The sequence below is a fragment of the Aeromicrobium sp. P5_D10 genome (assembly GCF_054049535.1).
The window spans coordinates 461374-515647 of the sequence record NZ_JBFUME010000002.1; the positions used below are offsets into that span (position 1 = coordinate 461374).

General features: G+C 64.9%; 61 protein-coding genes and 1 tRNA gene (1 of these 62 cut by a window edge). 42 read left to right on the forward strand and 20 right to left on the reverse strand.

Annotated elements, in window-relative coordinates; translation table 11 throughout:
* The 3 genes in view from ACXJKC_RS03845 to ACXJKC_RS03855 are tightly spaced (each overlapping or abutting the next) and all read left to right on the forward strand, a layout consistent with a single transcriptional unit that may run on beyond the window.
* Nucleotides 1–918 carry the 3' portion of an ABC transporter ATP-binding protein gene (locus ACXJKC_RS03845; protein ID WP_456695350.1) on the forward strand. The gene continues 207 nt to the left of window position 1, outside the view, so the window shows 918 of its 1125 coding nt (coding positions 208–1125); its start codon lies off the left edge, out of view; the stop codon is at nt 916–918.
* On the forward strand, nt 915–1913 hold the full coding sequence (locus ACXJKC_RS03850; RefSeq protein ID WP_456695351.1) for a hypothetical protein: 999 nt from the start codon (nt 915–917) through the stop codon (nt 1911–1913). Before ACXJKC_RS03845 ends, ACXJKC_RS03850 begins: the two co-directional genes overlap by 4 nt.
* A complete protein-coding gene (locus ACXJKC_RS03855; protein WP_456695352.1) occupies nt 1910–2299 on the forward strand; it encodes an acyl-CoA thioesterase in 390 nt (129 codons plus the stop codon). The genes ACXJKC_RS03850 and ACXJKC_RS03855 overlap by 4 nt, the downstream gene beginning before the upstream one ends.
* On the opposite strand, the gene ACXJKC_RS03860 is transcribed toward ACXJKC_RS03855, so the two are convergent.
* Nucleotides 2274–2918: a TetR/AcrR family transcriptional regulator gene (locus tag ACXJKC_RS03860; protein ID WP_456695353.1), complete on the reverse strand. Its 645-nt coding sequence runs from the start codon at nt 2916–2918 to the stop codon at nt 2274–2276. The genes ACXJKC_RS03855 and ACXJKC_RS03860 overlap by 26 nt on opposite strands.
* Before the next feature lie 117 nt (nt 2919–3035).
* Here ACXJKC_RS03860 and ACXJKC_RS03865 point away from each other — a divergent pair, with 117 nt between their 5' ends.
* Genes ACXJKC_RS03865 through ACXJKC_RS03890 form a run of 6 tightly spaced genes read left to right on the forward strand, consistent with a single transcriptional unit; the run spans nt 3036 to nt 8536 of the window.
* Nucleotides 3036–4253: an acetyl-CoA C-acetyltransferase gene (locus ACXJKC_RS03865; RefSeq protein WP_456695354.1), complete on the forward strand. Its 1218-nt coding sequence runs from the start codon at nt 3036–3038 to the stop codon at nt 4251–4253.
* Nucleotides 4250–4999: an SDR family oxidoreductase gene (locus ACXJKC_RS03870; RefSeq protein WP_456695355.1), complete on the forward strand. Its 750-nt coding sequence runs from the start codon at nt 4250–4252 to the stop codon at nt 4997–4999. The genes ACXJKC_RS03865 and ACXJKC_RS03870 overlap by 4 nt, the downstream gene beginning before the upstream one ends.
* Nucleotides 5000–5039: 40 nt before the next feature.
* Nucleotides 5040–5801 carry a 3-oxoacyl-ACP reductase FabG gene (gene fabG, locus ACXJKC_RS03875; protein ID WP_456695356.1) on the forward strand — a complete coding sequence of 254 codons (762 nt, stop codon included), beginning with the start codon at nt 5040–5042 and terminating at the stop codon, nt 5799–5801.
* Nucleotides 5794–6273: a MaoC family dehydratase gene (locus tag ACXJKC_RS03880; protein WP_456695357.1), complete on the forward strand. Its 480-nt coding sequence runs from the start codon at nt 5794–5796 to the stop codon at nt 6271–6273. The genes fabG and ACXJKC_RS03880 overlap by 8 nt, the downstream gene beginning before the upstream one ends.
* Nucleotides 6270–7439 carry an acyl-CoA dehydrogenase family protein gene (locus ACXJKC_RS03885; RefSeq protein ID WP_456695358.1) on the forward strand — a complete coding sequence of 390 codons (1170 nt, stop codon included), beginning with the start codon at nt 6270–6272 and terminating at the stop codon, nt 7437–7439. The genes ACXJKC_RS03880 and ACXJKC_RS03885 overlap by 4 nt, the downstream gene beginning before the upstream one ends.
* Nucleotides 7436–8536: an acyl-CoA dehydrogenase family protein gene (locus ACXJKC_RS03890; protein ID WP_456695359.1), complete on the forward strand. Its 1101-nt coding sequence runs from the start codon at nt 7436–7438 to the stop codon at nt 8534–8536. The genes ACXJKC_RS03885 and ACXJKC_RS03890 overlap by 4 nt, the downstream gene beginning before the upstream one ends.
* Before the next feature lie 287 nt (nt 8537–8823).
* Here the strand turns inward: ACXJKC_RS03890 and ACXJKC_RS03895 are convergent, their stop codons facing one another.
* Nucleotides 8824–9903 carry a DUF222 domain-containing protein gene (locus ACXJKC_RS03895; RefSeq protein WP_456695360.1) on the reverse strand — a complete coding sequence of 360 codons (1080 nt, stop codon included), beginning with the start codon at nt 9901–9903 and terminating at the stop codon, nt 8824–8826.
* 154 nt (nt 9904–10057) lie between these two features.
* Between ACXJKC_RS03895 and ACXJKC_RS03900 the strand changes: the two genes are divergently transcribed.
* Together ACXJKC_RS03900 and ACXJKC_RS03905 are read left to right on the forward strand one after the other, a co-directional pair.
* Nucleotides 10058–10705 carry a hypothetical protein gene (locus ACXJKC_RS03900; protein ID WP_456695361.1) on the forward strand — a complete coding sequence of 216 codons (648 nt, stop codon included), beginning with the start codon at nt 10058–10060 and terminating at the stop codon, nt 10703–10705.
* The gene (locus tag ACXJKC_RS03905) at nt 10705–11565 is read left to right on the forward strand and encodes a MazG family protein (protein WP_456695362.1); all 861 of its coding nucleotides are present in this window, start codon (nt 10705–10707) and stop codon (nt 11563–11565) included. Before ACXJKC_RS03900 ends, ACXJKC_RS03905 begins: the two co-directional genes overlap by 1 nt.
* Here ACXJKC_RS03905 and ACXJKC_RS03910 read toward each other — a convergent pair.
* Together ACXJKC_RS03910 and ACXJKC_RS03915 are read right to left on the reverse strand one after the other, a co-directional pair.
* Nucleotides 11562–11795, reverse strand: coding sequence for a hypothetical protein (locus ACXJKC_RS03910; protein WP_456695363.1), 234 nt, complete (start codon nt 11793–11795; stop codon nt 11562–11564). The two genes, ACXJKC_RS03905 and ACXJKC_RS03910, sit on opposite strands and share 4 nt — an antisense overlap.
* Complete coding sequence (locus tag ACXJKC_RS03915) at nt 11732–12055, reverse strand: hypothetical protein (RefSeq protein WP_456695364.1); 324 nt, start codon at nt 12053–12055, stop codon at nt 11732–11734. The genes ACXJKC_RS03910 and ACXJKC_RS03915 overlap by 64 nt, the downstream gene beginning before the upstream one ends.
* A 110-nt stretch (nt 12056–12165) precedes the next feature.
* Between ACXJKC_RS03915 and ACXJKC_RS03920 the strand changes: the two genes are divergently transcribed.
* From ACXJKC_RS03920 to ACXJKC_RS03965, 10 genes are all read left to right on the forward strand, one after another.
* Nucleotides 12166–12570, forward strand: coding sequence for a hypothetical protein (locus ACXJKC_RS03920; protein WP_456695365.1), 405 nt, complete (start codon nt 12166–12168; stop codon nt 12568–12570).
* 7 nt (nt 12571–12577) lie between these two features.
* The gene (locus ACXJKC_RS03925; RefSeq protein WP_456695366.1) at nt 12578–12823 is read left to right on the forward strand and encodes a helix-turn-helix domain-containing protein; all 246 of its coding nucleotides are present in this window, start codon (nt 12578–12580) and stop codon (nt 12821–12823) included.
* A gap of 7 nt (nt 12824–12830) precedes the next feature.
* Entirely contained in the window at nt 12831–13739 is a 909-nt protein-coding gene (locus tag ACXJKC_RS03930) for a zinc ribbon domain-containing protein (protein WP_456695367.1), read from the forward strand.
* Between the two features lie 208 nt (nt 13740–13947).
* Nucleotides 13948–15225, forward strand: a complete 1278-nt coding sequence (gene eno, locus ACXJKC_RS03935) for a phosphopyruvate hydratase (RefSeq protein WP_456695368.1) — start codon at nt 13948–13950, stop codon at nt 15223–15225.
* Nucleotides 15226–15351: 126 nt separating this feature from the next.
* Nucleotides 15352–15816, forward strand: a complete 465-nt coding sequence (locus ACXJKC_RS03940) for an FtsB family cell division protein (RefSeq protein ID WP_456695369.1) — start codon at nt 15352–15354, stop codon at nt 15814–15816.
* Complete coding sequence (locus ACXJKC_RS03945) at nt 15813–16328, forward strand: DUF501 domain-containing protein (protein WP_456695370.1); 516 nt, start codon at nt 15813–15815, stop codon at nt 16326–16328. Before ACXJKC_RS03940 ends, ACXJKC_RS03945 begins: the two co-directional genes overlap by 4 nt.
* Nucleotides 16321–17238, forward strand: coding sequence for a Ppx/GppA phosphatase family protein (locus ACXJKC_RS03950; RefSeq protein ID WP_456695371.1), 918 nt, complete (start codon nt 16321–16323; stop codon nt 17236–17238). Before ACXJKC_RS03945 ends, ACXJKC_RS03950 begins: the two co-directional genes overlap by 8 nt.
* Nucleotides 17235–18149 carry an NAD(P)-dependent oxidoreductase gene (locus ACXJKC_RS03955; RefSeq protein WP_456695372.1) on the forward strand — a complete coding sequence of 305 codons (915 nt, stop codon included), beginning with the start codon at nt 17235–17237 and terminating at the stop codon, nt 18147–18149. Before ACXJKC_RS03950 ends, ACXJKC_RS03955 begins: the two co-directional genes overlap by 4 nt.
* A gap of 11 nt (nt 18150–18160) precedes the next feature.
* Nucleotides 18161–18233, forward strand: a tRNA-Leu gene (locus tag ACXJKC_RS03960).
* A gap of 77 nt (nt 18234–18310) precedes the next feature.
* Nucleotides 18311–18763, forward strand: a complete 453-nt coding sequence (locus ACXJKC_RS03965; protein ID WP_456695373.1) for a GNAT family N-acetyltransferase — start codon at nt 18311–18313, stop codon at nt 18761–18763.
* On the opposite strand, the gene ACXJKC_RS03970 is transcribed toward ACXJKC_RS03965, so the two are convergent.
* A complete protein-coding gene (locus ACXJKC_RS03970; RefSeq protein ID WP_456695374.1) occupies nt 18760–19146 on the reverse strand; it encodes a DUF3052 family protein in 387 nt (128 codons plus the stop codon). The genes ACXJKC_RS03965 and ACXJKC_RS03970 overlap by 4 nt on opposite strands.
* A gap of 9 nt (nt 19147–19155) precedes the next feature.
* Nucleotides 19156–19866, reverse strand: coding sequence for a tRNA (guanosine(46)-N7)-methyltransferase TrmB (gene trmB / locus ACXJKC_RS03975; RefSeq protein ID WP_456695375.1), 711 nt, complete (start codon nt 19864–19866; stop codon nt 19156–19158).
* Between the two features lie 18 nt (nt 19867–19884).
* Here trmB and ACXJKC_RS03980 point away from each other — a divergent pair, with 18 nt between their 5' ends.
* From ACXJKC_RS03980 to ACXJKC_RS03995, 4 genes are all read left to right on the forward strand, one after another.
* A complete protein-coding gene (locus ACXJKC_RS03980; protein ID WP_456695376.1) occupies nt 19885–20403 on the forward strand; it encodes a DinB family protein in 519 nt (172 codons plus the stop codon).
* Nucleotides 20404–20475: 72 nt separating this feature from the next.
* On the forward strand, nt 20476–20817 hold the full coding sequence (locus tag ACXJKC_RS03985) for a PadR family transcriptional regulator (protein WP_456695377.1): 342 nt from the start codon (nt 20476–20478) through the stop codon (nt 20815–20817).
* Nucleotides 20814–21803, forward strand: coding sequence for a hypothetical protein (locus ACXJKC_RS03990; RefSeq protein WP_456695378.1), 990 nt, complete (start codon nt 20814–20816; stop codon nt 21801–21803). The genes ACXJKC_RS03985 and ACXJKC_RS03990 overlap by 4 nt, the downstream gene beginning before the upstream one ends.
* A gap of 89 nt (nt 21804–21892) precedes the next feature.
* Entirely contained in the window at nt 21893–22738 is an 846-nt protein-coding gene (locus ACXJKC_RS03995) for a Bax inhibitor-1/YccA family protein (protein ID WP_456695379.1), read from the forward strand.
* Nucleotides 22739–22816: 78 nt separating this feature from the next.
* Here the strand turns inward: ACXJKC_RS03995 and ACXJKC_RS04000 are convergent, their stop codons facing one another.
* On the reverse strand, nt 22817–23761 hold the full coding sequence (locus tag ACXJKC_RS04000; RefSeq protein WP_456695380.1) for an SGNH/GDSL hydrolase family protein: 945 nt from the start codon (nt 23759–23761) through the stop codon (nt 22817–22819).
* A gap of 105 nt (nt 23762–23866) precedes the next feature.
* On the opposite strand from ACXJKC_RS04000, the gene ACXJKC_RS04005 reads away from it, so the two are divergent.
* Complete coding sequence (locus ACXJKC_RS04005; RefSeq protein ID WP_456695381.1) at nt 23867–24766, forward strand: pirin family protein; 900 nt, start codon at nt 23867–23869, stop codon at nt 24764–24766.
* A gap of 76 nt (nt 24767–24842) precedes the next feature.
* Entirely contained in the window at nt 24843–25661 is an 819-nt protein-coding gene (locus ACXJKC_RS04010) for an SDR family NAD(P)-dependent oxidoreductase (RefSeq protein ID WP_456695382.1), read from the forward strand.
* A gap of 13 nt (nt 25662–25674) precedes the next feature.
* Here ACXJKC_RS04010 and ACXJKC_RS04015 read toward each other — a convergent pair whose 3' ends face one another.
* Complete coding sequence (locus tag ACXJKC_RS04015; protein WP_456695383.1) at nt 25675–26262, reverse strand: TetR/AcrR family transcriptional regulator; 588 nt, start codon at nt 26260–26262, stop codon at nt 25675–25677.
* Between the two features lie 31 nt (nt 26263–26293).
* Between ACXJKC_RS04015 and ACXJKC_RS04020 the strand changes: the two genes are divergently transcribed.
* A complete protein-coding gene (locus tag ACXJKC_RS04020) occupies nt 26294–27784 on the forward strand; it encodes a cytochrome P450 (RefSeq protein WP_456695384.1) in 1491 nt (496 codons plus the stop codon).
* Here ACXJKC_RS04020 and ACXJKC_RS04025 read toward each other — a convergent pair.
* Nucleotides 27694–28149: a VOC family protein gene (locus tag ACXJKC_RS04025; protein WP_456695385.1), complete on the reverse strand. Its 456-nt coding sequence runs from the start codon at nt 28147–28149 to the stop codon at nt 27694–27696. The genes ACXJKC_RS04020 and ACXJKC_RS04025 overlap by 91 nt on opposite strands.
* Before the next feature lie 25 nt (nt 28150–28174).
* Complete coding sequence (locus ACXJKC_RS04030) at nt 28175–29023, reverse strand: SDR family oxidoreductase (RefSeq protein WP_456695386.1); 849 nt, start codon at nt 29021–29023, stop codon at nt 28175–28177.
* A 134-nt stretch (nt 29024–29157) separates the two neighbouring features.
* On the opposite strand from ACXJKC_RS04030, the gene ACXJKC_RS04035 reads away from it, so the two are divergent.
* Nucleotides 29158–29508 carry a winged helix-turn-helix transcriptional regulator gene (locus tag ACXJKC_RS04035; protein WP_456695387.1) on the forward strand — a complete coding sequence of 117 codons (351 nt, stop codon included), beginning with the start codon at nt 29158–29160 and terminating at the stop codon, nt 29506–29508.
* Here the strand turns inward: ACXJKC_RS04035 and ACXJKC_RS04040 are convergent.
* Nucleotides 29483–30052, reverse strand: a complete 570-nt coding sequence (locus tag ACXJKC_RS04040; RefSeq protein WP_456695388.1) for a mismatch-specific DNA-glycosylase — start codon at nt 30050–30052, stop codon at nt 29483–29485. The two genes, ACXJKC_RS04035 and ACXJKC_RS04040, sit on opposite strands and share 26 nt — an antisense overlap.
* Before the next feature lie 95 nt (nt 30053–30147).
* On the reverse strand, nt 30148–31029 hold the full coding sequence (locus tag ACXJKC_RS04045) for a LysR family transcriptional regulator (protein ID WP_456695389.1): 882 nt from the start codon (nt 31027–31029) through the stop codon (nt 30148–30150).
* 186 nt (nt 31030–31215) lie between these two features.
* Between ACXJKC_RS04045 and ACXJKC_RS04050 the strand changes: the two genes are divergently transcribed.
* From ACXJKC_RS04050 to ACXJKC_RS04060, 3 genes are read left to right on the forward strand one after another with little or no spacing between them, the layout of a single operon-like run.
* Nucleotides 31216–32598 carry a M20 family metallopeptidase gene (locus ACXJKC_RS04050; protein WP_456695390.1) on the forward strand — a complete coding sequence of 461 codons (1383 nt, stop codon included), beginning with the start codon at nt 31216–31218 and terminating at the stop codon, nt 32596–32598.
* A 47-nt stretch (nt 32599–32645) separates the two neighbouring features.
* A complete protein-coding gene (locus tag ACXJKC_RS04055; protein ID WP_456695391.1) occupies nt 32646–33866 on the forward strand; it encodes a CaiB/BaiF CoA transferase family protein in 1221 nt (406 codons plus the stop codon).
* Nucleotides 33863–35206 (forward strand): carboxyl transferase domain-containing protein, encoded by a 1344-nt coding sequence (locus ACXJKC_RS04060; RefSeq protein ID WP_456695392.1) that lies wholly within the window; start codon nt 33863–33865, stop codon nt 35204–35206. The genes ACXJKC_RS04055 and ACXJKC_RS04060 overlap by 4 nt, the downstream gene beginning before the upstream one ends.
* A gap of 3 nt (nt 35207–35209) precedes the next feature.
* Here ACXJKC_RS04060 and ACXJKC_RS04065 read toward each other — a convergent pair whose 3' ends face one another.
* Nucleotides 35210–36424: a trans-sulfuration enzyme family protein gene (locus ACXJKC_RS04065; protein WP_456695393.1), complete on the reverse strand. Its 1215-nt coding sequence runs from the start codon at nt 36422–36424 to the stop codon at nt 35210–35212.
* Between the two features lie 98 nt (nt 36425–36522).
* Here ACXJKC_RS04065 and ACXJKC_RS04070 point away from each other — a divergent pair, with 98 nt between their 5' ends.
* The 8 genes from ACXJKC_RS04070 to ACXJKC_RS04105 all read left to right on the forward strand — a co-directional run bounded on the left by ACXJKC_RS04070 (nt 36523) and on the right by ACXJKC_RS04105 (nt 46823).
* Nucleotides 36523–37032 (forward strand): Lrp/AsnC family transcriptional regulator, encoded by a 510-nt coding sequence (locus tag ACXJKC_RS04070; RefSeq protein WP_456695394.1) that lies wholly within the window; start codon nt 36523–36525, stop codon nt 37030–37032.
* A 136-nt stretch (nt 37033–37168) separates the two neighbouring features.
* A complete protein-coding gene (locus tag ACXJKC_RS04075) occupies nt 37169–39106 on the forward strand; it encodes a S9 family peptidase (RefSeq protein WP_456695395.1) in 1938 nt (645 codons plus the stop codon).
* The gene (locus ACXJKC_RS04080) at nt 39103–40347 is read left to right on the forward strand and encodes an acyl-CoA thioester hydrolase/BAAT C-terminal domain-containing protein (protein WP_456695396.1); all 1245 of its coding nucleotides are present in this window, start codon (nt 39103–39105) and stop codon (nt 40345–40347) included. Before ACXJKC_RS04075 ends, ACXJKC_RS04080 begins: the two co-directional genes overlap by 4 nt.
* Nucleotides 40348–40450: 103 nt before the next feature.
* The gene (locus ACXJKC_RS04085; protein WP_456695397.1) at nt 40451–41221 is read left to right on the forward strand and encodes a GntR family transcriptional regulator; all 771 of its coding nucleotides are present in this window, start codon (nt 40451–40453) and stop codon (nt 41219–41221) included.
* Between the two features lie 314 nt (nt 41222–41535).
* The gene (locus tag ACXJKC_RS04090) at nt 41536–42501 is read left to right on the forward strand and encodes an ABC transporter permease (RefSeq protein WP_456695398.1); all 966 of its coding nucleotides are present in this window, start codon (nt 41536–41538) and stop codon (nt 42499–42501) included.
* On the forward strand, nt 42498–43379 hold the full coding sequence (locus ACXJKC_RS04095; protein WP_456695399.1) for an ABC transporter permease: 882 nt from the start codon (nt 42498–42500) through the stop codon (nt 43377–43379). Before ACXJKC_RS04090 ends, ACXJKC_RS04095 begins: the two co-directional genes overlap by 4 nt.
* The gene (locus ACXJKC_RS04100) at nt 43372–45237 is read left to right on the forward strand and encodes a dipeptide ABC transporter ATP-binding protein (protein ID WP_456695400.1); all 1866 of its coding nucleotides are present in this window, start codon (nt 43372–43374) and stop codon (nt 45235–45237) included. Before ACXJKC_RS04095 ends, ACXJKC_RS04100 begins: the two co-directional genes overlap by 8 nt.
* Nucleotides 45234–46823, forward strand: coding sequence for an ABC transporter substrate-binding protein (locus ACXJKC_RS04105; RefSeq protein ID WP_456695401.1), 1590 nt, complete (start codon nt 45234–45236; stop codon nt 46821–46823). The genes ACXJKC_RS04100 and ACXJKC_RS04105 overlap by 4 nt, the downstream gene beginning before the upstream one ends.
* A gap of 68 nt (nt 46824–46891) precedes the next feature.
* Here ACXJKC_RS04105 and ACXJKC_RS04110 read toward each other — a convergent pair whose 3' ends face one another.
* Genes ACXJKC_RS04110 through ACXJKC_RS04130 form a run of 5 tightly spaced genes read right to left on the reverse strand, consistent with a single transcriptional unit; the run spans nt 46892 to nt 51765 of the window.
* Nucleotides 46892–47974: a PLP-dependent cysteine synthase family protein gene (locus ACXJKC_RS04110; RefSeq protein WP_456695402.1), complete on the reverse strand. Its 1083-nt coding sequence runs from the start codon at nt 47972–47974 to the stop codon at nt 46892–46894.
* A gap of 27 nt (nt 47975–48001) precedes the next feature.
* Entirely contained in the window at nt 48002–48703 is a 702-nt protein-coding gene (locus ACXJKC_RS04115; RefSeq protein ID WP_456695403.1) for a VOC family protein, read from the reverse strand.
* On the reverse strand, nt 48700–49713 hold the full coding sequence (locus tag ACXJKC_RS04120) for a quinone oxidoreductase family protein (RefSeq protein ID WP_456695404.1): 1014 nt from the start codon (nt 49711–49713) through the stop codon (nt 48700–48702). The genes ACXJKC_RS04115 and ACXJKC_RS04120 overlap by 4 nt, the downstream gene beginning before the upstream one ends.
* A gap of 49 nt (nt 49714–49762) precedes the next feature.
* Nucleotides 49763–50194, reverse strand: a complete 432-nt coding sequence (locus ACXJKC_RS04125; protein ID WP_456695405.1) for a PaaI family thioesterase — start codon at nt 50192–50194, stop codon at nt 49763–49765.
* A complete protein-coding gene (locus tag ACXJKC_RS04130; RefSeq protein WP_456695406.1) occupies nt 50191–51765 on the reverse strand; it encodes a class I adenylate-forming enzyme family protein in 1575 nt (524 codons plus the stop codon). Before ACXJKC_RS04130 ends, ACXJKC_RS04125 begins: the two co-directional genes overlap by 4 nt.
* Nucleotides 51766–51922: 157 nt before the next feature.
* Here ACXJKC_RS04130 and ACXJKC_RS04135 point away from each other — a divergent pair, with 157 nt between their 5' ends.
* On the forward strand, nt 51923–52627 hold the full coding sequence (locus ACXJKC_RS04135) for a GntR family transcriptional regulator (protein ID WP_456695407.1): 705 nt from the start codon (nt 51923–51925) through the stop codon (nt 52625–52627).
* 104 nt (nt 52628–52731) lie between these two features.
* On the opposite strand, the gene ACXJKC_RS04140 is transcribed toward ACXJKC_RS04135, so the two are convergent.
* Together ACXJKC_RS04140 and ACXJKC_RS04145 are read right to left on the reverse strand one after the other, a co-directional pair.
* The gene (locus ACXJKC_RS04140; protein ID WP_456695408.1) at nt 52732–53154 is read right to left on the reverse strand and encodes a DUF3885 domain-containing protein; all 423 of its coding nucleotides are present in this window, start codon (nt 53152–53154) and stop codon (nt 52732–52734) included.
* A complete protein-coding gene (locus tag ACXJKC_RS04145) occupies nt 53102–53461 on the reverse strand; it encodes a DUF3885 domain-containing protein (protein WP_456695409.1) in 360 nt (119 codons plus the stop codon). Before ACXJKC_RS04145 ends, ACXJKC_RS04140 begins: the two co-directional genes overlap by 53 nt.
* A 246-nt stretch (nt 53462–53707) precedes the next feature.
* On the opposite strand from ACXJKC_RS04145, the gene ACXJKC_RS04150 reads away from it, so the two are divergent.
* On the forward strand, nt 53708–54121 hold the full coding sequence (locus tag ACXJKC_RS04150; RefSeq protein ID WP_456695410.1) for a DUF2510 domain-containing protein: 414 nt from the start codon (nt 53708–53710) through the stop codon (nt 54119–54121).
* The last annotated feature ends 153 nt before the right edge of the window (nt 54122–54274 follow it).

A 54274-nucleotide genomic window follows, 5' to 3' on the forward strand; every position in this document is an offset into this window, starting at 1 on the left:
GAGGTGGGAGGCGAGGACCTGACACGGGTGCCGCCGTACCGCCGGGGACTGGGCATGGTGTTCCAGAACTATGCGCTATTCCCCCATATGAGCGTTTTCGACAATGTCGCGTTTCCACTTCGCCGGCGCAAGGTCGCCAAGAGTCAGGTGGCTGAGCGGGTCCAGAAGGCTCTGGACACCGTGGAACTCGGTCACTTGGCCAGCCGCATGCCGCAACAGCTTTCTGGCGGGCAGCAGCAGAGGGTGGCACTGGCTCGCGCGATCGTCTTCGAACCACGGGTCCTGCTGCTCGACGAACCGCTCGGCGCGCTCGACAAGCGTTTGCGTGACCAGTTGCAGTTCGAGCTCAAGCGATTGCACAAGGAGCTCGGCATCACGTTCGTGTTCGTGACCCACGATCAGGAAGAGGCGCTCGCGATGTCGGATCGGATCGCGCTCATGCGCGATGGCCGGATCATCCAGATCGATGCGCCTCGTGATCTGTACGAGAAGCCGGTCGAGCGCTACGCCGCGGAGTTCCTCGGTGAGTCGAACATCCTCGAAGGTGTCATCCACGAGGGGTCCTTCGATCGGCTCGGCGTCTCGCTGCGTCTGGCCCGGTCGGCCGCCGCATCCGTGAACGGTTCTGCGCTGCTGATCCGGCCAGAGCATCTCGGGCTCTACGCTGCGGGAACCGAGGTTCCCGCAGAGCACAACGCTCTTCCTGGGACGGTGCGCGAGCTGGTGTATCTGGGCAGCACCCGCCGGGTCGAAGTCGTGCTCGATGACGGCCAGCATGTTGTGGCCCGAACGCCGATCGACCCCAGGGGAGGCGGCCCGATTCCTGGTGATCCGGTGATGGTGGCCTGGGATCGAGATTGCGGCGTTCTCCTGGCAGATCCCGCGGGACCGCGGGCGACCGAAGAAGCTGTCGCATGACTCATGGGCCGGTGCGTGCGGCCATCGTGGGCACGGGCAAGCTCGCCAGAGACCTGTTCAGGTACGCCCCTGCCTCGGGGGTGTCGATCGTCGCCGCCACAACCTCTGACCCCGTCAAACGCGGCCAGGATGTCGGCTCGGTGCTCGGTGACGGTCCGGCCGGGTTGGTGTTCGAGGACGATATCGACTCTCTCCTGAAGCGCGAGGACGTCGATGTCGTGCTTTACGCGGGTTTCGGTGGCGCGGTCATGCTCGACGTCTTGGAGGGCGCGGCCGGCGCCGGCATCAGCTTCATCACTTCGTCGGGGATGTTCGAACCGACACATCACCTCGGACTGGAGAAGTCGTCCGTACTGGACGCCGTGGCCCGCGGTTCGGGAGCCAGGCTCTTGGGCACCGGAATGTTCCCCGGTTTCCTTCCAGAGCTCTTCCCAGCGATGTTGGCCACAACGATGCCCGATCCGGTGACGATCCATATGGTCAACATCAGCAATGTCGCGGCCTGGTCGACGTATGTGCACACCGATGAGATCGGTATCGGCCGAGATCCGTCCGAGCGTGGCGAAACCCTGATGGCCTATGTGCTGGAGGCCCTCCATGTGCTGAAAGCGGCGACGCGGGTGCCGATCGACGACATCGAGTGCGTCAGCGATCCGGTGGTCGCCGATCGGCCGGAGGTTTTCGCCGGCATCGAGGTGGCGGCGGGTATGACGAATGGTTTCCGTTATCGGGCGATCGGTCGGGTCGAGGGCGAGATCCGCCTCGTCGTCGAGTGGCGCAGCCTGGTCGAGGGGCTCGAGCTCGGCACCCGGGTGGAGCTTTCAGGCCCTGACGGCCTGGTCGCATCCGGCCAGGTCACGCTACCTCTCGAAGGGGCCTATCCGGCCACAGCGGCTCGCATGATCAAGTCGATCCGGCCTTTGTTGTCGCTGCCTGCGGGGCTTCGACGGGCAGATGAGGTCGCGGTTTCCGCGGTCCAGGAGGTGGGGGAATGACGTACCGGCATCCGATCCAGGCCCGGTATCTCGAGGTCGATGCACAAGGTGTCGTTTTCAACATGTGGTTCCTCGGCTACGTCGACGATGCCTTCAACGGCTACCTGAAGTCACTGGGTCTGAGGTCGGCGGAGTTGATCGAGCACGACGTGGACCTCCAGGTCGTCCGGTCGGAGTTGGACTTCCATGGGGCCTTCCACTTCGACGAGGAAGCAGCCATGCTCGTCAGATGCGATGAGGTGGGCCGCAAGAGCGTCAAGATGTCGTTCGAGCTGGTGCGGGGCGAAGAGACACTGACAACGGTGCGAGTTGTCTACGTCGCGATCCATCGGGGCGGTGGGTCCCGACTGGTGCCGGACGCTATTCGCGATCTGCTGGTTGGCTGACCCGGCCTTCCGGCGTCGCCCCGACCAGTCGTAGCGCGAGCACACTGTAGTGGTCGGCCACCTCAGCGGGGCTCCAGTCTCCGTCCGGGCGGTACCACCGGGAGATGTCGACACACAGCGACAACAGGGCAAGACCCGTGATACCAGGGTTTTGCCCGGGGAACTCCGAGCTGTCGATTCCGGCGGCGACGATGGACCTGAGTTCCTGCTCGATCTGTCGTCGGATCTCGGAGATCTCAGCGAGATGAGGCGGAGTCAGTGCCGCGAGTTCGTAGTTGACGATCCGGGCACGGGTACTGCGTTCGGCATGCCACATCGCGAGGCCTTGGATGACGGCCGTGAGTTGCTCGGTCGGACTCGAGGATGAGTTGACCCTGGTGCGCACGAGTTCCAGCGCGCCAGTGTGCCCGGCCAGGGAGATCGCGTAGAGCAGATCTTCCTTGGATGTGTAGTGCACGTACATCGCCGATGCCGAAACCCCTGCCCGATCCGTGATCGACCGCGTTGTCGTGGCATGGAAGCCCTTGGTGGCAAAGGACTCGATGGCGGCCTGAGCGAGGCGGTCGCGCAGACCAGCGATGGCCGGGTCCTCCGGATGGTCCAGATCTGTGTGACTCACATCTACCTTTCGGAGTTCGACTCGACATTGACAAGTATGGCGGCGTGGTGCCACGCTAGCAAATAGGTTAATGAGCGCCCGCTCACCCTGTCAGATCAGTGAAATCGAGGAGTCAACATGCCTGAAGCCGTGATCGTCGCATCTGCGCGATCTCCGATCGGACGAGCGGGGAAGGGATCGCTGCGTGAGCTGCGTCCCGACGATCTCGCCGTGCAGATGGTCCAGGCTGCGCTGGCGGCCGTGCCGGAACTCAATCCAGCTGAGATCGATGATGTGATGTTGGGTTGCGGCCAGCCGGCGGGCAAGGCTGGATACAACCTGGCCCGGGTCGTTGCTGTGCTCTCAGGGCTGGCAGACGTGCCCGGCACGACGGTCAATCGCTATTGCTCGTCGAGTCTGCAGACGTCTCGTATGGCATTCCATGCGATCCGAGCCGGCGAGGGCGATGCCTTCTTGTCCGTCGGTGTCGAGTCGGTGAGTGGCTACGCAAGCGGCCGCTCGGACGGCATGCCAGAGACCTGGAATCCGCTGTTCGCGCAAGCACAGGCCCGTACGAAACGAATCGCCGAAGGCCTCGAGCCGTGGAGCGATGGCCGAGAAGGCGGAAACCTGCCCGATCAGTACATCGCGATGGGCCAGACCGCCGAGAACGTGGCTTCGGTCCATGGCGTGTCCCGGGCTGATCAGGACGAGTTCGCCCTCGCGAGTCAGCAGCGCGCTCAGACGGCGATCCAGTCCGGCTTCTGGTCCAGGGAGATCACGCCTGTGACCCTGCCGGACGGGCAGATCGTGTCGGTCGACGACGGCCCCCGTGCAGGGACGACTCTCGAAGGCTTGAGCTCGCTCGCCCCGGTGTTCCGCGAGGCGGGCACCGTCACGGCAGGCAATTGCTGTCCGCTCAATGACGGCGCCGCCGCGCTGGTGATCATGAGCGACGTCAGGGCCAAGGAGCTCGGGCTCGCGCCGCTGGCACGCATCGTCTCGACCGGTGTGAGCGCTTTGAACCCCGAGCTGATGGGGCTCGGCCCCGTGGGTGCCAGCGAGCAGGCACTGAAGCGCGCGGGTATGACGATCGACGACATCGATCTCGTCGAGATCAACGAGGCGTTCGCGGCGCAGGTCGTCCCGTCTGCAAGGCAGCTGGGGATCGATCACGAGAAGCTCAACGTCAACGGCGGCGCGATCGCGATCGGCCATCCATTCGGCATGACCGGCGCGCGAATCACCAACACCTTGATCCACACGATGCAGGAACGTGATGCCTCACTGTCGCTGGAGACGATGTGTGTCGCCGGCGGCCAGGGAATGGCCATGATCCTGGAGCGGCTGGCATGAGCGCCGAAAGACTTGCTGGACGGGTCGCCGTCGTGACGGGCGCGAGCCGGGGGATCGGCTTGGGGATCGCGCAGCGGATCGTCGACGAAGGGGGTCGGGTCTGCATCACCGGGCGCACCGAGGAGACGCTCGCGGAGGCGGTCGACCAACTCGGAGGACGCGAACGCGCGATCGGCGTGGCCGGGCGTACGGATGATCCCGACCACCAGTCCGAGGCAGTGGGACGGACGCTCGAAGCGTTCGGCCCCGTCACGATGCTGGTCAACAACACGGGTATCAATCCGGCGAGCGGATCCTTGCTCGCCCTCGATCCCGCGATGGCGCACAAGATGTTGGACGTCAACTGTCTGGCCGCCCTCGGCTGGATCTCCCGTGTGCATCAGGCAGGGCTCGCCGAGCACGGCGGAGCGATCGTCAACATCGGGTCGACCGCTGGTCTGCGCCCCACCCCGGGATTGGGGTTCTACGGCGCCACCAAGGCGATGTTGGAGTACCTCACCCGGACACTCGCGCTCGAGCTCGGACCGCAGATCCGGGTCAACGGCGTCGCGCCGGGTGTCGTCAAGACCAAGTTCGCGAGCTCATTGTTCGAAGGACGCGAAGACGAGGTGGCCGAGCAGTACCCGTTGAAGCGGCTCGGCGTCGCCGACGACATCGCATCGGCCGTCGCCTTCCTGCTCTCATCAGATTCGTCCTGGATCACCGGGCGAACCCTCACAGTCGACGGCGGCGTCACCCTCCGCTGAGCAACCGGCCATTTCACCCTCACATTCCCAGGAGAACCCCATGAATGACACGACACCCCGTACCGCGATCGTCACGGGCGCGGCCCGCGGAATCGGTGCCGCCATCGCCCGCCGTCTGAGCCGCGACGGTTTCGCGGTCGCCGTCATAGATCTGGACCGCGACGCTTGCGCTTCGATCGTCGACGAGATCAATTCGGCGGGTGGCAGTGCGATCGCCGTCGGCGCCAACGTCGCCGACCGAGACGCCGTCGATGCGGCATTCGCGGCGATCGTCGAGCAGTTGGGGCCGCCGACGGTGCTGGTCAACAATGCCGGCATCCTGCGCGACAACTTGCTGTTCAAGATGAGCGATGACGACTGGGACGCGGTGATGAACGTCCATCTGCGGGGCTCGTTCCTTATGGCGCGCGGCGTGCAGCGTTACATGACCGAGCAAGGGTGGGGACGCATCGTGAACCTGTCCAGCACGTCGGCGCTGGGTAACCGCGGCCAAGCCAATTACGCCGCAGCCAAGGCCGGTTTGCAGGGCTTCACCAAGACGCTCGCGATCGAGCTCGGCAAGTTCGGCGTGACGGCCAACGCTGTCGCGCCGGGGTTCATCGAGACCGACATGACGGCAGCCACTGCGGCGCGGGTCGGCATGGACTTCGAGGAGTTCAAAGCCGCGGCGATCGCCAAGATCCCGGTCGGCAGGGGCGGCAAACCCGATGACATCGCGGCGACTGTCTCGTTCCTGGTGCGTGACGAGGCCGCTTTCGTCTCCGGACAGGTCATCTACGTCGCAGGTGGTCCCCGTGCCTGAAACGCAGGCGACGCGGATCCTGACCCTCGAACAGTACGAAGCGCTGAGCGGGGCGGAACTCGGCGTCTCGCCGTGGACGACCATCACCCAGCGACAGATCGACTTGTTCGCCGAAGCAACCGGCGATGACCAGTGGATCCACGTCGATCCGGTACGCGCTGCCGGCGGCAGATTCGGTGGGACGATCGCACACGGCTACCTGACGGTGGCGCTGCTGCCACGCCTCATCGGGCAGATCTACCGCATCACAGGTCTCGGCTTCGCGGTGAACTACGGCTCGGACCGGGTGCGGTATCCGTCGCCGGTCCCGGTTGGCTCGTCGGTACGGGCGCGGGCACGGTTGTTGTCGACCGAGCGAGACGGCGATCGGTTGTCGACTCTGACTGAGGCGACGGTCGAGATCGACGGTGCCGACAAACCTGCCTGTGTCGCGCAGTTGCGGTCGATGCTGTTCGTGGGGCAGGACGCATGAACGCGGTCGACGAACGGATCTCGACCTTCCTCGCAGAGAACGATCCCGCCCGATGCGATCGCATGGCCTTCCTCGGTGCACGCTACGACGCAGGTCTGGCGTGGGTGCACTACCCGGTCGGTCTCGGAGGGCTCGGACTGCCGCAGGATGTGCAGCAGCACGTGGACGCCCGCTTTGCGGCGGCAGGCGCACCGGACAACGCTCCTAAGAGCAACACGATCGGTCTTGGCATGGCCGCTCCGACCCTGCTCAGGTACGGATCGCCGGACCTTCAGCGGCTCCTGCGTCCGTTGTGGACAGGTGAGGAGAAATGGTGCCAGCTGTTCAGCGAACCGGGGGCAGGATCCGACCTCGCCGCAGTTGCCACCCGGGCCGTGCGTGACGGTGACACGTGGGTCGTCGACGGTCAGAAGGTCTGGACGTCGAGTGCGCACCTGGCTCGTTGGGCGATCCTGTTGGCTCGGACGGACTCGGACGTGCCCAAGCATGCGGGTCTGACCTACTTCGTGTGTGACATGACGGATCCAGGCGTCGAGGTCAGTCCGCTTCGGCAGATCACCGGCGAGGCGGAGTTCAATGAGGTGTTCCTCAGGGCAGTTCGCATACCCGACTCCCATCGGTTGGGGGCGGTAGGCGAGGGGTGGGCCGTTGCCAATCACACTCTCCAGAACGAGCGAGTCGCGATCGGCGGTCGCGTCCAACCTCGGGCCGGGGGTATGATCGGGGCCGTCGTCGAGACCTGGCGGGATCGCCCAGAGCTGCGTCGTCATCACCTCCACGATCGTCTGCTCGAACTGTGGTGCGAATCGGAGATCGCCCGTCAGACAGGGCGCCGGGTCCGTCAGCAGCAGACTGCGGGTCGTCCTGGCCCTGAAGGCTCGGCACTGAAGTTGAGCTTTGCGCGGACCGCCCAACAACTCAGTGGTCTCGAACTCGAACTGCTTCGCGCAGACGGGCTGACCTACTCCGATTGGACGATGGTGCGCCCGGAACAAGTCGACACGACTGGGCGCGATGCGGGATTTCGCTATCTACGTGCCAAAGGCAACTCGATCGAGGGCGGCACGTCGGAGATCTTGCGGAACATCATCGCCGAACGCGTGCTCGGCCTGCCACGCGAAGCCAACCCTGATGCGAAGAAGCCCTGGAAGGACAGTGCGCGATGATTGCCGAGAACGATCTCTTGTACAGCGACACCGAGGTGGCGTTGCGCAGCAGCCTGCGTGGCTTCCTCGATTCGCAGAACGCGGTCGAACGTGCCATCGGGCAGTTCGATGAACCGCAGCCGTACGACGAGGCGATGTGGAAGCAGCTGGTCTCGATGGGATTGGTCGGCCTTCTGATCCCAGCTGACATGGGCGGCGAGTCGGCGACGGCACGTGAGGCGGCAGTCGTGCTGGAAGAACTCGGCCGCTCCATGGCCTCGGTTCCTTATCTGACCAGTTCGGTCATCGCCACGTCCATCGCGGTGCGGCTCGGCGACAGTCGCAGCGTCGCCGCGCTCCTCCTGGGACGGATCGGCGCGGTGGTCCTGCCCTGGACGACTTCTCCGTACGCGGTCGGCGAAGGCGTTGCGGTCGGTGCTGATGCCTGCTTGACCGGCGTGGTCGATCATGTGGCCGGTGCGACTGCGGCCGATTTCTTGCTGGTCGTCGCGGGTTCGGGGATCACGCGGCAGATCTATGTCGTGGATGCCCGGGCTGATGGTGTCGTGATCGAACCACGGACCTCGCTCGACATGACGCGACCGTTGGCTCGTGTGGCTTTGTCGTCGGTACGCGGACGACTTATCGCTGAAGGGACGGACGCTGACGAGGCACTACGGTTGGGGCTTCGGAGAGGTGCTTCGTTGCTCACCTCGGAACAATTCGGTCTCGCCAAGTCGGTGTTCGAGGAGACTGTCTCGTATCTGACGATGCGAGTTCAGTTCGGTCGGCCCATCGCCTCGTTCCAGGCCATCAAACATCGCCTCGCCGACCTGTGGTGCGACGTCGAGGGCTTGCACACTGCGGCCCGCTTCGCGGCAGCCGGCGACCTGACCGAGGATGCCGACATCGCTTCGTCCACGGCTCAGGCCTTCGCCGCCGGGACGACTGTTCACGTCGCCGAGGAGGCGCTGCAACTGCACGGCGGCATCGGGATGACCTGGGAACATTCGCTGCACGTTTTCCTCAAACGAGCCAAAGCAGACCAGCTGGCCCTCGGAGACGGCGGCGATCATCGGTTGGCTCTGGGGGAGTTGGTGGGCGTGCCCGTTCCGTGACGGGATCGGATGCGTTTAGGCGGCGCGGGGTTGTTGTTGGGTGTATCTGGCGTGGCGGCGGGGTTTTTGTTGGGGGTCGATGTGTGGGGGTGGGATGACTTCGACGATGCCGTCGGCTGCTCTACGCGCGGTCCATTGGCCTTCGTGGAGTTTGAAGTGGTGGCCCTTCGACAGGCTCAGGGACCGGACCAACGGGGCGGCGTTGTCGAGGTCGGTGGGTCCGTTTTCGGACCAGAAGTTCAGGTGGTGGGCTTCGCACCACGCTGGGGGCCGATCCTCCCCCGCCGCTACGCGCTCTTGTGCGGGGGGACCCCCATTCCCGCCCAGACGCAGCCGCCGTCGTGGACGGCGAGCGCGAGCCTCTGGTGGCGGTCGAAGAGTCGGCGGGTCATGCCGTGGTCGATGACCCGGGAGTCTGAATCCAGATACAAGGCCACGAGGTGTGCATTGCAGGCCATCCGTTGGGCTTTGGCCGCTGACACATCGGTACCGCTGGTGGTGGTCGCGGTGCCTTGGCCGGTGCGCAGGTCATCGATATCGATCGTGACGGCAACCGTGGCGGCGAGGCCACCGGCCATGGGCAACGCCCCTGTGGGCAAATGGTTGATCAACTCGATGAACGCGTGGCCCATTTTCTGGTCGCGGGGCAGGTTGGTGAAGTCATCAATATCCATGCCGTACTTCTGGGCGTTGAGTGTGTTGCGGCGTGGGGCGATGATTCCTTCGATCGCCGCTCGTAGGGTGTCGGCGTCGGCGGTCGGGATCGTGAACGTCCCCCGGGTGGTTCCRTCRCCGCGGCGGCTCATTTTCAGCCGGGTCGCGTTCCAGGCTTTTTCTTCTTCGGCACGCAGCTTCTTGCCGAGTTCTTCGTCCGCCCCRTCAGGGTCGATGACTTCGAGCACCCGATTGGCCAAACGCTTGAGGTCGTCGATGTTGTGTTCGCCAGCCAACCGGATCAAATGCGCTTCAGCATCGCGGCGGGGTTCATCATCAACCCAATCCGGTAGACGGTCGATGGCTTTCATGATGACCCGGGCTTTGTCGGTGGACAGGCCACCGGTGGCCCATGCCGTACGGGTGGCCTCAGTGTGCTCGGTCGTAACCCGTGCCATCGACACCAGTTTCGCGGCTTCACCCTTGTGCATCCCGGTCTGATTGGCCAACCACACCGTGGTGGAGGTGGCACCATCATCGCCAGGTAGTCCCATGCCTTCGGCGCTTCCGGCGATCCGTGACATCAAAGCGTCCAAGCTGGTGCGGGTCTTTTGTAGTGCGACTGCGACCTCGCGTAGCTCCCGGCCGGTCAACCTCCAGGGCTCACAAACGGCAGCATCATCGATCAACGACGACAACTGCTCGATGATCATGCGGTAGCTCCTGGAATTGGACGGGTTTTCGACTCATTCCAAAGCCTAAACACCACCACCGACACCCCAAATCCAGCACACCGAAGATGTCCACAGGGTGACAAGCTCCGCCTGGCTCGGTTGAGTGCGCCGGTGGCATGGGTAATCTGTGACCATGCTCACTCGTAAGCGCGCTGTCATGCTTGCTGCCGCCGGGTCGTTGCTGGCCGCCTGCGGCAGCGTTCACCCCGGGGATGCCGCTGTCGTCGGCGGCGAGTCGATCCCGATGAGGACACTGGAGAAGACGGCCGAGGCGTACTGCACGTTGACGTTGAACTCCGCGCAGCAGCAGGGCGTCAACGCCGTGAGCAACACCGATATCCGTCGCCAGGCCGTCACCTCCCTGGTGTCGATCGTGGTGGCGCGCGACCTGGCAAAGTCCGAGAACCTGCAGATCAAGCCCAAGTCCTATTCGCTCACCGAGGTCCAGGTCGACCAGCTCGCGAAGACGTTCCCCAAAGCCGATCTGGACGAGCTGAAGAAGGCCCTCGAGGAGAGCCAGGAGGTCTCGACGATCGCCATCGCCTTGGCTGCGAAGTCGACCGGTCAAGTTCCTGACGAGACGAATCAGGCAGCGCTCGACGATCTGGGTCGGTCCGAGATCATGAAGGCGTTCAAGGCCAAGGATGTGCAGTTCGCACCGCGGTTCGGACTGAGTCCGTCTGGGGCGGAAAGGGCCGCGACGGGATCGCTTTCCGTTGCTCCAGTCGATCTCGAAGCGCCTACGCCCGAGGAGCTGCCGAAGACCCAGCGCTGCTCCTGATGCGGATACTGGTTCTCAGTCCTCGGGTTGCTCCGGGCATTCTGACGCTTCCAGCCTGGGACGCCTTGCGTACGGCGACCAGCGTCCATGCGACCGAGATCGATCCTCATGTGCAGGCGATCATGAGCTCCGGCATCGACGTCGAACTGGGGGAGCGGCCCGCTGCCGATGACGCTTCGGACGTCTGGATCGCTCCGACGGGAGATCTGGCCTGGGCGAACAAATTGGCCGATGAACTGATGTCTGATGACGGTGAGTCATGCGACGTCGAGGTCATCTTCGGCTCTTACGATCTTCCGGGTTCATCGCTTCTCGACGTCGTCGACGTCATGGACCGCCTGCGCAGGGAGTGTCCGTGGACCGCCGAGCAGTCGCATGCCTCGTTGAGTCCTTATCTCTTGGAGGAGGCGCACGAGACACTCGAAGCGCTCGACAATGGTGACAGTGATCATCTGCGCGAAGAGCTCGGCGATCTGCTGATGCAGATTGTGTTCCACGCGCGGATCGCCGCAGAGGACGAGGGCTGGGACATCGACGACGTCGCAGCGGGTATCGCCGACAAGCTCATCCGGCGCAGTCCCCATGTCTTCGCCGATGCTTCCGCTGAGACCGCTGCAGACGTCGACGCGGCCTGGCAGAGGATCAAGGCCTCCGAGAAGCAGCGCACCTCGGTGCACGAGGGGATCGCGGAGACGCTGCCCGCGCTGGCGTACGCCGACAAGGTGCTGGGTCGGTTGGCTGACGTCGATGTCACCGGCGGAGACTTCGGTTCACGGCTGCTTGCGCTCGTCGCGGAGGCCCGCGCCGCGGGAGTCGACGCCGAGGAGGCTCTGCGCAAGGCGGTACGGGCGCTGGGTTAGCCGCACTCGTCCGGGGCGGGGCCCTTTCCGTGGATGACGAGTTTCACATCGCCCTGGAGCGTGCGGTGGCGGCCTTTGCTCGAAATGTCGACGAGCGGCAGTTCGCCGGTGCCTTCGGTGAAGTCCTCGCGGCGGCAGTCGACGTCGACCTCGTCCGCGCCGTACTTCAGATCGAACTGAGCTGCACTGGCCGCGATCCCGGGTTGGAGACCACGACCCGGAGCAGGCATTCGGTATCGGGGCCCGCCGCGAGCTCGAATGCGGTGTAGGGGACCCCGTTCACGAAGACATCATCATCGGTCATGATCCGATAGTCGACGCGCTTACCATCGCAGAACATTGCGTCGGGAACGATGTCGATCTGGTCGAGGGCAGCGTTGCTGGGACGTATCCAGGTGACTTGCGCGATCACCACGGCTGCCGCGGCAATGGAGAGGGCGACAAGCGCGATCCACACATAGGTCCTGGGTCGTCTCCATGCTTCGAGCATGATGCGAATGCTCGCACAGCCTGATCACGCTCCTGGTGCGTTTCGCCGAAACCGACCAAGTCATCGCACGCGTGCTATGGACAGACATAGCATTCCTGCTATACCTTCTGTTGGACACCACCATCGAGGGAGACATCATGCAGGTCGCACATCCCACAGCCGCCACACCGTTCGCGATGCCGTCGCGCCTTGCTTGGATTCTCGTCGGAATCCATCTCGTCGCCGCGACGCTTCTCCTGCTGAGCGGACGGAGCACGCCATTCCTGATGGACGGCGAGTCGCCGCTCATCAACTTTCTGACGCCCATCGCCCTGGGTGCCGTCATCGCGGTGGTCGAGCTGACCCGACTGGATCCCCTCGTTGTGGCAAAGGCATGGGGGCTGACCCTCCTGATCAATCTCGCGGCCGTCGTCCTGATCCTTCCGGTCGTCATCCTCTACACCACGGCCGTCGCGACCGTGGCGGCGTTGATCTTGTGCGGGCCTGCTGCGATCCTGCGCCGAGTCATGGCGTGACGATTCGATGAGGGATATCCGCGATGACGAGTTCACCGCCCGGGTCGCCGCCCAGGTGATCGCTCGACGTGTGGAGTTGTCCCTCTCGCAGCGTGAACTCGCCGAGCTGTGTGGCACGACCCAGTCGGCGATCGCACGATTCGAGTCGGGCACCCGCCCGCCGAAACTCGACACGCTCATCCGCATCGCCGAGGCGCTCGACTGCGAACTCGACGTCACCTTCCGCCCACGTACCCGCCCCGCCCAGAAATGAGGACGCCATGTCCACGACGCGTGTAGACACCGAGGAGATCGCCTCGACCAAGAGCGAGAAGTTCCTCGCCGTCATCTTGACGGTTTTCATCCTCATCGGGGCGGGGTGGTCTTACGCCAAGACCGATCAGGTCGCTGGGGTGGGCCGGACGGCAGAGTTCACGGTCGCCGAGCAGGGGGCCCTGGACAAGCAGTCAGATGCAGCCGACCGGTTCGTGGCTGCGGATGAGGCCAATGAGTCCGCCAAGGCCGACTTCGATCTTGCCCGGAGCGAGCTCGGCCTTGCAGTCGATCGCGGCGAACCGACCGCCGCCTTGGAGAAGACCTACAGAGCGGCCAAGGCGTCCTACCTCGCCGCCCGTGCCGAGGTGGAGGCGGCGAAGGCGGCCTCCGACAAGGCCGACGAATCAGCGCGCGCGGCGCAGGAACGTTACGACCGACGCGCGGACGACAAGGGGGCCTGGAGCGGTTGGCTGTCGGCCGGATTGCGCCTCATCCTGATCGGCGCGCTGACGCTCGGAGGTCTGCGTCTCATCCGTCGGGTGCGCGAGCGCGAGTCACGCTATCTGCCGTTGGGCTTCGCGGTCGTTGGTTCTGGCGCGATCATGGCATTCGTCTTCGCGGTCGACTATGTGACGGACTACGTCGACATCCTCGATTTCGGACCCATTGCGTTGTCGCTCCTGGGCATCGCGGCGACGCTCGGCGCATTCGTGGCCCTGCAAAAGTATCTGGCCAGGCGCATTCCACGATCGCGGGTACGCAAGGGCGAATGCCCGTTCTGCGGATTCCCCGTCCACGCCGAATCCGGGCCACACTGCGAGGGTTGCGGGCGTGAGGTCCTGGCGACCTGTGCTTCGTGCGAGGCTCCGCGCCGGGTGGGGTCGCCGTTCTGCCCGGCCTGCGGGGAGAGCTGAGCACCGGCCACCCGCCCGAAAGAGTGGAGCGGTGCGCCAGCGTCCACTCAGCGTCCGGGAGTGGACGCCAGCGCACCGCCCCACGTCGGGAGTGGACGCCAGCGCACCGCCCCACGTCGGGAAGGGTGGAGCGGCGAGGCGGGTCGGTCGGCAAACAGCGCGGCACTAGGCTGTCCCCACAGGTCTTTCACTTATGAGGAGCAGTCTCTTGGCACGCATCGACGCCGTCGGCGCACGGGAAATTCTGGACTCGCGGGGCAACCCCACCGTCGAGGTCGAGGTCGCACTCGACGATGGCACCATCGGACGCGCGGCAGTTCCGTCGGGCGCCTCGACCGGCGCCTTCGAAGCCGTCGAGCTTCGTGACGGAGGCAAGCGCTACCTGGGCAAGGGCGTCCTCAAGGCCGTCGCAGGCGTCAATGACACGATCGGCCCGGCCCTGGTCGGATTCGACGCGGACGACCAGCGTTCGATCGATCTGGCGATGCTCGACATCGACGGAACACCCAACAAGGCCAAACTCGGCGCCAACGCGATCCTCGGCGTCTCGCTGGCTGCTTCGCACGCTGCCGCTGAGTCGGCGGGCCTGCCGCTGTTCCGCTACGTCGGTGGCCCCAACGCGCACGTACTGCCCGTCCCGATGATGAACATCCTCAACGGTGGATCGCACGCTGACTCCAACGTCGACATCCAGGAGTTCATGATCGCGCCGATCGGTGCGGCCACGTTCTCCGAGGCGCTGCAGCAGGGCGCCGAGGTCTACCACTCGCTCAAGTCGGTGCTCAACGAGCGCGGGCTGTCCACGGGGCTCGGCGACGAGGGCGGCTTCGCGCCCAACCTCGACTCCAACCGTGCTGCGCTGGAACTCATCTCGGTCGCGATCGAGAAGGCCGGCCTCAAGGTCGGCACCGACATCGCCATGGCGCTCGACGTCGCGGCGTCGGAGTTCTTCAAAGACGGCTCGTACTCGTTCGAGGGCCAGCAGAAGTCGGCCGAGGAGATGTCGGCCTACTACGCGCAGCTCGCGGCGGACTTCCCGATCGTCTCGATCGAGGATCCGCTCGACGAGGACGACTGGGCCGGCTGGACGACGCTGACCGAGACGATCGGCAACGACGTCCAGATCGTCGGCGACGACCTGTTCGTCACCAATGTCGAGCGTCTGACCCGCGGTATCGAAGAGGGCGCCGCGAACGCGCTGCTCGTCAAGGTCAACCAGATCGGTTCGCTGACCGAGACCCTCGACTCGGTCGAGCTGGCTCACCGTCACGGCTTCGCCTGCATGATGAGCCACCGCTCCGGCGAGACCGAGGACACCACGATCGCCGACCTGGCCGTGGCGACCAACTGTGGCCAGATCAAGACCGGCGCGCCGGCTCGTTCCGACCGTGTCGCCAAGTACAACCAGCTGCTGCGCATCGAGGAGCTCCTCGGCGCAGCGGCGACGTACGCCGGCGCTTCCGCGTTCCCGCGGCTGGCGCTCTGACCCATGGCAGCGCGTTCACCTCGCGGCCCAGGACGGAAACCTGATCGCAGACCAGGTGGGGGATCCCCTACCTCGAAGCGAGGACCGTCCGGGCAGCGGGGGGGACGTCCCGCGTCGTTGGGTGGCATGGCAAGCCCGGCGACGCCGGAACGATCCGGTCCCCGGCTGACGACTCGCGCGATCGTGCTGCTGGCGGTCGTCTTGTTGCTGCTCGCGTCCTACACATCGACGCTGCACGCCTGGTGGGAGCAGCGTTCGGAGATCCAGGCGACCAAGGCCGAGATCGCGATGCGAAAACTTGCCATCGCCGACCTCGAGGACCAGAAAGAGCGCTGGGACGATCCGGCGTACGTCAAGCAGCAGGCCAAGGAGCGCTTCGGCTGGGTCCTGCCCGGCGAAGTGGGTTATCGGGTCAAGGGCAGTGACGGCAAGGTGCAGGGCGCCGCAGTGCCGACACTCGACGTTCCGACCCAAGCAAAGTCGCCTCAGTGGTACGACAAGCTGTGGGGCAGTGTGGAGGCGGCCGGCAAGGAGCCGGTCGCCCCGAAGAAGAATCAACCCGATCCGGACAAGGTGCTGAAGGACCAGTGAACGTAGCGCAGGCCGACCTCGATGCAGTAGCCGAACAATTGGGCCGCCCGCCTCGCGGGATCCTCGAAATCATGTCCCGTTGCCCGTCGGGTCACCCCAATGTCGTCAAGACCGAGCCACGGCTCGATGACGGGACGCCGTTCCCGACGATGTTCTACCTGACCTGCCCGCGTCTCGCCGGTGAGATCGGGACGCTGGAAGCTTCCGGGCTCATGAAGGAAATGAGTGCTCGGCTCGAACAGGACGAAGCCCTGGCAACGCATTACGCCGAGGCGCACCGCACCTATCTTGCTGAGCGCGAAGCGCTGGGGCATGTGCCCGAGATCGACGGCATCACGGCAGGCGGCATGCCGACCCGCGTCAAATGCCTCCACGTGCTCGTCGGGCACTCTCTCGCGAAGGGACCTGGCGTGAACCCCTTGGGCGATGAGGCGATCGAGCTGCTCGGCGCCTGGTGGGAAGGCAACTCCTGCGGCGCCGATTGGGTCGAACCGGAGCCGGACGATGTCTGAGTGTCGCGTCGGGGCCATCGACTGCGGGACCAATTCGATCCGTCTGCTCATCAGCGACATCGACGGTGACGCCAAGACCGACTTGCTGCGCGAAATGCGGATCGTGCGCCTGGGCGAGGGGGTCGATCAAAGCGGTCGTCTCAGCGCGGCCGCGATCGAACGCACCCTCGTGGCCACCCGCGAGTACGCCGAGATGCTCGCGATGTTCGACGTCACGGATATCCGTTTCTGTGCGACATCGGCGATGCGCGATGCCGCCAACGGCGAGGAGCTGGAAGACGCGGTCGAGGAGATCCTCGGCGTGCGGCCCGTCGTGCTTGCCGGTGTCGACGAGGCCCGGGCCTCATTCCTGGGTGCGACATGGGATCTCGACCCGGTCCGTACGCTCGTCGTCGACATCGGCGGGGGATCGACCGAACTCGTCGTCGGCACAGGCGATGTGATCGAGTGGTCGGTATCTCTCGACATCGGCTCGGTCCGACTCACGGAGCGCTTCCTGGCCGGAGATCCGGCGCCCGTCAACGAAGTCGCGGCATGCATGGATCACATCGACGGCGTGCTGAAACCCTTCATGGATCAGATTGCGCCGATCGACCTGTTCGTAGGCGTCGCGGGAACCATCACCACCGTCGCCGCACACGCTCTGGCGTTGCCGACGTATGACTCGACCCGGATCCACGACGCCCGGCTCCGGCTCGACGACGTCCGCGCGGCGTGCGTCTCCTTGGTACAGATGTCGGTGGCCGACCGTCGGGCGCTGCCGTTCATGCACCCGGGACGCGCCGACGTCATCGGGGCCGGCGCGTTGATCCTCGACCGGCTGATCGCGCTGCTGCCTTTGCGGACCGAGACGCTTGTAGTCAGCGAACACGACATCCTCGACGGCATCGCATGGGAGATGGCTCAATGAACGAACGCAGGCTACACGTCACAGTCCCCGACGCCGATTGGCTCTCCGATCTGGACGATCTGGACGGCGTCGACCTGACGGTGTGGGACTTCGTCTCACCGCAGCCGCAGCGATACGTCGATCTCGCGGTGCGGCCCTACAGTGTCGCGGCGTCAGGTTTGGAGGCGCTCGACAGTTCTCGTCTCAACATCATCCAGTCACAGGCTTTGGGATTCGACGGGATCGGCGACGTCCTGCCTGACGGGATCACCTACTGCAATGCGGTCGGCGTACACGAGGAGTCGACTGCGGAGCTGGGAGTCGCGCTGTTGTTGGCGTCGCAGCGCGAGGTGGATCGATACGCCCGCGAGATCGGTCAGTGGAACCGCCGATTCACCGCGAGTTTGATCGATCGCCGGATCATGCTGCTGGGCTACGGCGGTATCGGTGTCGAGCTGGAGAAGCGGCTCGACGGTTTCGGCGCCACCCTGGTCAGGGTCGCGTCGCGGCGCCGTGAGGACGAGCGGGGGACTGTCCACGGGATCGACGAACTGGCCGACTTGCTGCCGACCGTCGACGTCGTCGTGCTGGCCATCCCGCTGACCGCCGACACGACCGGGCTCGTGGACGACAACTTCCTGGCAGCGTTGCCGGACGGCGCCGTCGTGGTCAATGTCTCGCGCGGCTCCGTCGTCGACTCCGCTGCGGTGGTTCGCCAGGCCGGCCGTATCCGACTGGCAACCGATGTGACCGATCCGGAGCCGCTGCCGCCGGAGCATCCACTGTGGTCGACGCCAGGTGTGCTCATCTCACCGCACGTGGGCGGAATGTCGAGTGCGATGCAGCCACGGATCGAAGCGGTCGTCCGTCGTCAGGTCGAGCGATTGCTCGCGGGCGATGACCCGGCCGACATCGTGTTCCCATCCCGCTAGGCTGATTGCCGGCTCCCGTAGCCCAACGGCAGAGGCAGATGGCTTAAACCCGTCACAGTGTGGGTTCGAATCCCACCGGGAGCACAGATCAGATGGCGCTACCTCGCCTGAACCTGACCCGACTGGACTAGTCTGGCGTCAACGACGGGAGGAGATGACAGGTGATCTTCTCCTCACCCGATCCTGCAGCGGATCCGTACTTCGCGCAGACGCTGCTGGTATTGCAGCGGTCTTCGTATGCGTTGGAAGCAGAGATCATCGGGGATGATCGCATTCCTCCGCTGCACCAGGACGCGGTCGGGCTCACAGGATGGCGTGGGCGTTGGATCACGGCGTGGGACGGCGTCGATCTTGTCGGTGCGGTCGCCTGGGCCGAGCACGACGAGCACATCGACATCGACAAGCTGATGGTGAGCCCCGGCGCGACGAGACGGGGGATCGGCGCGGCTCTGCTCGAGCGGGTCATCGATCGATCAGCCGGACGTCAGGTGTTCGTGGCGACCGGGCGCGACAACGTCCCGGCGGTCTCGCTCTACGCCAAGTACGGCTTCGAGCGGGAGGCCGATGAGCAGGTTCCGCCGGGAATCTGGGTGTCCAGGTTCCGCCGGAACTAAGACGGCTCGAACCGCAGAGCAGCCCACGTCTCGTCGAGGGCGACGGACTCGACGGCGTACCAGCCGTAGTCGGCGACGAGCTCTTGAATCGAGTCCTCGTCGATATCGGCGTGACTGCCGATGGGGTACGACACCCAGACCACGGGGATCGAGCCGAGCTGGGGGAGGAACTCGTCGAAGCTGTCGGCCAGCTCGGTCCGGTCACCGGCGAACAGGATGGCGGCATCGACCGACTCGGGTTCTTCCTCGTCGCGGATCTCGATCATCTCGGCGCCCTCGGGCATCGGATCGAGAATCGAGGTCTCTTCGACCGACGTGCCGATGATCCAGACGACGAACCCTTCGGAGATGCGAAGTTTTTCGGCGGTGGTGGTCTCGGTCATGGGGTCATCCTAGGGCTTGCGGGTGGCGACCAGGTCGCGGATATCGCGATCGACGCGTAGCCCCTTGCCTTCGAAACGGGTCAGCGGACGTCCTTCGAACCGAGGTGCCCAGTCGTCGGAGAACTCGAAGTCGGGCGAACCGGCAAGCACCTCGAACATCTGGTCGGCGTAGTCCTGCCAATCCGTGGCGAGCCGCCAGAGAGCACCAGGCTCAAGGGCCCGGGCGGCGACGGCGGCGAATTCGGGGGTCACGAGACGGCGCTTGTTGTGGCGCTTCTTGTGCCAAGGATCCGGGAACCAGATCCGTAGTTCGTGCACCGAACCCGGCGGCAACATCGTGGTGAGTGCTTCAGCCGCGTTGACGATCATGAGGCGCACATTGGAGACATCCTCGTGCCGCATGGTCACGAGGGTCTGTGCGACGCCGGGGATGTAGACCTCCAGACCGAGGAAGTCCAGCTCGGGATTCTCCTTCGCGGCGTGGACGATCGCTTCGCCGCGTCCGCTGCCGATCTCGACGACAAGGGGCGCTTGCCGTCCGAAGGCGGCCTGTCGGTCGAGCACGTACGTCGGGTCGATCGAGGTGTTCGGACCGTGGCGAGGCGTATCGAGCACATATGTCTCGGCGGTTGCGTCCCAGGCGCTTTGCTGGCGTTCGGTCAGGCGTCCGCCGCGTCGGGTGAACGAGACGGGTTCGGTGCGATAAGGCGTCGGTTCCACTCGCGCTAGCGTAGACGGGTGGCCATACAACCTGATGACAAGGACTGGACCTGGGTGTTGCGCGAGCGATGCCCCGAGTGTGGGCTGACCGCCTCCGACGTCGCGGTCGCCTCGATCGGCGATCGTCTGCGCGCAGACCTGCCCCGCTGGGTCTCGGTGCTCGAGCGTCCTGACGCGCGGGCACGGCCTTCTGTCGAGGTGTGGTCGCCGACGGAGTACGCGTGCCACGTGCGGGACGTCTTCGAGTTGTTCGGTCGGCGCATCCAGTTGATGCTCGACGAGGATGACCCCGAATTCGCCGACTGGAACCAGGACGTCACCGCGATCGAGGATGACTACGCCGCGCAGGATCCGCTGGTCGTTTCGCGCGAGCTGGTCGAGGCCGGTCTGGTCGCGGCCGACATATTTGATGCGATCCCGCCCGAGGCCCACGGGCGGACGGGGCGTCGCAGCAACGGTTCGAGCTTCACAGTCGAGACTCTCGCGCAGTACTTCTGGCACGACGTGGCCCACCACCTCCACGACATCGGCGGCTGAGTTCCAGTTTCGACCCGGCCCATGGTGGCGTACTCCACGCAGTAGTGCGCATTGCGTGGTACTGTCCCATCCATGGATGCTACCCAGCTACTCAAGGGCGTGCTCGACGTCGCGGTGCTCGCCGTGGTCGAGGACGAGGACGGCTACGGCTATGACGTTGTGCGACGCCTGCGGGCCGCAGGGCTCGAAGAAGTCGGAGACGCCTCCGTCTACGGCACACTGCGTCGTCTCTACACGGCCGGTGCGCTGACGTCGTACGTCGTGCCGTCCGAGGAAGGGCCGCATCGCAAGTACTACGGCATCAATTCCCAAGGACGCGAGATGCTCTCCGTCCAGCGCAAGGTCTGGGCCGACTTCTCGGCCACGATGAATCGACTACTCACCAATGGATCCCAGCCTGGGGAGGCAGCATGACCACGTCCACCGTCGCACCAGAGATCCTTGCATTTGCTCGAGGCGTCCGAGATGCGCTCGCGGACCTGCCCGCCGACGAGGTCGACGATCTGACCGACGGGCTCGAGGCCGATCTGGCCGAGTCACTGGCCGAAGACCTGCGCCGCACCTTGCCGGACCCTGTCGCCTACGCCGCAGAGCTTCGACTGGCCGCCGGCCTTCCTGTGCGGGAGACCACTACGCGCAGCGGTGTGTTGGCAAGTCTCGTCGACGTCTTGCGGGACGCCCGTATCGGCGCTGTGCAAGCGCTGCACAGCACACCCGCCGCCATGGCAGTCGTGGACTTCCTGGCTGCCTTGCGGCCGGGCTGGTGGATCTTCCGTGCCTGGCTGGCCACGTGGTTGTCGGCGGCTTTCTTCGGAATGGAGCGGGGCTATTGGTTCGAGGGCGCGTTCTGGCTCGTGCTGCTGCTGTTCGTGATCGTCAGTGTCCAATGGGGCCGAGGTCGGTTAGCGTTTCCCGGAATGCGAGCTGTGACGGTGATCGGCAACCTCGCCGCTGTCGTGGTTCTGCTTCCCGTGTTCAACGCAGCACAGGCGTGGGGCGGAGGAACGGTCTACGTCGAGACCGAATCGGCACCTGACCTCACCGGCGTCTATCTCAACGGGGTTCCCGTGACCAATATCTTCGGCTACGACGCCAAGGGGCGGGCGCTGACCGATATCCAGTTGTTCGACCAGGACGGAAAGCCGCTGGCGACATCCGTGCCCGGCGGGAACGGATGCCTGGATCGCGGGTGTACCAGGAATGGCCTGTGGGTGCCTTCGGCATTGCAGAACGGGACAGTGGTCTGGAACGTGTTCCCCATGCGGATGGTGGAGGCCGACTATGCGGATGACGGCGGAAAACTCGACGCTGTGCAGGGTGCGGGGCCCCAAGATCGTCCGCTCCCGTTCGAGCGGGTCCCCGCGCTCGTCGCACCCAAGAAGGTTGCAGAATCCGACTAGTATTTCGGGATCAAACACCCTGTCGCGGGCGTTAGATAGGGTAGAAGCAATGACTCCACATTCATGGAGCCGATCCCACGGAGGGAATCATGCAGAGCAACAACCCGATCTTCACTCGTAACAACGAGTTCAACGGTCGCGCTGGGGCAGTCACCACCGACCCGTCGCAGTGGCAGATCGACCTGAACGGCGGCTCGCCCACCCACACCGAGCGGGGCACCGGCACCGGTCGTATGACGATCGACTCGGTCGTCGAGAAGACCGCCATCACACTTGGCCTGGTCATCGCGGCAGCCGCCGTGACCTGGGTTGTCATCGGCGAGATCATCTCCGACACCGGCTTCGCCAATCAGGATGCCGTGAACAAGGCATACGCGCTCAGCCTCGTCGGAGGTCTCGGCGGCTTCGTTCTCGTCCTGGTCAACGGCTTCAAGAAGGTCACCAGCCCGGCTTTGGTCTTGGGCTACGCGGTGCTCGAAGGTGTGTTCGTCGGTGCCTTCTCCAAGCTGCTCACCAACCTGGTCAGCGCTGACGAGTCGATCATCTTCGGCGCCGTGCTCGGCACGTTCGCTGCGGTGGCCGGAACACTGGCCGCGTACAAGTTCTTCAACATCCAGGTCGGTGCGAAGTTCCGCAAGATCGTCATCGCCTCGGTTCTCGGATTCGTCGCAGTCTCGTTCCTGTCGATGATCATGTCGTTCTTCGGCTCGGGTCTCGGCGTCAACGGATTCGGACCGATCGGCTTCGTGTTCGCGTGCCTGGGCCTCGTGCTCGGTGTCTTCATGCTGATCCTCGACTTTGACTTCGTCGAGAAGGGCATCGCCGCCGGACTTCCCGAGGTCGAGTCGTGGCAGGCCGCACTCGGTCTGACCGTCACGATCGTGTGGATCTACACCAACATCCTGCGCATCATGGCGATCATCAACAGCGACTGATCTCAAGCTGGTACCACGTGAAGAGCGACCGTCCCTCCGGGGCGGTCGCTCTTTACTGTGTCGACGTCGGGTGAGCCGTCAATTTCCGCGACGACGGCGCAGGACCGTCGCCCAACGGCCACCGCCTTGGGCCTTGTCCTGGACGACCTCGGTGCCTGGGTGCTGGGACGCCTCGGCAGCGGCTTCGCGCACAGGCATGAGATCGCGCGGGGTGTTGGACGGTGCGAAACCGGCATATTCGAAGGTGCGGGACTTCTCGCGCAGCGAGGCGGCAACTGCGGGGATGATGACCGAGACCATATTGGCGTAGCCGGTCTCGGACGGGTGGAAGTGATCGACGCCGAACATGATCTCGCGCTTCTCGGCGAACAGGGTCCCGAGCAGGCCGCCCAGCGACACGGCGCGACCACCGGCCTCGACGACGGCGATGGTCTGCTTGCGGGCAAGGCTCCGACTCAGCAGCCGCGCGACTGCCCGGAGAGGCTGTTTGATCGGGCGAACACTGCCAAGATCCGGTGTCGTGCCCACGACAACCTCGCAGCCGGACGACACGAGCCGGCGTACGACGTCCCCGAGGAGACGCGCTGAAGTGCTGGGACGTACTTGATGGGTCACGTCATTGGTACCGACGACGATGACCGCAACATCAGGGTCCCAGCCGTCAACCTGATCGAGCTGGCTCATGAGAGCCGATGTCTGGGCACCCACCACGGCGCGGGTCTTGACCTCGACCGGTGCATCCATGAGGTGGGCGATGCCGATACCGATCATGGCGGCCGGCGTCGCATCTGCGCGTTTCATGCCATAGCCGACGGCGGCAGAGTCGCCCAGAACGAGTACCTTGATCGGGGTTCCGGGCAGATCGTCGCCGTAGATTCCCTCGGGCGAAGGCGGTCGCTCGGCGCTGGTGCCGATCGCGCGCCGGGCCAGCAGGGCCTCGCCGATCAGGAATCCGTAGAAGCTGGAGACTGTTGCTCCGCCGCCGATGAGGGCCGTGGTGGCGATCTTGCGTGGGCGGGGCATAACTCGATTTTACGGGCTGCTGGTGGCCAGACCAGCAGATATGGACTCAGGGGGGTGTGAACTTGGCTACCCACGATTGCTCGACCGCACCGTACGCTCTTAACTATGAGCTCTGATCTGACTCTCGGTGCGAGAGAGGTGCCCCTGGGTGGTCTGCGTGGACTGACGGTGCACCGCACGCTTCCGCAGCGTGGATTTCCCACGGTGGGCGCATGGTGCTTCGTCGATCACTTCGGGCCGACCACGGAGTCGATGGCGGTGCTGCCGCACCCGCACACCGGACTGCAGACTGTGACCTGGCCGCTGGCCGGAGAGATCCGTCATCGCGACAGTCTGGGAAATGACGTTGTCCTCAAGCCGGGCGAGCTCAACCTCATGACGTCCGGCGATGGCGTCTCGCATTCGGAGTTCTCGGTGGGGGACCCGGAATCGCCGATGCAAGGTATCCAACTCTGGGTCGCCTTGCCGCAGAACGCTCGTCAGGGCGCGGCCGGTTTCGAACATCACCCAGACCTCCCCGTCACGGAGGGGGAGGGATGGACGGCCAAGGTGCTGCTGGGGCAGATGGCGGATGCGGTATCGCCGGCTACGACCTATACGCCGATCATGGGTGCCGAGGTGCGGGTGCAGCCAGGATTCACCAAGATCCCGCTACGTGCCGACTTCGAACACGCGATCTTGGCTGTTGATGGTCCCGTCGTGGTCGAGGGGGTGGAGGTCGCACACCGCAAGCTGCGCTTTCTCGCGCCAGGGCGTTCTGAGATCGGTCTGCAGGTCGCGGGGGAAACGACACTGCTGTTGATCGGGGGTAAGCCCTTCGACGAGGAGCTCGTCATGTGGTGGAACTTCATCGGGCGCTCGCATGAGGACATCGTCGAAGCGCGCGATCAGTGGCAGGCCGCCGCTGCGCGGTTCGGTCACGTCGACGGCCACGGCGGTCAAGTCATCCCGGCGCCGCCGCTGCCGGAAGTACGACTGACACCTCGACGCCGGCAGCCGGACTGAAACCCTTTCACGTAATTGGATTATCTGGTAGCGTCGGTTTCGGATACTGTAAGTATCTGAAACCGAGAGGACTTCCATGACTCACTTCACCGGCAAGGTGGCTGTCGTCACCGGCGCGGCATCTGGCATCGGGCGAGCACTGTCGGTCGAGTTGGCGCGTCGCGGGGCCCGTCTCGCGATCAGCGATGTCGACGTTCGGGGCCTGGCTGAGACGGAGTCCCTCGTCAAGGCCGCAGGTGCTGAGGTGCGTTCCGACCCTCTCGACGTGTCGCAGCGCGAACTCGTGCTGGCTTACGCCGACTCCGTCGCCGAGCAGTTCGGCGCTGTCCACTTGGTCTTCAACAATGCCGGCATCGCCTTCACCGGTGGTGTCGAGCAGATGTCGTTCAAAGACATCGATCGGGTCATGGACGTTGACTTCTGGGGAGTCGTCAACGGCACCAAAGCATTCCTGCCTCACCTCGTGGCTTCCGGTGACGGGCACGTCATCAATATCTCGAGTGTTTTCGGCCTGTTCGCCGTGCCGACGCAAAGCGCCTACAACGCCGCGAAGTTCGCAGTGCGGGGATTCACCGAGTCGCTGCGCCAGGAGATGGTCAACGGCAAACGTCCGGTCAGGGTCACGTGTGTCCACCCCGGCGGGATCAAGACCAATATCGCTCGCAACGCCGGGCAGGTCGACGGCCTCGATCACGACAAGCTGGCAGGATCGTTCGACAAGCTAGCCCGCACATCTCCGGACAAGGCCGCCCAGGTCATCCTCAAGGGCGTCGAGAAGAACAAGGCGCGAGTCCTGATCGGCGCCGACGCTTGGGCGCTCGACAAGTTCGTCCGGGTGACCGGGCCGGGCTATCAGCGGATCGTCAGCATGTTCAGCAAACGCAACGGGCTGTGAGCCCGGCGAGTAGCTAGGGCTTATCGTGCGTCAGCGCTTGAACCGTCGAAGTGAGAATCGTGGCGGCCAGATCGCGGACCTCGTCGCGGGACACGTTGTTGGCGTCGAGCCACTCATGCGCGAGGTTGCGCAACATCAGCACCCAACTGCGAACCGCAAGCTCCAGCAGCTCGCTGGGCTTCGTGGGGCTGAGCAGCGCCAGAATGTGTGCGGCCTGCTGACTGATGTCGCGGTCGATGATGGCCTGGACCTCGGCATCGGCCGAGGCAGCTCCGCGAAAAGCCGCTTTGACTCCCATCTTGTGCGTGTCGCAGTAGTCGAGGTAGGTCCCGATGCTCTGCAGCAGCTGCACGGGAACCGATGCCTGCGGGTCGGGAACGGGGAGTTCGGCCATCCGTTCGGACTCGCGTTTGACCATCGCGGCAAAGAAGGCCCGTTTGTTGGGGAAGTAGTGATAGAGCAATCCGCGCGAAACTCCGGCTACCTCGGCGAGTTCCTCGATGTGGACCTCTTCGTACGACCGGTCCGCGAACAGCTCGGCGCCGAGGTCGAGCAATTGGTCTTGACGAGCCTCGCGACTGAGGCGGGTGCGGGTGGCCATGCCGGAAGGATACTTACCGAGGGAGATTTTCATGCGTAATGACTGGTCGGGCCATACGTTTCCACATCCGCCGGGGCGTAAACCTGTCGTGGGTGACGCGCTCGGCACTGATGTCGAGGCACCATTGCAGAGCACGATGCGACGTGCGGTCGGCCTCGGTCCGATCTTCGAACTCAAGATCTTCGACCAGAAGTTCGTGTTCGTCTCCGGTGCGGAGTTGGCCGCCGAACTCTGCGATGAGTCGCGATTCGCCAAAGCGCTGACTCCTGCGCTGGAAGCCTTGCGGGAATTGGCAGGTGAGGGCCTCTTCACGGCCTACAACGACGAGACCAACTGGGCGCTGGCTCACGAACTGCTGCGTCCGGCCTTCACCAAGGATGCGATGCGGCGGTATCACCCGATCATGTTGGAGGCGACCCGGGAGCTCTTCGAGATGTGGGATGTCAGGAAGGGGCCGGTCGATGTCTCCGCCGACATGACGAAGCTGACCTTGGAGAGCATCAGTCGTACAGCCTTCAGCCAGGATTTCGGCTCATTCACCCGCGATGAACCGCACCCCTTCATCCCGGCGATGGTCGCCTCGCTGAAAGCAGGACAGCGCAAAGGGTCCCTGGCGTCGATGCCGGGTGCCAAGCGGATGGCCAAGCGCATCGCCAAACGAAATGCGCATCACCAGGCGTACCTCGACGATTTGCTCGACACGCTCATCGCCGACCGTCGCAAGACCGGGGCGACCGACGATCACGATCTGCTCGGCATCATGCTCAACTCGACTCACCCAGACTCAGGTGAGCGGCTCGACGACATCAATATCCGCCATCAGATACTGACCTTCCTGGTGGCCGGCCACGAAACGACGTCAGGCGCGTTGTCGTTCGCGTTGTACTACCTGACCCGTGACGCGGATGCGCTCGCGAAGGCGCAGGCCGAGGTCGACCGTATCCTCGGGCCGGATCGCAATACCGAACCGACGTTCGAGCAGGTTGCCAAGTTCCGGTATCTGCGCCGGGTGCTCGACGAAGGCCTGAGGCTGTGGCCCACGGCGCCCGCGTTCGGCCGCAGCCCCCGCGAGACCACCACCTTGAGCACCGGACAGGTCATGCGGCCGCAGGATTGGGCTTTGGTGGTGCTGCCGCTGGTTCATCGCGATCCGGCGGTGTGGGGAGACGACGCAGACGAGTTCGACCCGGACCGATTTTCGCCGGAGCGCTCCCGCGGCCGCACTCCGCACGTCTACAAGCCGTTCGGAACAGGGGAGCGCTCGTGCATCGGTCGCCAGTTCGCCCTGCACGAGGCGATCTTGGTGCTGGCGCGGATCTTGCATCGCTATGAGTTGAGCCCGGATCTGAGCTATCAGCTCAAGGTCACCGAACGGCTCACCGTGATGCCGATCGGATTCGAGCTGCAGCTAAAGGATCGCCGGCCAAGCGATCAGGTCAACGTCATCCGTCCGGACTCGTCGATCGGCCAGTCGGGATTGAATGCGACTTCCCAGGGATGTCCGTCAGGATCGGCGAAATAGCCCGAGTAGCCGCCCCAGAACTGGGCTTCGGCGGCCTTGGTGACCGTCCCCCCGGCGGCTTCGGCCTGAGCCAGGATGTCGTCGACCTCGGCGCGCGACCGTGCATTGAACGCGATCGTGATGCCGCTGAACGTCGCACCGGTGTCGACGACCTTGGTGTCTGCGGCGAGATCCTCGCGTGACCACAGTCCGAGGATCATGCCGTTGCTGAGCTGGTAGAACGCGACGCTGTCTTCGGCATTTCCTTTGCTCCAGCCGAGGCCGGTCTCGTAGAACTCTCGTGCACGGGCGAGGTCGGCCACGCCGAGGGTGATGAGGCTGATGCGTTGATCCATGCCCGAGACGATATCCGTGGGCTCGGACATAGCCGACCTCGCGATGTGGTGCGGGTCAACGAGCGGCGCGCAGCGATTCGACCAGCGGCGTCGTCGGGCGGCCGATCAGCTGTGACAGGACGCCGTTCGTGTGGCCGAGCTCGCCCTTGCTGATCGAGGCATCCGTCTCGACCAGGAATCCGATGAGGGCGGGATCGAGTCCGGCGCCGGCCAGGATCTCGGCCTGCTGCTCGGGAGAGACTTGGGCCGACTCGACGGGCTTGCCGATGACATCGCCGACCGTCTTGGCCAGCTCGGCCTGCGTCCAGGCGGTGTCGCCGGAGAGTTCGTAGACGGGTTCGACCGAGTCGCTGGTGAGCACGACAGACGCCGCTTCGGCGTAGTCGGCGCGTGCCGCACTGGCGACCTGACCCGCGCCGGCGCTGGTGAGCACTGACCCCGTCCCTGCGGCGGAGTCGAGCGCGCCGAGGTAGTTCTCGTTGTACCAGCCGTTGCGCAGCAGCGACTTCTCCACGTCGACTGTCGCGAGGTACTGCTCGGTCAGCAGGTGTTCGGGCGCGACCGGCAGGCTTGACGTATCGGCGAAGGGCGCACTCGTGTAGACGATCCGTGACACGTTCTGAGCGACAGCTGCGTCGATGACGTTCTTGTGCTGCTGGAACCGCTTGCCCATCTCATTGCCCGAGATCAGTAGGACGCGGTCGACGCCGGACAGTGCCTGGTCGAGCGCGGCGCGATCGTCGTAGTCGGCGACGCGCACCGTGACGCCCTTGTCGGCGAGGGGCTGGGCCTTGGCGGCGTCGCGCACGACAGCGACGACATCGGAGGCCGGAGTCCGCTTCAGGAGCGAGTCGATGACGAGCGAGCCCAGCTGGCCCGTGGCGGCGGTGACGGCGATGGTCATGGATGAGTCCTTTGTGAACGCACTGCGGGCGTTCCGCAGTGATTGATTGAAATCTACACTAACTTGTAGAAAGTGCAAACTATTCGTTAGTGCTAACCAAGTGATAGTCTGGTGGGCAGGAAGAGGAGGCCGACATGAGCAGAGCATTTGACGTCATGGCAGTGGATTGCCCGTCACGCTCGGTCCTCGAACACGTCACGAGCCGCTGGGGCTCCTTGACTCTGGCGGCGTTGAGTGTCGACCCGGCACGTTTCGGCGAGATTCGGCGCCAGGTCGACGGCATCAGCGAGAAGATGCTCTCCCAGACGCTCAAGGCGTTGGAAGCCGATGGGCTGGTCGACCGGCGAGTGCAGTCGACCTTGCCGCCGCACGTCGACTACGCCTTGACCCCTGCCGGGGAGCGAGTCGCTGTCGCGGTCACGTCACTCATCGGGACGGTCTACGACGTCATGCCCCACGTCATGAAGATCCGCCGAAAAGACTGATTTCGGCCGCTGCCGCTACGGCGCCGTATGCCTCGGCCAGCGTCTGGACGGTTTCATGGGCGTTGAGCCCGCTGGGATTGGGGACGACCCAGACCTCGGCACCGGCGATCGTCCGTGTCTGGCGGCCGGCTCGGGCTTTCTTGTCACCGTAGGCGATCCGATATGACGTGATACCCGCGAATGCGACGACTTGGGGGCGGTGGGTGGCGATGAACGTCTCGAGCCGCTCGCGGCCCTCGACGAGCTCGGCGTCGTCCAACTCGTCGGCCCGAGCCGAGGCTCGAGCCACGATATTGGTGATACCGATGCCGCGCCGGATCAGCTCAGGTGCGGCTTGTTCGGGCGTGAGCGCGTCCTCGGGGATGACTCCGGCAAGGCGCAGTGCAGGGTAGAACCGGTTGCCAGGGCGGGCAAAGTGCATTCCAGTCGCTGCGCTGACCAGACCGGGATTGATTCCGACGAACAGCAACCGCAGATCATCTGGCAACAGATCGGGGATCGAGCGTCCGGCGAATGATTCGAGCTCTGCGCGGGTCAGTCCCATGCCATCGACGGTAAACCTCGCAGCCAGGGGCGGTGCGTTGGCGTCCACGTCGGGCGTCTTGGTGGACGCCAGCGCACCGCTCTCGGGGGTGGGGTTTAGGCGACGCTGTCGACGAGCTGAGTCACAAAGGCCGCGATCGTCTCCGGAAGCGTGCGTTTCGCCATGGTCTGGATCTGGAAGCTCCGCTGAAGCAGCTCGGGATTCGTCAGCGGGACTGCGACCAGCCCCTCCTGCGCGAGGCGGCGAGCACTCAACTGACCTGTGAGCGTCACGGAGCCAGCCAGTTGGGTGAAGCCGTTCAGAGCGGTCGAGCTGTTGCTCACCAGAACCGGGTCGAATGTCAATCCCTCCACGCTGCAGCACACGTCGAACAGCGTCCGGATCGTGGTTCCCTCCGCCATGAGTGCCAGCGGGTGCTCTCCGAGATCTGCCAACGAGACGCCGTCGCGGGTCGACAGCGGGTGGCCCTCAGCCATCAGGGCGACGATGGGTTCCTGATGGGAGTGCTCCACGCGGACGCCGGACTCAGGGGCCATGCTGAACGTCACTGCGATGTCACGTGACCCGTCGACCACCAGTTGCGTGGCGACAGCGGGGTCGACGACGTCGAGATGGAATCGGACCCCCGGATGTCTCTGGCGGAAGCGGGCCATCTCTTCGGGTAACAGGTGCTGGGCAAAACCCTCCGAGCATGCCAGCCGGATCACGCTGCGATCGGATTGGTCGATGATGTGCAACTGTCGGAGCACGTCGTCCTCGTCGAGGAGGCTGCGTCGTGCGTGATCGGCGAGGACTTGTCCGGCTTCTGTCAGCACCATGCCGCGGGGATGCCGGTCGAACAACCGGACTCCGGCCCCATGTTCGAGCCTGGCGATCTGGCGGCTGATCGCGGAGCCGGCGATGTGCAGACGTTCCGAAGCCTCGGTGATGGACCCGGTGCGTGCCACTTCCAGGAAGTAGCGGAGTGAATCACTCATGAGGTGCACATCGTCAGCCTACTGGCCGCCCGCGTCGACGCCGGTGGACCGGACCGGCTCATGGCATCGCGATCGGGCAATGCAGGTTTCGAGAATCGGTGATGGTCGGCAGGGGCAGTTGTGGGGTTAGGTGACAGTGCTGGGTCGGACGGCCGCGGCGTATCCCGGGCCGCTGAAAGGATCCACATGTCGCGATCACATGCGATCGAGCTTGCCGACTCATTCCTGCTCTCCGGCGACTTCCTGCGCGAACTGACCCGCAAGCTCACCTACCCCACCGAGAGCGAGGCAGCCGGCAATCAGTCGGTCCACCGCAGCTATCTACTCGACGAGATCGTCCCGGTGCTGGAACGCTGTGGTTTCGCATGGGAGATCGTCGACAACCCTCTGCAGGATGGCCCTCCGTTCCTGATCGCCCAGCGGCACGAGGGCAGCGGGCTGCCCACGGTTCTGACCTACGGCCACGGCGATGTGGTGCTGGGGGACGAGTCCCAGTGGCGAGCCGGATTGTCACCGTGGAATCTCGTCGTGGAGGGCGATCGCTGGTACGGCCGGGGCTCTGCGGACAACAAGGGCCAGCACACCATCAATCTCGCGGCGCTCGAGCAGGTGCTGTCCGCAAGGGACGGCAAGCTCGGCTTCAATGCGAAGGTCTTGATCGACATGGGCGAGGAGATCGGATCGCCGGGCCTGCGGGAGCTCTGCGTGAACTTGCGGGACGAGCTTGCCGCGGATGTCCTGGTGGGCTCGGACGGTACCCGCGTCTCCGAGGAACGTCCGACACTTTTCCTCGGCACCCGCGGCGAGGTGTCCTTCACCCTGCACGCGGCCCTGCGACCGCAGGCCTACCACTCGGGCAATTGGGGTGGTCTGCTGCGCAATCCGGCGGTGCTCCTCGCACATGCCCTGTCGACGTTGGTCGACGCGCACGGACGGATCCTGCCGGAGGGACTGCGGCCCCCTGCCATCAGCCCCGCAGTCAGGACTGCTCTCGCAGACATCGCCATCGACGCCGGTGCGCAGGCGCCGGAGATCGATCTGGACTGGGGTGAGCCTGGACTCAGTTCGGCTGAGCGTGTCTACGGGTGGAACGCATTGGAGATACTCAGCCTGGCCGCAGGATCGCCAGCGAGTCCCGAGAGTTCGATCCCGGGCTCGGCGGTGGCCCGGTGCCAGCTGAGATTCGTCGTGGGGACCGACTGGACCGCGCTCGAGCAGACGTTGCGTGATCATCTGGACGCGCACGGTCTCTCCGCGATCGAGGTGACGGTCGATGAAGGAACTGCCGCCACGCGGCTCGACCCGGACGATGAGTGGGTTGCTTGGACCGCGTCCTCGATCGAGGCAACCACCGGCAAGCGCCCGGCGATCCTGCCTAATCTCGGCGGGACTCTGCCCAACGACTGCTTCGCCGAAGTGCTCGGGCTACCCACGATCTGGATCCCGCATTCCTATCCGGGGTGTTCGCAGCACGGTCCCGATGAGCACCTTCTGGTCGGTCTGGCAGGCGAAGCCCTGCGCTTGATGGCCGGCCTGTTCTGGGACCTGGGGGACCGGACCCGGCCCTGACGCTGTCCGTACTCACCGGCTTATCCACATCAAGGAAGGACACCCCCATGCCCAAATCCGGACCGCTCGCGGGTCTGCTCGTGGTCGACCTGTCCCGAGCGCTTGCCGGGCCCCAAGCCACGATGATGATGGGTGACCTCGGCGCGCGCATCATCAAGGTCGAGGTTCCGACAACCGGCGACGACACCCGAGGTTGGGGGCCGCCGTTTCGCTGGCCCGACCCGGAGTCCGGTACCCACGGAGGTGTCCCAGCAGGCGATGCCCAGGATCGGGAGTCGACCTACTTCCTGTCGGCGAACCGCAATAAGGAATCGATCGTGCTGGATCTCAAGCAGGAGTCGGAGCGGGCGCTGCTGTTGGATCTGGTGAAGAAGGCCGACGTCCTGGTCGAGAACTTCCGCACGGGCGTCCTCGACCGCCTCGGGCTGAGCTTCTCGTTGCTGCATGAGGTCAACCCCCGCCTCGTGATCTTGTCGATCAGCGGGTTCGGGCACGACGGCCCAGAAGGTGGCCGAGCCGGTTATGACCAGATCGCCCAGGGCGAGGGCGGATTGATGTCCTTGACCGGTTCCTCGCCTGAGGACCCTCAGAAGGTCGGTACCCCGATCGCCGACCTGTTGGCGGGTATGTACGGCGCATTCGGCGTCCTGGCCGCCTTGAACGAGCGCGCCCGCTCGGGCGTCGGCACCGTGGTGCGGACGTCATTGCTGTCGGCCGTCGTGGGCGTGCATGGATTCCAAGGCACGCGGTGGACCGTGGCAGGAGAAGTGGGACGCGCGAAAGGCAATCACCACTCGGCGATCGCACCGTACGGGCTGTTCGCCTGTGCCGACGGTGCGGTGCAGATCGCCGTCGGCAGCGAGCGACTGTGGCGCGACTTTTGTGCCGGGTTCGATCTGGACCCCATGCGCGAGCCGTTCGCGTCGAACGGGGAGCGGGCGGCGAACCTCGACACCCTGATCCCGTACATCGAGGAGGTCTTCGCCTCGTGGCGGCCCGCGGCGTTGTTGGCGCGCCTGTCGAACATCGGCATCCCGGCGGGACGCGTGCGGAGTATCGACGAGGTGTACGACTGGGAGCAGACCCGGAGCCAGGGTCTGCTGATCGACGTGGAGCACGCGACGCTCGGCTCATTGCAGCTCCCTGGGCCGCCTCTGCGCTTCTTCGACGAGGACGGAGCCGAGACCACGCCGCGGGGCGATTCGGCACCTCCGGTCCTCGACCAACATGGTGACGCCATCCGGGCGTGGATCCAGGGTGATCGATGACGGAGGGCCTCAGTGCTCAGGAGGTCATCTGCGCGATCGCTGACGGCGGCATTTTCGAGTCGTGGGACCGTCCACCGGACTTCGACGGCGTCTCGGACGAGTACCGCGAGACGCTGCGACGGGCGGCGCTCAGAAGCGGGACGGACGAGGCAGTCGTCACCGGGGCAGCACATGTCGGCGGGGTCAGATTCGCCTTGGTCGTGAGCGAGTTCGGCTTCCTCGGGGGTTCGATCGGCCATGCCACGGCCGATCGTGTTGTCGCTGCTATCCGACGTGCGACGGCTCAGCGGCTTCCCGTTCTGACGCTCCCGGCGTCGGGCGGCACGCGGATGCAAGAAGGTGCGTCGGCGTTCTACCGGATGGTCGAGCTGAGCCGTGCGGTCAATGACCACACAGCCGAGGGACTCCTGCACGTCAGTTACCTGCGGCATCCCACGACGGGCGGGGTCTACGCATCGTGGGCATCCCAGGGTCAGGTGACCTGGGCCGATCCTGCCGCGCTCGTGACTTTGCTCGGACCTAAGGTGCTCGAGGCGATCGGTCAGTCAGGGATGTCTGATCACATCCAGCGGGGCGCGCACCTGGCTTCGGCCGGGGTTGTCGACGCGGCATTCGCCCTGGAGTCGCTGGCAGACGCCGCATCCCGCGTCGCGCGGGTCTGTGACGCCGCATCTTTCACGTCGGTCGAGACACCCGATCCGATCGCGTCGGCCGACCTCGCCGGCCAGGTGAGAAGCAGATTCGGCGATGTGGTCCGCGTCAGCGGGTCACGCTTCGGGGACCGGGAGACTGGAGCCCGGCTCCATCTCGGCCGTCTCGACGGGCAGGGTTGGGTGATCTTCAGCCAGTCCAGTGGATCAGATGATATGACCGGGACCTCGATAGAAGACCTCCGTCTGGCTCGCCGCGGAATGGGGATCGCTCAAAGTCTGGAGCTGGGGTTCCTCAGCCTGGTCGACACCGCTGGAGCCGACTTGTCGACCGAGATCCAGTCGCAGGCGATGGCGCGTGAGATCTCGGCAACGATCGGGCAGATGACGGCATGCGCGGCACCGACCGCGGCCGTTCTGCTCGACCGTGGCTGTGGTGGAGCAGCGCTCTCGGTCCTGGGTGCCGCCCGTGTCGCAGCGGTCGAGGGCGCTTGGCTCTCACCGCTGCCCCCGGCGGGCGCCGGCGCGATCCTGTTCGGCGACCCGACGCGCACGGAGGAAGCCGCCGCCGTGCAACGTATCGATGCCCGCGAGCTGTGCCAGGACGGAGTGGTGGAGCGGGTCATCGCGCGCGATGACACACTCCACCACACCGCCGCCGCCATCGTGGCCTGGCTCCAGGAGGGTTGACGGTCACGCTCCGACCCCGGCGGTGGCCGTGGCGCGTGCCGGTGAAGAGACGGCCAACGCCGCCTCGAGGTCGTTGATCAGGTCGGAGGTGTCTTCGAGTCCGATCGACAGGCGGACGACGGCAGCCGACGGCCTGGCTTCTGGTGCGACCGGGCGATGGGTGAGCGCGGCGGGGTGCTGGATGAGCGAGTCGACCCCGCCGAGCGAGACCGCATGTGTGAACAGCGAGACCGCCGAGGTCATCGCGAGGGCCTGCTCGAAGCCGCCACGAAGTGACAGCGAGATCATGGCTCCGGGACCCGACATCTGCCGTCCGACCAGTCCGGTCGGGTCATCCAGACCGGGGAAGTACACCCGGTCGACTGATCCATGGTCCGACAGGTGCTCGACGATGCGCATCGCGCTGGCCTGCTGCGCGCGGACGCGGATCGGCAACGTGGCAAGACCGCGATGCAGCAGGTACGCGCCCAGCGGATGGAGGATCGAGCCGGTGATCGCACGGACCCGACGTAACGCTGCGGCGAGCGGCTCGGTGCAGGCGATGACACCGCCGACGACGTCCCCGTGGCCCCCGAGGTACTTCGTGGCGCTGTGCAGGACGAGCGAGGCGCCGAGATCCATGGGGTTCTGCAGGACAGGCGTGGCGAAGGTGTTGTCGACCAGTACGGGAATACCCGCCGCTGCTTCGACGACTGCCCGGATGTCCACGAGCTCGAGCGTGGGGTTGGCCGGAGTTTCGAGGATGATCATCGCGGTGTCGCTCCTGATCTTGCTCGCGACGTCCACTGCGTCGCAGAAGGTGACCTCGACACCCAGCAGCCCTGACGCGAGCAGGTGATCGGTACCGCCGTACAACGGCCGGACGGCGACGACGTGGTGCCGGGAGTTGCGATGGGTCGTGGCGAGGATCGCGGCGGTCATCGCGGCCATGCCCGATGAGAAGGCAACGGAGGCGGGGGCGTGCTCCAGGCGGGCGAGCGCCACTTCGAAGCGGGCGACCGTGGGATTCCACAATCGCGCGTACACCGAGCCACCTTCGGGGTGGGGGGTTCCGCCGGTCGCCATCATCTCGTAGGAGGTCCCGCCCGTCTCGATGTCGGGAAGGGGGTTGGTCGACGACAGATCGAGGGGGAGGGCATGCACACCCAGTGCTCCGAGGTCGTCCCGACCGGCGTGGACGGCAAGAGAGTCGAGCTGTAGGTCGTCGTTAGTAAACATGGGGTCATCTTTGACAATTCCTCAACTTCTTACAAGTATGAATGAGGATATTCTCCTGTAGCTCTGAAACCGCCGCAGGATCCACAATCGGGAGGGCCATGAGTCCGCATAGTCCGAAGAATCCCCAACCCGCAAACGGCGCGCTGGACGGCACTGACCTCGCGATCCTCGCCGCCCTGGTCGAGGACGGTCGAATGACCAATGCCGCGCTCGCGGCGCGGGTGGGCGTCGCCGAATCGACCTGCGCATATCGCGTGAGGGCGCTGCGCCAGTCCGGCACCGTCGCGAGCATCAGTGCGCGTCTCGATCCGGACTCTCTCGGACATCCGGTGCAAGCGATCATCAAGGTCCGGCTCGGCAGCCACGATCGCGATCATGTCTACAAGCTCTACGACAGCCTGGTCGCGATCCCAGGCGTCCTGTCGGTTTTCCACGTCGGGGGCGAGGACGACTTCCACCTGCACGTCGCGGTGCGGTCGCCAGGTGTGCTCCGTGATCTCGTGCTCGAACACGTCACGATCCACCCGATCGTCCGGCAGACCGAAACACAATTGGTGTTCGAAGTGCGAGACGGGGTCGGCGTGCTCGCGAGCCTCGTACGCCACTGACCGGAGACTCGCCGAAATCGCTTACATGCTTATTGACATGTCAATTTGCCGTGTGTAGGTTTTGGGCAATGCGAGCGGGCCGAAGCGGTGAGAGGTGTTCGAAGATGGCTGACGAACTGCCGATCGGGGTGCGGTGGTGAAGGCCACTGATCTTGGTCTGCTACGACTGCCGGGAGCGCCGAGCCTGTCGCCCGACCGGCGTCATGCGGCGGTCTCGGTCAAGCGCATCGACCTCGCGGGCGATCGATACCGCGCCGATCTCTGGCTGGTCCCGCTCGACGCCACGGCGCCGCCCACTGCGATAGCCGCCGGCGAACTCGATACCGAGCCGGTCTGGTCGCCTGACGGGCAGTGGCTGGCGTTCCTGCGTCTCGACCCGGCCACAGGTCCGCAGCTCAACGTGATGCCTGCCGAAGGCGGGGCCCCTCGTCGCGTGACGGCCCATCCGCTGGGGATCTCCGAGCCCAGGTGGGCTCCCGATTCCACAAGCATCGCCTACGTCGCACGTGTCCCGGAAGACGGGCGATATGTCCAACCGATCGGACTGACCGCGGCGAGTGAGCCGCCCCGCAGGATCACGAGCTTGCGCTATCGCGCGGACGGCCTGGGCTACACGAACGACCGCCGGGCACACATCTTCCTCGTCGGGCTCGATGGTGCGGAGCCGGTCCAGCTGACATCCGGCGATGCCGATCATCAAGATCTCGCCTGGAGCCAGGACGGCGGCCGGTTGGCCTTCGCCTCGGCCCGCCACGAGAACCGTGACGCGGTGCCGGCGCGCGACGTCTTCGTCATGTCATTGACCGATCACAGGACCCAGCAGGTCACCTCGACGACGCTGAGGGCCGGAGGGCCGGTCTTCAACACAGCGGGCGACAAGCTCTACTTCTTGGGCTCGGAGATCGGCGGGCTGGTCAACGAGACATTCTTCAACACCACCGGGCTCTGGGTCGCCGATCTCGTGGGTGGCGGACCCGCACGGCGGTTGACCTCGCCAGAGGCCGTTGACATCGTCCATCTGACCGAAGGCCCTGCTCTCAGGATCGATGACTCCGACGTTCTGGCGATGATCGAGCGACGGGGAGCTGTCGACCTGGTTCGCATCGACGGCTCGGGGGAGATCAGCGACGTGATCGCGGGTCCGGAACAGGTGATCGGCTTCGACGTCGTCGAGAGCACGATCGTGGCCTCGGTCGCCGACGACACGAATGCCGGTGAGGTCGTGACACTGTCCGACGGTGTCCGGCAGACGCTGACCGATTTCGGGTCGGGGCTGTTGTCGACGACGTCGATACATGCTATGCGCGAGATCGCAGGGGAGGCCTCGGACGGCTACCCCGTGCACGGCTGGGTGCTGCGACCCGCAGGCACGGGGCCTTTTCCGGTAGTCCTCGCGGTCCACGGCGGGCCCTACCGGCAATTCGGCTGGCGACTGCTCGACCAGGCTCAGGCCTGTGTCGACGCCGGCTATCTCGTCGTGATGGGAAATCCACGGGGGTCGTCGGGTTACGGAGCCGAGCATGGACGTGCAGTGCGTGAGTCATTCGGCGATGTCGATGTCAAGGATCTGACGGCGCTGGTTGACCTGGCCATCGCGGAATACGACGGCGACCCCGACCGGGTGGGCGTGGTCGGAGCTTCATACGGCGGATTCATGGCAGCGTGGCTGGCGGCGAGATCGGATCGATTCGCCGCGGCGATCAGCGACCGGCCCTCCGTCGATTGGCGTGACTGCGATGTCGACGATGATTTCGACTACACGCTCCTCTACATCGGCGCGGATCCCGCAGTCCAGTGGGAGAAGTCGCCTCTGGCCCACGTGCACGATGTCACGATGCCGGTGCTCGTCATCGTGGCAGAGCGAGACCTGCGGTGTGCCCCCGGACAGGGCCGGCAGCTGTTCTCCGCGCTGAAACGCGCGGGTAAACAGACCGAACTGTTGTCATTTCCCGGCGCGAGTCACATGTTCCACGACTCGGGTCTGCCAAGTCACCGGATCGCGCGGATCGACGCCATCATCGACTGGTTCGATCGACATCTCGTCGTACCGGGCGAGACCGAAGGTGCCCTATGACGCTGAAGCTCGAGGGTCTCGCCGCACGCATGCCTGCCGATGCCCCGTTCACCGTGCGGGTGACGGGCGCTTCGCCCGGCCGTCGCGTCGGATTCGAGGTGCGTCTCTTGGACTACCAGGACGCCGAGTGGGATGGCACGTTCAGCGCGACAGCCGACGCGGCCGGCGTCGTGGACCTCGGCACGACCGCGCTCGACGGATTCGACGAACCCGATCCGGCCACACTGCTGTGGGCGCTCGAACGCAGCGGCACGGCGAAGCAGCCGGCGCACGGCGGCGAGCTGGTGTGGACTGTGAAAGCCGTCCAGGACGACGCCTGCGCTGAGGGCCGGTATATCCGTGAATTCAGGGCCAGCGGAGTCACATCCTATGAGCTGGAGGCGCCGCTCGCGGGCCGGCTGTATCTCCCGTCCGGCACAGGACCCAGACCGGCGGTCATCACGCTCACCGGATCGGGTGGCGGGATCAACCGCGAGGAAGCCGAGTTGCTCGCGAGCCGCGGCTTCGTGTGCCTCGCGCTCGCCTACTTCAACTATCCCGGCCGGCCGGATGACCTGTTCGAACAGCCGCTGGAATACTTCCGCAGCGCTGTGGAGTGGCTCGCAGCCCATCGCGCCGTGCGGGCCGATTCGATCGCGGTGAAGGGCCAGTCGCGGGGTGCCGAATTGAGCCTGCTGCTGGGCTCGCACATTCCCGGGATCAAAGCCGTCGTGGCAGTCGCCCCGAGCGGTTACGTCTGGGGGTCGTTCACCTCGGACGGTCGCGATGGCGCTGCCTGGACCCTCGCCGGACGTCCGGTGCCGACCGTGACGGCGGAGGATTTGGTGCCGCTGCACTCGGCAGTCGTCGACGGTGCCGTCGAGGCAACACCCGGATTCCGCGCTGCGGTCGAGGCGACGCCGCCCGACGAGCTCGAGGAAGCCGAGATCCCCATCGAACAGGGCGATTGCTCCGTGCTGCTGGTCTGCGGCGACGACGATGCCATGTGGGATGCGGTAGCGCTCAGCGACGTCCTGCTGCGCCGGGCGGACACCGCGACATCGTCGTGCGATCTGCGCCGGGTGATCCTGCCGAATGCCGGCCACAATCTGTCGTTGCCGTACACGCCCGTCGTCACGTCCACGGTGCACCCTGTCAACGGCGTGAGGTACGCCTACGGCGGCACCAGGAAGGGTACGGCGGACGCCCGGGTCACAGCGTGGAACTCAATCATCGATTTTCTGGAGGCTGCGCTGCCATGATGGAGCCGATCAAGGTGAGGTCGAGCCGGGCTCGGCCGCCTCACGACGACACCTCGCACGACATGATTCATGACGACATCCAGCAGCTAGAGGGGATCATCCGATGAAGGACGCAGCGAGTGGAGGCCTCGCCGGCACGGTCTATGCGCACATCAAGGCACGGATCCTGACCGGTCAGGCACGCCCGGGCCAAGTCCTTGCCGCACATCAGATCGCCCAGGAGATGAACGTCAGCCGTACACCGGCGCACGATGCTCTCAAGCGTTTGGTGGCCGAGGGCTATCTCGTCGCCCAGCCGCGTATCGGCTACACCGTGACCCCGATCAACCTCGACGAGGTGCGCGATCTGTTCCAGATCAGGATCCGGCTTGAATGTCTGGCCGCCGAACTGGCCGCGGCAGCGTTCACCCCCGATCATGCGGCGGCCTTCGACGTGGCCAACAAGAACGCCATGGCTGAGGTCAAACGGCTCGCGAAGCGACCCTCCAACGACCCAGAAGTGGTCGAGACGATGGGCGGTCTCCATAGGTCGTTCCATCAGATGATCGCGGAGATCTCAGGCAATCGGCGTCTCGTCGCGATGATCGGCGCGCTGCAAGACGAGATGCAGCGGTTCTGGGCGCTCATGCCCGGATATCTGAGTCAGTCGTACGTCTTCTTCAATGATCCCGAGCATCAGGAGATGTACGACGCGATCGCGGCGAAGGATGCCGAACGCGCCAGGGCAGCCGTCGTGCGACATCTGCGGGAGAACCTGCGTACGTTGTTCGACGCGCTGTTGCCGGACGACCCGCCGGCCGGCGAGCCGATCGTTCCGCCGTGGGGGACGATCATGGACGCCCAGCGGGCCACGGCGCATGTCGATGCGACCTGATCTGAACTCGATCCCGTCCCGTCTCGAAAGGCTCACCGCACGTCGGTGACGTCCTCGTCCCGGGCGTTCTTCTGAAGAGCTTTCGCCCCCGGCCAGCAGGTCTTGCGAGCCGGGGCGGTTCCCCCTTTCCCGAGTGGCCGCGGGTGCAGTTTTCCCTGCGGTTTTCCATCGTGTATTTCACATTTCGAGAGGCTTGACATGTTTATCAACATGCGAGTACGTTCCGACAAATGGAAGTTGTGTCCTGGCACACATCCTCCGGGCGGCATCTGCTGTCGCGCCCTTCCCATCGCACGAAATGGAGCTAGCTCGCAATGACATTGCGCTCCACCATTCGGTACGTCCTCGGACGCCTTGCCGGAGCGGCTATCTTGCTGGTCGTCTACTCGTTCGGCATCTACTCGCTGCTGGCCCTGGCGCCAGGCGACCCGGTCCGGCTCCTGCTCGGCACCTTGCCGGCAACCCCCGAGACCCTCGAGGCGATCCGAGCGCTCTACAACCTGGACGACCCGTTCCTGACCCAGTACTGGAACTGGCTGTACAACGCGGCCCACTTCGATCTGGGTCAGTCGGTGCTGACGGGCCAGGGCGTGTCGTCGGCGATCGCCGAACGCGCCGGCATCACCGCACAGCTCGGTGCGCTGACCTTCGCGATCACGATGATCCTCGGTATTCCGATGGGCATGGCCGCAGGGCTCAAGCGCGGGCGGCTCCTCGACCGCGTGGTCTCGCAGGCTTCGATGATCTCGGTCAGCGCGCCGTCGTTCGCAGTCGGCATCCTCTTGATCATCGTGTTCGCCGGGCAGCTCAACTGGCTCCCGGCCATCGGCGGCGGCTCCGGAGGAATGGACCGGCTGGCCCATCTGATCCTGCCGGCGACGGCTCTCAGCACCGCAGCGATAGCCCTCGTGGTGCGATACACGCGGACGGCAGTCATCGAGGTGGCCGGGCAGGACTACATCGTGGCGGCACGAGCACGGGGCCTCAAGCCCCGCCGCATCCTGTTCACCTACATCCTGCGGAACTCGCTCGTACCTGTGATCACCGCGGCGAGTGTCGTGCTGAGCTTCGTCATGGTGGGCGCCGTCGTGGTCGAGGCCACGTTCGCGCTACCGGGACTCGGCAGCCTGCTGGTCACGGCGGTCCAGCAAAAGGACCTCCCGGTCGTCCAGGGCGTGACCCTGGTGATGGCCGCGACCATCTTCTTGATCAACCTGCTGACTGACCTCGCGTATCTGTTCGTGGATCCGCGCATCGCCGAGAATGGGGACAATCGATGAGCTCGGAGATCTCCACGGGACCCGACCCGTTGACTCCCGTCACGACGGGACGGCGCACTCGGCGCAAACGGCCGACGATCGGGGTGCTGCTGTGCTCGGCCTACCTGACCTGCGTCGTCATCGCCGGAGTCTTCGGCTCGTTGCTGTTCCGTGACGCGAATGTGCAGGACCTGACCAATGGCCTGCAGGGTATTTCGGGCGAGCATTGGCTCGGCACGGACGATCTCGGCCGCGATATCTTCGGCCGATTGGTGCTCGGGGCCCGCACCGCTCTGTACGGTCCGCTCATCATCGCGGTCGGTGCCTTCGTCATCGGCTCGGTCCTGGGTCTGGTGGCCGGATACATGGGCAAGTTCGCCGAAGCGGCCATCATGCGTTGGGTCGATCTGATGTACGCGCTCCCCGGCGTCCTCATCGCGATCGTGGCGATCGGCGTGCTGGGCGGCGGCTACTGGGTCGCGGTGTTCGTGATCATGTTCCTGTCCGCACCGTACGACACCCGGCTGGTTCGCGCGGCCACGATCGAACAGCGATCGCGGCCGTACGTCGAAGCGGCCCAGACCATGGGGTTGTCGCGCAAGCGGGTCATGTTCCGCCACATCTGGCCCAATGTCCTGCCGCTCGCGGTCTCGCATGCGTTCTTGAGCTTCGCCTTCGCATTGATCAACCTGTCGGCCCTGTCGTTCCTGGGTCTGGGCTCGACACCGGGGAGTGCCGACTGGGGCGCGATGCTGGCCGAGAGCCAGTCGATCCTCCTGGAGAACCCGCTCACGGCAGTGGGCCCGGCCCTGGCGATCATCCTGGCGGCCGTGAGCGTCAACGTCCTCGGCGACTACGCGTTCGAACGCCTCTCCTCGAAAGGACTCGACCGTGCCTGAGTCGACCACACGTCTGCTTGACGTCACCGATCTCTCGATCAGTCATCACACCAAGGACAGCACTCGGGTTCTCGTCGACACCGTCGATCTGCACCTGGACCGAGGGGAGACCATCGGTATCGTCGGCGAGTCGGGCAGTGGCAAATCGCTGTCAGTGCGCGCGCTCCTGCAACTGCTCCCGCCCAGTTTCAAGGCAACCGGGACCGCGTTGCTCGGCGGAGTCAGCGTGCTCACGGCGTCGGAACGAGATATGCGGAAGGTGCGTGGCCGCGAAGCCAGCATGATCCTGCAGGATCCGTTCACGATGTTGAATCCGCTCATGCGGGTCGGCCGCCACCTCGAAGAGGTGCTGCGCGAACAGCCCGCCTATCAGGCGATGTCCCGCGGCGAGCGTGAGGCGGAGGTTCAGCGCCGGCTGGCCGAGGTGGGTATCACCGACCCCAGCGTCGCGAGGCGTTATCCGTTCCAGCTCTCGGGCGGAATGAGGCAGCGGGTCGGCATCGCCGCGACGCTGGCCACCGATCCGGAACTGATCATCGCCGACGAACCGACGACGGCATTGGACGCCGTGACGCAGCAGGATCTGCTCAAGCTGCTGATCTCGATCCAGCGCCGACGCAATATGTCGATGATCATGATCACGCACGACCTGCGGGTCGCGTTCTCCGCCTGCGACCGGGTCTATGTGATGTATGCCGGCGCGATCATGGAAGCCGGTCCGTCTGAGTTGCTCGCTGACGCGCCGCGACATCCCTACACGCTGGGCCTGCTCGCGTCCGAGCCCCCGCTGGACCGGCGTCTGGGTCGGTTGCCCGTCATCAAGGGGGAACTGCCCCAGGCGCGTGGCGCCCACCGGGCCTGCCGGTTCGCGGACCGTTGTGACTGGGCCGTCGCCAAGTGTCTCGAAGTGCCGGCGCCGCTGGTCCCGATCGACGACCGACGTGCCTCGGCGTGCAGCCGTATCGGCGAGATTGCGGACGACATGGACCTACGCCAGGAAGAAGTCGAGCACGGGCAGACCGAGAGCACCCTCGATTCGGTCCGCTCGGCACCCGTCATCGTCTCGGTCAGTGGTCTGTTCAAGGAGTACGGCAGGGGCGAGTCCGTGGTGGCCGCGCTCCATGATGTCTCGCTGACGGTCCGTCAGGGAGAGGCTGTCGCCCTCGTCGGCGAATCAGGCTCGGGCAAGACGACCCTCGGCCGTTGCCTGGTGGGTCTGGAGTCGATCACCAGAGGAGATGCGACGGTCTTCGGGATCGACATCACCGGCGGATCGGCGATGACCAAGTCCGATCGAACTGCCTGGCACTCCAAGGTGCAATACGTCTTCCAGGACCCCTACTCCTCACTCAATCCGCGGATGACCGTCGAGCAGACGCTCAGCGAGGCGATTCGTCAGAGCACCAGCACGGGAAACCGTGAGGGCCTCACGGTGGCCGAGGTGCTGGATCGGGTCGGATTGCGCGCGGAGTACGCCGGCCGCCGACCGGCGGCGCTGTCGGGCGGAGAGCGTCAACGGGTCGCGATCGGCCGAGCGCTGGCGCTCCAGCCCGAATTGTTGATCTGCGATGAGCCCGTATCGGCTTTGGATGTCTCGGTCCAGGCGCAAATCCTGAACCTGCTCAATGACATCCGTCGGGACACCGGAATCGCCCTGTTGTTCATTTCCCACGACCTCGCGGTCGTACGTCAGATCGCCGATTCGGTCTTCGTGCTCGAGAAAGGTCGTCTGGTCGAGACCGGCACGTCGGACGTCTTGGATTCTCCGAACTCGGGATACACCAAGAAATTGCTCGAAGCAGTCCCCAGAACGTCATCCGACTGGCTGGGCAAGCACTCACAGATGGGTAAGGCATGAAGAAGAGCTATCTCGCGTTCCGCATGGGCATTGTCGTGCTGGGCGCGTTGCTGGTCACCTCGGCTTGCAGTTCGACATCCGACAGCAAAGGCGGGGGCGGCGATGGCCCCCGCGAGACCTTGACCATCGCGACGGGAGCTGTCCGGAGTATCGACCCGGCACGGCAGTATGACCAGCCGGCTCTGTGGGTCAACGGTCTCGCATTGGAGGGTCTCATCAAACTCGACGAGACCGGCAAGGTGCAGCCTGCTTTGGCCGAGTCCTTCAAGAACCCGGACCCTGTCACGTACGTGTACACGCTGCGGAAGGGCGTGAAGTTCTGGAACGGGGCGGAGGTCACTCCCGAAGACGTGGTCTTCTCGCTCCGGCGCTATCAGGAGGACACAGCGCAGACCGCCAGCAAGTACGAGTCCGTCAAGACGATCGAGGCGACCGGTCCCTCCGAGGTCACGGTGACGCTCAAGGAGCCGGATTCGTCGTGGCAGTACACACCGGCCTACGCCGGACAGATCGTGGAGAAGAAGTTCGCTCAAAAGCATGCGAAGGACCTCGGCGGTCCGGGTGTGCTGACGATGGGCACGGGCCCCTGGAAGCCGACCGACTTCAACTCCAGTGCCGGCATGACGCTGGTCAAGAACGATGCCTGGTGGGGTGCCGCTGAGGCTGGCAAGGACTTCAAGGATTCCTGGAAGACCGTCAAGCTGGTCTTCGCCGCGTCGGTTCCTGCGGCTGCGGCGCTGCGTGCCGGAGACGTCGACGGAGTGGTCGGCAGCGACGGCACCGCGTTCGCCGGATCCAGTGCGAAGATCACGTCCGCGCCGACCGAGACCCTCGGGTACGTGACGCTGCTGACCGACTCGGGACCGTTGGCCGACGTCCACGTCCGCCGCGCACTGGCGCACCTGCTGGATCGTCCTGCCATCATCAAGTCGGCTCTGAAGGGCTTCGGCGATGAAGCGGCCGACATGACGTCACAGCGGGTTTGGACGGATCTGCCGAAGGACAAGGTCGAAGCGGCGTACGCGCAGATCCCGTCGTACGAGTACGACATCGAGGCGGCCAAGAAGGAGCTGGCACAGTCGGCGTACCCCGACGGTGCCACGATCGTGGCCGAGACGATCTCGACATACCCGTCCTTCGTCCGCACGACAGAGATCCTCAAGGAGGCTGCGGCCAAGATCGGTATCAAGATCGACATCAAGGGCGTGCCGGGAGCCCAGTGGCTGACCGACTCGACCGACCACAAGATCGAGCTGACGGTCTCGACGTACTCGAGCCTGTCGCCGGATCCGAACTTCTACCCCAACACCCTCATGCGTGCTGACGGTGTGGGTGCTGGCGGATCCAACTACGCCAACCTGGAGGCTCCGGGTCTGGATGAGGCCATCCGCGGCGCGAGCATCGCGCCGGCGCAGAGCGAGGAGCAGCTCAAGGCCGTCACCAGTGCGTTGAAGGCCAATGCCGAGCAGGTCGGGTACATCCCGGTCTACACGCAGAAGGCAGTCTTCGCCCACGATGCCGCGATCTCGTTCGACGGGTTCTCGCAATACTCGATGGGGACGCCGTATCCGCTGTACGTGAAGTGACCTAGCCACAAGGCCCCTCCCGATCTCGGGAGGGGCCTTGTGTTGTTGGTATCGGTTGAAGTCGGTGTTCAGACGACGGGGAGTACGCCGGTGGAGTCGAACTCGGCGAGCGCGTGGGTGTAGGGCGAGATGTCGATGTTGTTGCTCGTGAGCCAGTTGTCGTCGTAATAGGTGTGGGCGTAGCGTTCGCCGCCGTCACACAGCAATGTGACGACGCTGCCGGTCTCGCCGCTGGCGCGCATCTGGTCGATCAACTGCAGTGAGGCCCAGATATTGGTGCCGGTGGAGCCGCCGACGGGACGACCGAGAATGCCCGAGACCCAGCGCATTGCGGCGATCGAGGCGGCGTCGGGGACGCGCACCATGTCGTCGATGACACCTCCGACGAATGAACCTTCGATCCGCATGCGGCCGATTCCCTCGATGCGGGAGGGGCGGTCGGTCGTCACGTCGGAGCGGTCCGCATCCCACCCGTGATAGAACGCGGAGTTCTCCGGATCGGCAACCACGACGCGTGTGTCGAAGCGGCGATACCGCACGAAGCGCCCGATCGTCGCGGAGGTGCCTCCGGTACCGGCACCGACCACGATCAGGCTGGGGCAGGGGTGGGGCTCGGCGGCGAGCTGGTCGAAGATCGACTCGGCGATGTTGTTATTGCCTCGCCAGTCGGTGGCCCGCTCGGCGTAGGTGAACTGGTCCATGTAGTGCCCGCCGCATTGGTCCGCGAGGTCTCTGGCGACGGCGTACACCGTGCCCGGGTCGTCGACCAGGTGACAGCGTCCGCCGTAGAACTCGATCAGGGCGATCTTCTCGGGGCTGGTCGAGGCCGGCATCACAGCGACGAACGGGAGCCCGACGAGCCTGGCGAAGTAGGCCTCGCTGACCGCGGTCGAACCACTCGACGCCTCGATCACGGTCGAGTCTGGCCGTAGCCAGCCATTGCACAGGGCATAGAGGAACAGCGAACGTGCCAGCCGGTGCTTCAGGCTCCCGGTCGGGTGGACCGACTCGTCCTTGAGGTACAGGTCGATGCCCGGGGCGGGGATCGGCAGCACGTGCAGATGTGTGTCGGCGCTGCGGTTGGCGTCGGCGTCGACACGTCGAATCGCCTCGGCGATCCAGGCTCGGCTCTCAGATGTTGTCTTCGGCACGTTGGTTGATCCTCGTCGTCGTGGCTGTTACTGATGGATCTCGCAGGCCAGTCCGTCCAGGACGAATGGCGAGCTCAGGCTCCTCTTGGACCAGCCGACAGAGACGATCCCGCGGTTCCCGGGACGGAGTCGGATCTCCACTTCGCCGTCCGACAGGACGATCGGATCGCCGGCTGCCGAGGAGCGGTCGAGGCCGCAGCAGGACAGGAGTTCGCTCAGCCATTCGGGGTCTGGCACTTCAAGAGTCATCGAGACGATCTCCGGGCCGTCAGCTGGACCGGTCGACATTCCGACTTCCCATTGGATCAGGAAGGGGATGAAGGGGTGCAGCGCATCTTCGGTGACCTCGCAGAACTGCCAGGCGTAGGCCTCACCCGTGGCGGCGATGCGACTGCCGGCAACCGGTTCGCTCGTGACGACGCCGAATTGTCTCAGTCGCTCGCGGCTGGCCTCGAGATCATCGACGTTGACGGCCCATGACAGCGGTCCGACACGAGACCGTACGCTGCGCGCCGTCGCGTGGGTCGACTCGTCAGAGGCATCGATGAGTTCGAGGTAGGCATACTGCCGTCCGCGCACGAGGGCATTCGTCGTACCGGTGGGGTGAGTGCCGCCGGGGACCGCGGTCAGTCCGGCTCGTCCCCAACGCTCGATCGCCTCGTCGAGACCGCGAACCGACACCAGGATGTGGTCGACTCTGCCCTTGCCCGCTGTCGGACCCGACTTCATCGGGGAGTGGGTTCGAGGATGATCTTGCCGAGGACCTTGCGCTGTTCCAGCAGGTCGAAGGCTTCGCGAGCCTGCGCGAGCGGCAGGATCTGGTCGATCTGGGGACGCAACTGTCCGCTGCGAACAAGCTCGACCAGTGCTTCGAGGTCGGAACGGAGCCACCCGTCGGATCCGAGCAGGTCGAGTTCGAACGTCCAGAGGTAGCGCAGGTCCGTCTCGACCGAGTAGCCGGCGGTGGCGCCGCAGTTGAGCAGGCGACCGCCCTTGCGCAGACTTCGCAGGGAGGGACCCCAAGTGTCGCCGCCGGTGAAGTTGACGACGACATCGAGACCACCGCGCCCGGAGACCCGGGGCTTTCCGTGCCGCTCGTGGACGACTTTCATGAAATCGTCGCTTTGGTAGTTGATGCCTTCGTGGGCACCCATCGCGATGAGCTGTTCGATCTTGCTCTCGCTGGAAGCGGCAGCGATCACATGAGCGCCGGCGAGGCGTGCCAACTGCACGCACCCGGTTCCGACACCGCCGGAGGCTCCGAGGACGAGGACCTTCTCGTCGGGCTTGATCTGTCCGCGGGTCACCATCATCCGGTACGCGGTGCCGTAGGCGACGGGGAGTGCGGCGGCATCGGCGAACGAGACTTCGTCGGGGAGCCGCATCAGCGTCCGCGCGTTCACTACGACGAAGTCGGCCAGGCCGCCATCGGACATCTCGCCGACCAGCTTGTGCTCGACGGTGTCGTACGGATCGATCAATACCCGGTCACCGACCTGCCAGCCGTCGACGTCGGGACCGATCTCAGCGATCTCACCGGCGATGTCGATGCCCATGATCAGGGGAAAGGGGATCGTGATGCCCGGCATGCCGCGTAGCGTGAACAGATCGTGGTAGTTCAACGCGCAGGCTTTGACGGCCACGACGACGGATCCGGGGCCCGCGACAGGATCCGGCCAGTTGTCGTGGACCTCCATGCGGTCGGTGTCGCCGTGCTCGTTGATGACTACTGCCTGCACTTTGGATCTCTTTTCGTTGCCTGGTGACGGTGATTGCGGAAGCGGGTTCTTACCCGGTCGACGTGCTCAGGCTGACGCGCCCGATCGCGGTGAGCCGACCTTGCTGGTCGGTGACGTCGACATCGGCCACGCCGACGCTGCGGCCGGCCCGGCGTACCGTCGCGGTGGCGGTCAGCACTCCGCCGCTGGATGGCCTGACGTAGTCGACGCGCAGATTGATGGTCGGCACGATCGTCCCGGTCGCCATGATCGTGGCGAAGACCGCGGCGGTGTCGATCAGGGACGCAACCGGCCCACCGTGGAATTGTGGTTCTCCGGCGATCCGCTCGAGTTCTGACCGCAATGGCATCTCAAGCGTCAGAGTTCCGGCGTCGATGTCGGCGATTATGCACCGCAGACCGAGGAAGACGTTGTAGGGAGAGGTCGCGAGCAGGGCGTTGAGCCCTTCCAGCGAAGTGTCGACGGGAGTCGTGTCGCTCATGGTAGCCATCCGTTCGTCATTTCGAGCTGCGTGGCGAGCTCGTGCAGCCTGCGCCGATCGATCTTGTTGGTGCCGGCCAGCGGGAGTTCGGTGCTGGTCGCGACTCGTCGGGGGTGTAGGTAGGCCGGTGCACGCTCGATGACGTACGCCTTGATGTCGTCGGAGCGCAGATCGGCATCGCCGACGGGCACCACGAAGGCCACGGGGATCTGGCCACGTTCGTCGTCGGGCAGCGAGACCACGGCGGCCTGGCTGATCGACGGATGCTTCTCCAGGATGCTCTCGAGTTCACCGGGGTAGATGTTCTCCCCACCGCAGACGAACATGTCGTCGGCGCGGCCGACGAAGTAGTAGAAGCCGTTCTCGTCGCGTCTCATCAGATCGCCGCTGGAGTACCAGCCGTCATCGAGGACTGCGGCCGAGAGGTCGTCGCGCTGGTGATAGCCGTTCGTCACGGCGGGGTTGCGCATCATCAGTACGCCGTGATCCGGGTCGGCGCCTCCGGAGAGCTTGACTTCGGAGCCTTCGAGGGGATGCCCCAATGACAGCGGTGGCCGTTCGATCTGCTGAGGATGGGCCCCGAAAATGGCGGGCCCGGCCTCGGTCGTTCCGTACGAGACGATGACCTGGGCATCGGGAATTCCCTCCGAAATCCGCTTGACCTGTTCCAAGGTGACCGGCGCGGAGCCGAGTGACAACGACCGGACGCTCGACAATCTCGATCGATCGTCGCCGACTTCGCGCATCGCACGGATCCACATCGTGGGTACCGCGGCAACCGTCGTCACCGAGTAGTGCTCGATCGCCGCGACGTAGGCGGCGGCGTCGAATCGCGGGCAGAGGACCGTGGTGAAACCGAGCGCGATCCCGCGGCACAGGGTGATCAGGCCGTTCATGTGGAACAACGGCTGCGCGATGATCTGAGTCTCGATCCGGGCGGCCATCTCGGAACTGAGCGAACGCAGCGCCCATAGCTGACCGGCGTGGGTCAGTGGCACGCCTTTGGGCACGCCGCTGGAGCCGGACGTGTAGAGGATCTCGGCGACATCGGCATCTATCTTCTGTGCGACCGGCACCGCGGTGCTGATGTCGAGCAGCCGGGGGAGATAGGGCGAAAGCGGATCGTCGAATTCGATGACCGCGCTACGACCGGCCAGGGCCTCCTGCCCGGCCCGGTCGACGAAGGTCATGGCGACCGAGGCATCGTCGAGGATGTGCTCGAGGATTTCGGCACCGGACTTGACGTTGATGGGAACCGCGACCAGTCCTGCTCGCATGATGCCGAGGTACGCCACGACATACTCGATCCGGTTCGCGGACATGATGCCGATCCGGGTTCCCGGTTCGAACGACCTATTGCGCAGCTCCGTGGCGGCAGCGCTGACCAGGCGCTCCAGATCTGGGTAGGAGTAGCCGGCCGGTGCTGCCGGATCGCGCAGGTCGACAAAGGCCAATCGGTCGGTACGCGCGCTGTGCAGTCGGGTGATCTCGCCGAGATTCGTGAGGTCAGCGAGCAATGGTGCTGCCGTGGTCGTGGTCTCGAAGCGTGAGTTGTCGGTAGGCAGCGTCATGACCGACCTTCCTGTGAGCGCGCTGAACGGAGGCGACCGTTTTAAAGTATGTTACTGACTTACTCAGTGATTTGTCCAGGGACGGGCTTACGATGTCCGAGTACGCTCGCCGAGGTCTGAACCCCGGCTCCGGGAGTCATACACGGAAGGGTCTGAGATGCCGGACACCGATGAGGCCCTCGAACGCCCGCAGGGCGTAGGTGCGGCCGTGTGGGTCTTCGACGTGCTGAAGCGCGAGATCATGAGCGCGGAGCTGCCGCCAGGCACCGTGTTGGTCGAGGCGGCCGTGGCCGAGCGGTTCGGTGTGAGCCGTGGCCCCTCGCGGGAAGCGTTACAGCGGCTTCGGCGTCTGGGCATGGTCGATGCGGTTGCCCGCATGGGCTATGTCGTGTCGGCGGTCAGCCTGCACGACCTCGAGGAGATCTTCCAACTTCGAGAAGTGCTCGAACCTCTGACGATCAAACTCGTCACTGAGCGGTATGCCACGGGCAAAGCGGATCTCGAACTTCTGGACTCGTACTCCCGCGAGATCACTGCCGTGGTCGAACGCGATGAGCCCGAGCCCGCGCAGCACCTCGCGGATCTGAACGCTTCATTCCACAAGGAACTCGCCCGTCAATCCGGCAACAACCGCCTCGCCGAGGGCGTCTCCGAGGTCGTCGACGAACTGGAGCGGGCTCTGCTCCTGTTGACGGAGAACACGCTGCGGCTCAAGCCCTTCCTCGATGACTACCCCCAGCTCATGCACGCGATCAGATCTGGGGACGCGGACGAGGCAGCCGAGTTGATGATCCGCCAACTCCGGAAACATCAGGCGGCGATCAAACAGTGCGTCCTGGGCACGCACGTCACGGTGGGCTGACCCTAGAGTCGGGCCCCATCGCACACCGGGGGCGGTGCGTTGGCGTCCATGTCGGGCGTCCCCGTGGACGCTAGTGCACCGCTAACACGATGATTGGCTCAAGATCACAAGCCTTGGGGATGAGCTGAGAGCCAGTTCGAGTACGTGTCGCGGAGCGCATCTCTCATCTCCTCCGAGGGCGCGATAACGTCCGCACCACCGTCGTACGGGTGGTAGAGCCAGGTCAGCTCTTCGTCCGCGATGATGACGCCCGCGGTCACATCGTCCGCCACGAGCTTGAGCAGTCGGTTGAGTTCGGACGTCGCGTGGTGCCGAGTGACGTAGAGATGAAGCCATGCGAGATGGTCGGCGTCGGAGTTGTCCTCGACGATGCTCTTCCAGAGTGCGGCCTGTGGAGCTGCGCGTTCTAACTCTGCTGAGCGCTTTCGGGGACGCGAGTCTTGTGACCAAGAGCAAGTCATGGCGATCAGCGTTTTATCGGCTGAGGTGGCGATGAGTTCGGCCAATACTGCGTGATGCCGGTCCAACAGGTGTCGCGTACTCGGACGGAGTGGCCGCGTACCGCTTCGAATGGGGCAAGCTGTGGAAGCGAACCCAACGGTCAGGCACGTTGTTCGGCAATTCATGACCCACGGGTCTGACTCCCGGCCACCGCTGCTGCCAGTTTGTGGTCAGCTTGGACAGCATCTCGGTCTGACTACGCGTAGGAGGAACTGCGGTGTGCGAGAACTTCCCGATGTACGCCAAGTAGGCGAGCCAAAGTATCCCTCCAGTGACGGCGATCGAACATGCAGCCACGCTGATGATGAGGAACTTCTCGTATCCACTGACCATCGACGAAACCTATCGTTGCGGGGTCAGCTGTACGCGACCCGGTCGGGTGACGTGGGTAGTAGAGACACGGGTTGTCGATTCGCATTCCTGGGCGTCTACGAAGTCCCATTCTCTTCGGTCCTGGCCGGGGGTGGATTTATGCGCTGGGCATAGTCATTCTGAGCCATTCCTGAGGAAACGGCGAAAGCAACTGTCACAGCCGGTTACATTGGCGCGTCACACTTCTTCTCGGGAGGATTTCCCCGCATGACTGACATGAACAACCCGCCGAGCGGCGGCGGCGCTAAGCCGCCGGCAGGCTTCTACGCAGACGACTCCGGCCGACAGCGTTGGTTCGACGGCGATGACTGGACGGACCACTACCAGTCATCAGCCGCACCGGAGGCAACGTCACACGCAGAGCCGAAAAAGAAGAAGAAGCGCGTCTTCCTTTGGTTCTTCATGGCCGTGCAGGTGCTGTTCATCATTTGGATCATCGCTGGGGCGGGTAGCAGCGGCGGCGATGCGACTGACTGCGGGTCGCTGAGTCAGGAGGCCTGCAATGACGCCGAGGATATCGGCACGGGCCTCGGTGTGGCCCTCATCATCGTCATGTGGATGGTCGTCGACTTTTTGTTGGCCGTTATCTACGGTATCTACCGGTTGGCCAAGCGCTCGTAACCAGCCAGAGACGAACAGCCCATCAGCCTCAGGGCTGATGGGCTGTCGCATTTGAGGTCTAGCTGTACTGACCCGGTGCCTCGTACGCCACGCCTGTCGCGTGCAGCGGGCAGTACGCGCACTAAGTGGGTTTCCCGGCGACAACTGCCCTTC

Coding starts and splice junctions, on each gene's coding strand:
- ACXJKC_RS03850 (WP_456695351.1), top strand. CDS start 915: ATGACTCATGGGCCGGTGCGTGCGGCCATCGTGGGCACGGGCAAGCTC.
- ACXJKC_RS03855 (WP_456695352.1), top strand. CDS start 1,910: ATGACGTACCGGCATCCGATCCAGGCCCGGTATCTCGAGGTCGATGCA.
- ACXJKC_RS03865 (WP_456695354.1), top strand. CDS start 3,036: ATGCCTGAAGCCGTGATCGTCGCATCTGCGCGATCTCCGATCGGACGA.
- ACXJKC_RS03870 (WP_456695355.1), top strand. CDS start 4,250: ATGAGCGCCGAAAGACTTGCTGGACGGGTCGCCGTCGTGACGGGCGCG.
- fabG (WP_456695356.1), top strand. CDS start 5,040: ATGAATGACACGACACCCCGTACCGCGATCGTCACGGGCGCGGCCCGC.
- ACXJKC_RS03885 (WP_456695358.1), top strand. CDS start 6,270: ATGAACGCGGTCGACGAACGGATCTCGACCTTCCTCGCAGAGAACGAT.
- ACXJKC_RS03890 (WP_456695359.1), top strand. CDS start 7,436: ATGATTGCCGAGAACGATCTCTTGTACAGCGACACCGAGGTGGCGTTG.
- ACXJKC_RS03900 (WP_456695361.1), top strand. CDS start 10,058: ATGCTCACTCGTAAGCGCGCTGTCATGCTTGCTGCCGCCGGGTCGTTG.
- ACXJKC_RS03905 (WP_456695362.1), top strand. CDS start 10,705: ATGCGGATACTGGTTCTCAGTCCTCGGGTTGCTCCGGGCATTCTGACG.
- ACXJKC_RS03910 (WP_456695363.1), bottom strand. CDS start 11,795: ATGCCTGCTCCGGGTCGTGGTCTCCAACCCGGGATCGCGGCCAGTGCA.
- ACXJKC_RS03915 (WP_456695364.1), bottom strand. CDS start 12,055: ATGCTCGAAGCATGGAGACGACCCAGGACCTATGTGTGGATCGCGCTT.
- ACXJKC_RS03925 (WP_456695366.1), top strand. CDS start 12,578: ATGAGGGATATCCGCGATGACGAGTTCACCGCCCGGGTCGCCGCCCAG.
- ACXJKC_RS03930 (WP_456695367.1), top strand. CDS start 12,831: ATGTCCACGACGCGTGTAGACACCGAGGAGATCGCCTCGACCAAGAGC.
- ACXJKC_RS03940 (WP_456695369.1), top strand. CDS start 15,352: ATGGCAAGCCCGGCGACGCCGGAACGATCCGGTCCCCGGCTGACGACT.
- ACXJKC_RS03950 (WP_456695371.1), top strand. CDS start 16,321: ATGTCTGAGTGTCGCGTCGGGGCCATCGACTGCGGGACCAATTCGATC.
- ACXJKC_RS03955 (WP_456695372.1), top strand. CDS start 17,235: ATGAACGAACGCAGGCTACACGTCACAGTCCCCGACGCCGATTGGCTC.
- ACXJKC_RS03970 (WP_456695374.1), bottom strand. CDS start 19,146: ATGACCGAGACCACCACCGCCGAAAAACTTCGCATCTCCGAAGGGTTC.
- ACXJKC_RS03985 (WP_456695377.1), top strand. CDS start 20,476: ATGGATGCTACCCAGCTACTCAAGGGCGTGCTCGACGTCGCGGTGCTC.
- ACXJKC_RS03990 (WP_456695378.1), top strand. CDS start 20,814: ATGACCACGTCCACCGTCGCACCAGAGATCCTTGCATTTGCTCGAGGC.
- ACXJKC_RS03995 (WP_456695379.1), top strand. CDS start 21,893: ATGCAGAGCAACAACCCGATCTTCACTCGTAACAACGAGTTCAACGGT.
- ACXJKC_RS04000 (WP_456695380.1), bottom strand. CDS start 23,761: ATGCCCCGCCCACGCAAGATCGCCACCACGGCCCTCATCGGCGGCGGA.
- ACXJKC_RS04005 (WP_456695381.1), top strand. CDS start 23,867: ATGAGCTCTGATCTGACTCTCGGTGCGAGAGAGGTGCCCCTGGGTGGT.
- ACXJKC_RS04010 (WP_456695382.1), top strand. CDS start 24,843: ATGACTCACTTCACCGGCAAGGTGGCTGTCGTCACCGGCGCGGCATCT.
- ACXJKC_RS04015 (WP_456695383.1), bottom strand. CDS start 26,262: ATGGCCACCCGCACCCGCCTCAGTCGCGAGGCTCGTCAAGACCAATTG.
- ACXJKC_RS04020 (WP_456695384.1), top strand. CDS start 26,294: ATGCGTAATGACTGGTCGGGCCATACGTTTCCACATCCGCCGGGGCGT.
- ACXJKC_RS04025 (WP_456695385.1), bottom strand. CDS start 28,149: ATGTCCGAGCCCACGGATATCGTCTCGGGCATGGATCAACGCATCAGC.
- ACXJKC_RS04030 (WP_456695386.1), bottom strand. CDS start 29,023: ATGACCATCGCCGTCACCGCCGCCACGGGCCAGCTGGGCTCGCTCGTC.
- ACXJKC_RS04035 (WP_456695387.1), top strand. CDS start 29,158: ATGAGCAGAGCATTTGACGTCATGGCAGTGGATTGCCCGTCACGCTCG.
- ACXJKC_RS04040 (WP_456695388.1), bottom strand. CDS start 30,052: ATGGGACTGACCCGCGCAGAGCTCGAATCATTCGCCGGACGCTCGATC.
- ACXJKC_RS04045 (WP_456695389.1), bottom strand. CDS start 31,029: ATGAGTGATTCACTCCGCTACTTCCTGGAAGTGGCACGCACCGGGTCC.
- ACXJKC_RS04050 (WP_456695390.1), top strand. CDS start 31,216: ATGTCGCGATCACATGCGATCGAGCTTGCCGACTCATTCCTGCTCTCC.
- ACXJKC_RS04055 (WP_456695391.1), top strand. CDS start 32,646: ATGCCCAAATCCGGACCGCTCGCGGGTCTGCTCGTGGTCGACCTGTCC.
- ACXJKC_RS04060 (WP_456695392.1), top strand. CDS start 33,863: ATGACGGAGGGCCTCAGTGCTCAGGAGGTCATCTGCGCGATCGCTGAC.
- ACXJKC_RS04065 (WP_456695393.1), bottom strand. CDS start 36,424: ATGTTTACTAACGACGACCTACAGCTCGACTCTCTTGCCGTCCACGCC.
- ACXJKC_RS04070 (WP_456695394.1), top strand. CDS start 36,523: ATGAGTCCGCATAGTCCGAAGAATCCCCAACCCGCAAACGGCGCGCTG.
- ACXJKC_RS04080 (WP_456695396.1), top strand. CDS start 39,103: ATGACGCTGAAGCTCGAGGGTCTCGCCGCACGCATGCCTGCCGATGCC.
- ACXJKC_RS04085 (WP_456695397.1), top strand. CDS start 40,451: ATGAAGGACGCAGCGAGTGGAGGCCTCGCCGGCACGGTCTATGCGCAC.
- ACXJKC_RS04090 (WP_456695398.1), top strand. CDS start 41,536: ATGACATTGCGCTCCACCATTCGGTACGTCCTCGGACGCCTTGCCGGA.
- ACXJKC_RS04095 (WP_456695399.1), top strand. CDS start 42,498: ATGAGCTCGGAGATCTCCACGGGACCCGACCCGTTGACTCCCGTCACG.
- ACXJKC_RS04105 (WP_456695401.1), top strand. CDS start 45,234: ATGAAGAAGAGCTATCTCGCGTTCCGCATGGGCATTGTCGTGCTGGGC.
- ACXJKC_RS04115 (WP_456695403.1), bottom strand. CDS start 48,703: ATGAAGTCGGGTCCGACAGCGGGCAAGGGCAGAGTCGACCACATCCTG.
- ACXJKC_RS04125 (WP_456695405.1), bottom strand. CDS start 50,194: ATGAGCGACACGACTCCCGTCGACACTTCGCTGGAAGGGCTCAACGCC.
- ACXJKC_RS04130 (WP_456695406.1), bottom strand. CDS start 51,765: ATGACGCTGCCTACCGACAACTCACGCTTCGAGACCACGACCACGGCA.
- ACXJKC_RS04135 (WP_456695407.1), top strand. CDS start 51,923: ATGCCGGACACCGATGAGGCCCTCGAACGCCCGCAGGGCGTAGGTGCG.
- ACXJKC_RS04145 (WP_456695409.1), bottom strand. CDS start 53,461: ATGGTCAGTGGATACGAGAAGTTCCTCATCATCAGCGTGGCTGCATGT.
- ACXJKC_RS04150 (WP_456695410.1), top strand. CDS start 53,708: ATGACTGACATGAACAACCCGCCGAGCGGCGGCGGCGCTAAGCCGCCG.